Raw genomic sequence first — 56,119 nt, 5'->3', positions numbered from 1 at the left:
CGGCCCAAGCGTGCGCTTTCGACTGCAGTGAGGCGTGCGAAGGCCAGACTGTGCACGTTGCCGTAAAAGTAACGCCGCTGGAACCCGCAACCGATGGAAACCTCAACCGGATGCTCGTGTCGTTCGACACCCACGATGGTCTCGGTGAGGATCCGGTCCCGACGGACCTTAGCGACGCAGGGGTTCGCGAAGACCATCGGCCATGGACGGATTGGGAGGAGGATCTGCGCGTCTCGCGCGAAGAGCTGGATGCCTCGCGTGAAGAACTGCAGGCGCTCAACGAAGAACTCAAGGCTGCGAACGCCGACCTGAATGCGAGCAACCACGAACTCGGCGAAGCCAACGTCGATCTCAAAGAGAAGATCGCTGAGATCAAGATGCAAAGCGAAGTGTTGTCTTCTGGTGTGGTCATGACCATATTTCTGGACAGCGATCAGAAGATACGATGGTTCACGCCGGCGCTCTCGCAGGTTTTTCCCATCAGGGTGGAAGATATCGGGCGAAGCATCTCCGATCTGGTTCCTGCTTTTCACGATCCGCTTTTTGCGGCGGATATACGGGCCGTGCTGGCTTCCGGCACTCAAAGCGATGCGGTCGTCAGTCGCAGCGAAGATCGCTGGCTTTTGCGGCGCATCTATCCGCATCGCTCTTCCGAAGGTGTGATGCTCGGCGTGGCCATTACATTTGCCGACGCGACAGACCGAACACGATCCGAGCATGGCCTTCAGCGAAGCAAGATCTGGCTCTCTGCCCAAAAGGAAGCCTTCCAGTCGGCCATGAACGGCGACTCAGTGCAGACGTCGCTGGGCTTCCTGATTCAAAGCTTGCTGGATCAAGCCGAGGACGATCGGCGATGCGCGTTCTACATCGCTCGGGGTAAGACGTTGCACCATGTAGCGGGCATGTCCGATGAATATGCGAAATGCGTGAACGGATTCGCCGTCTCGCCGGAATCGCTGGCGTGCGGTCTTGCGGTAGCCACCGGCAAGCCCGTAATTACCCCGGACGTGCTGACGGAACCCAAGTGGCAGTCTTGGACCTGGCTGGCGGTCCAGTTCCACTACCGCGCGTGCTGGTCATTCCCCGTGGAGACCTGCGCAGGCAATCTCGTCGGATCATTGGCGATGTACTTTGAACAGCCGTGCGAGCCCACGGGGCTGGACATCGAGTTGGCAGCAGCCTTCACTCACACCGCAGGCATCATCATCTCGCGGCATAATCAAATGGAGCACTCCGCCTTGTGATTCAATGCAGAACGCTTTCAACTCGATGACTCTGACGGCTCGCCTGGCAGCAGTGGGTCCGCCAGAGACGGTCGCAATTTAGGGGCAGCGCTCTGCTGGTCGGCAACATTGACTTCCTCGACCATGATCGCGTAGCTTGCTAGGTCCCATTGGAGCGTCTGCCTTTCCGAACCGCCATCGAGAGGTGACACGGTTATTTCAACACCGCCGTTTCCTATTTCACAGTCCAGGAAGACGCCACAGTAGCCATCTCGCAGGACCAGAATGCGTCGTCCGGGATATTGTTGTCGCAGGTAATGGACCTTCTCGGCAAGTGCGATGAGCATGCGGTGACCCTTGGGCATTGCTCCCTCCAGACGAGCGAGCAAACTGGAGCGAAAAGTCGATTCTAGCTGCCGTGGGCCAGCCGCATATCCTCGAAGGGAGGGGAAGACCACCATATAGATGGTGGGTTGGATTTCAAAACCTAGTCCGCGCAAATGTCCGGGCAAGCATTCGAAGATAGCATGTCACCACCCCATGGCGACGTAGCCTCAGATACCAGTCGCTGCAACTGAGTGTCTCAATGTCTGCGGGGAAAGTTAGTAGCGCGCAGCGCTTCGTGCGCTCTCCCGGGACCAAGTGATAGGGCGTTTCTGGGGGTACAACGGACATCCGAACGACTGGCGAAGGGAGCGACCGACCGGCTCTTTATGGCCGAACTCCGCCGTCGGCTCATCGTTTTAGGGCCGACGGCGGTCATCGGCGGCTGCTGACCCACTACAGTCACTGGACCATGCGTTTCGCCAACGGCAGTTTCCTGGTGCGAAGCGGTCGTCTGAATGGCACGGTCGGGGCGACATCGCACGTCGCTTCCTGGCCGAACCCGGCCGTCGGATCTTCGGCCTCTTCCGGGAATCGGCGGGGAACCGAATTCGCCCCACGCGCTGATTCCCGCTACTGGTGTGAGGAACCGGAATTCTCCGGTGCGTGGCATGTCATTGAACGTGCATTGCTTTTTCGCGTATGACGGAGCGTTGACATGGTATTAGCCCGATGGTGGTGTGGGGATTGTTCGAACAATGAAATCTGAAAGGCCTTGACCACCTCCGCAGCTTTGTCGGACAGCGCCCGATACCGACGTGGACCAAGCGCGCACAGGCTGTCAGCATCAGCATGCAGGAGACAGCCATGCCAGGGAAGAACATCCATGTCGTGCCGACGCGGCGTCTTGTCGTGCCCGTCGTGCTTGGCGCATTGGCTGGGCTGGCAGGAGCTGCCGGCGACGCGCGCGCGGACGTCGCCGCGGGCCAGTCCAAGGCACAGGTCTGCTTCGCCTGCCACGGACCGCAAGGCAACTCTACCAACCCCGCCTATCCGGTGCTGGCCGGCCAGACGGCACGGTACCTCTACCTGCAGTTGCGCGACTTCAAGGAAAAGCGGCGCAGCGACCCGGCCATGTCACCGATGGCGGCGCCGTTGTCGCGCGAAGACATGCAGGATCTGGCGGACTACTTCGCGGCGCAGAAGCCGCTGCCCTCGAGCTACAAGGTCGAAGCCGCGCGCGTGGATGCCGGAGGCAAAAAGGCTGACGAAGTGCTTTGCATGACGTGCCACTTGGGCGGTTTCTCCGGGCAGAACGAGATCCCCCGCGTCGCCGGCCAAAAGTACGCGTACATCGTCAAGCAGCTCGAGGATTTCCGTGCGAAGCGGCGCGCCAACGATGCCGGCAACATGACCAGCGTGTCACGCAACCTTACCGACGATGACATCAAGAACCTGGCCAGCTACATCACCAACCTGAACTGAGCCGCCGCCTGGAAAGGCCGCACGCATCAAGCCAGAAGTACCACTTGTTTGGCCGACCGCGGCCATGGATGGCAGTCGCAATTGGGACGTCGTAAAAGGCGGCTGCCATGCACAGCATTATCGCAAGTGCGACGGAAGTAATGCTTGAGTCGCAAGGATGGATGGCGGCGAAGGCAAGCGTGCGATCCGAAGCGACACGATGACAACCGCTGCCGCGGACAGACCGCAGGCGTGGAAGCGGTCGAAGCGGAATTGGCGAGAGCCGCAAATGCGTAGGTGCGGCTTTACACGGCAATTTTCCTCATTGACCTTTCGAGAACAGACTCGCCGTGGCTGGCCCTCCAGTGTTCTCGTGAACTTTGCGATGTGAAACGACGTGGCATAACCCTTGCGATGTCATGACGAGCGTGGGCCATTCTCACGCTGAACACCTTTCACAGGAGACCATCATGAAGAAGGACAAGAAGGCGGACAAAAAGTCCAGCGATCGTGCTTCGGCGTCGGGTAAGAAGTCGAAGAGCGGAAAGAAGGCAAAGAGCGAGACAACGGCTGGTAAGGAAGACCGTGCAGATCGGGGCAAGAAGCAGCGGAAAAGTTCCCGCTAATTACTTCCGACGTATCGGGTAGGCGTCATGCAGGGCGCTCCCCCGCCAGATGCGATGCGCAGGAACAAGACCAACGCATTTGAGCCGCCGTATAAGCGCTGGGCGTTCCGCCATGTCCGAGAAACTTCACCGACCGCGGTAATCCACCTGCCTTAGCGCAACGCTGCGCGATGCGGCCCGTATCGCCGATGCAGTCCCGCGCGCACATGCCGGCGATGCCAACGTGGAGATCGCATTGCAGGCGCGCGGAAACCACGCATTCGCCAAGGGCCGGCTTGCGGCAGGCAAGCCTGGTTACGCATACGGTAACTACTGGTACCAGGTCGACGATGGCGACGGCTCGGTCGAGGCCGGCGGGCGGTTCGGGCAGAAGATGGAAAATGGCTGTCAGACCGTTACCGATACCAAGGGGGCCAAGAAAGGCCTATCACGAGGGCATGGCCCCATCTGCATCTGTCTGTCTTCGAGGAGAAACCATGTCACTAGATAAAGTCATGCTCATCCGGCATGCGGAAAAGCCATTGCCGGGCGGGGCAGGGGGCGTTGATGAATCCGAGAAACCTGACCCGGAAAGCTTGACTCCGCGGGGATGGCAGCGGGCCGGTGCATTGGTTCGGTTCTTCTATCCCCAAACAGCAGCTATCGGGAAGATTGCCACTCCAGATGTGGTTTACGCAGTAGGGGTAGGACCGGAAAGCCAAAGCAAACGGTCGGTGCAAACAATCAGTTCCCTTGCTGCTCTATTGAGGGCCGAGCGTTCAGCGCCATTCGTGTGTGATCACCTGAAGGACGACGTGGACGCGCTCGTAGCCGACGTAAGACGTCGAGATGGTACTGTCCTGGTCGTGTGGGAACATAAACTCATTGCGACTCTCGTGAACCTTCTGTCGGATGGCAAGTTTACGCCCATACCCTGGCCGGACGATCAGTTTGATATTGTGTGGGTTCTAGACCGTGCTGGTGCGAAGTGGGATTGGAGCGAGGTGCTGCAGAAACTGCTTCCAGAAGACTCGTCTTGAGGGCCATGGCCGAACGTGAATTGAAGTGACCTCTGCAAAGAATCTTCAAGCCCCCGCCGACCGCGACCGCCTGAGCCGCTCTGCCGACGCAACGCGGAAGTGCCGATAGCTATCCCCGTTGGTTCTTGGAAGCGCGGCCCGATATATTTCGTTCTAGGAGTTGGTCGTTGCGTCCGTGAATCAGCAATTTCACTCTTCTCCACGTCGCCAGTCGAGTGGCGACAGCAACGGCTTCTTCTCGTGACTGATATCTCGTTCGATCCCCGGTTCCTTCGATGACAATTTCCCATTCACGATCGTGACGGGCAACGTGGATGTCCCCTGGCATGGTGATTCTCTGAAAAATGCGAGGGGTCCCCCTCATTGGGAAGCCATTCCAGTGAACTAAAGATTAGCTTCCGGTTTGGTGGCAGTCATCTGGCCGCTTTGTTGTTCGCGTTGACCGCCGCGCTGATCCTGGTCTAACCTGATTGCGATTGCTTGCCACATTCGTAGCCCAGCGCGGCCAGATTGCCGCTTTCTTGTAACGCAAACGTCGTACCAGGGAGTCGTTGTCACCTCGTTGTTCGGGCGCATAGGGATCCCGCTGACCTGAAGCGCACTATCAGGGCGAGATGGGGCATTTCGGCCCTGAGTATGCGACCTGCGTCTTTGGCCACGGCGCTTCTGGGTACGCCGCGTTCTACAAAAAAAATTCCAAAATTACCGAGACTTCTCCGCGGGTAGAGCGTCAAACAGCTTGGCCCTCCTATGGATTCCATGTTCGACCCGTGCGAGCGCCGCATGGGAAGATGTTTTGCCGCATGCTCGTAGTTGGCGCTGGCCGGTAACCGTAAGACGTCAGACCAAGTGTGGAGCGCACAGCGAAACTGCACCGTATGGAAATCGGGGCGAGTGGCCCTCGACAGGCAGAGACCGACTGCGGATTCAACCGGTCGATGCAGGGAGACAAACTGCGCGTAACGGTCATATCACCCGGCTTCACGCGGACGAACTTTGCAGAATCGGTGACCAACCCGGAAGTCACGGCGCAAATCTCGCCTCGATGGACAAATTTGCCCCGGTGATTGCGTTTGCAATCGAACAACCGGCCGATGTTGACGTGGGCGAGATTATCGTCCGCCCCACGGCGCCGGGATAGGTTGCCGCCGCCGCAGCCGGCATTATCGCTTCTGGCTGGTAGCTGACATTTCAACAAGTTGGTCGGGTCGTTTGCATTGGCCGATGCGACAGGCATCGCGGCCTGCGAACGGCCGAAAGCTGAACGGAGCCGGCACCCGAATGTCGGGTCCACGACACTAGCGGATGGCTCTTCATGGCCGCCTTTATCCATTCCTGGTGAACTATTCACACAGCTTGTTCAGGCCTTACCGGCTAGTGCCTCCGGACCTCTCACTAAATCCATTTGTCCTTGGCCGTCACCTGCGCTGAAACTTCGATTGTCTTGTTGGCAACGCGATCTGTGACGGTGGCAACAAATACATACCTTCCCACGGGCTCTTCGTGATTGAATTCTAATGTCACGACGGAATCCCCGAGCTCAGTGATGCCGGGCTTCGGTGCCGCTCGACGAGAGACCGGGGTCGTACCAAAGTCATCGCTCGAACCGTTGGGTGAGACCAGGCGGTAGTTCACGTCCACATTACATCGCCCATCTTTACCAGGCTTACATCCGGCGAAAAGGAGCATGGTGCTCACCGACTCCCCCCGTTGTACAGTCTTCGTAGTGGCGAGGGTCGGCGTGCCCGGGCGGTTCCACGTGTCCCGAAACGTCTTAGCATCGCCTGTCAGCACAAGGTGTACGCCAAAATCGCCTGAGGACTTGCGCGCGTCGCTATCCGGCACCGGGCGTCCATTACCATCTATCCATCCCGCCATAGCCTGACACGAACACGTAAGAACGGCGGCCAACAGGAGTCTTCTCTTCATGGCAGTTGGTCCTGGTCAAAAGAAGGCCGCAGCCTTGTAGCCAAGGCAATATAGGGTGAAGCGCCGGATTGGCCATCCCTCCGAGGAGGTAGTTCTGTGGCGCAGCGCACCTAATGTCCCAGCTATTGGGACAGGAATCGACCCCACTACCGTCATTCGCCCCAGTACCACTCGGGCGTCAGCTTCAGAAATACAGAAGTCATTCAGAATCGTCGCCCGACTGGGAAAAAAAGCGCAACATGTACGCTGCGGGCGAGCGTCAATTGTTGGTGGCCATTCGCCCTTGTATAGCGCTTTGAGGATCCTGCATCGAGTCCATATATGGGCGAAGGTATGATTGCGTCCGACAGTAGAATCGCCCACCAGCGTCTACAACGGAGGCAGTAGGGATGGAAAGCAAGAGGCCCGGACATGATCGGAACTGTAGTGGTGAGAGCGGCACGCGATGCCGATTGGGCAGTCGCAGCATGCGGCAGGAAGGATTCATATTTGTCGCGCGCTGTGGCCATCGAAGCAGGGTTTAGGCATGCGATGAAGCATGAGGCGCTTCTCTGCATTCGCGGCAAAGCGTGCCCAGACTTCGGTGGCTATGTATCAGCGCCACTTCGGGAGTAGGACTGTGCCATACCAGCCATCAAAGAAGTCCCCAGCGCCTGCTGAGCCTGCCAAGGTCGCTTCCACCCCCACCACGGAAGCAACAAAGCGCGGCGTAAGGGGGACTGACCTAGAGAGTGAAAAGCTCATCCGGCAAACTAAGCGAGCCGTTCTGGCGAGTCGTGAGCTGATGGAGCGAGTGAACGGTCGGAAGGGTGACACCGGGCCTCCTGCAATTGGACCTTCAGATGTTCCTCCGGATACCACGCGGTGATTGCGCGATACCTTGGCTTGACCTCCACCGCCACGCCAAAAAAAAGAAAGCCGCTGCTGGCCGACGGGATGACTGCGAAGCCGTCGCCGATCTGTTGCGAGTCGGATCCCCATACCTCAGGCACCACACGCCCATGTCGGACGGCGCCTGATACCAGCGCCCCCCCCCCGCAGCACGCCGAGACTGTATCCAAGGAGACAAGTCATGCCAGGCAAAGACGCTCATGTTGTACCGCCCGGAAACCGCTGGGCCGTTGTGGCTGATGGCGGGCACGGGCGCTAAGCATTCCCCAAGCAGGCGGAGGTAATTACCTCCGGCACAAAGAAGGCCAAGCAGCGGCAGGTCGAACTCTTCATCCATGGCCGCGACGGCCAGATTCGAGAGCGCAACACATTCGGCCCCGACCCACGCGACATCAAGGGGGAAGGGGGGCTGCACTCTTCAGGAGCAGGCATGCGGCTAGCTGACTTCATTTTGCTGGACATGGAGCACATTTTGGCGGAATGGAGGGCTTTGCCACTACGTTGCTGCCGGCTGCACGGAACCTGAACTCTCTCGCCCTACGCGACAGCGCCCCACAAATCCTCCAGGCCATCGCCAGGGATCTATCAACCTCGCAAACGCAGGATGCTCAGCGCAAAAAGTCACTGGGGCGAGCCCCCACACTACCCAACGCGCCGGAAACTGCAGCGCAGACGCACGCCATCATGCGGGCGCGTTATGGCTTCAGCATTAACCAACTGGTCGCCGAGTACCGAGCTCTTCTCGCCAGCGTGCTGCGTCTGTGGATAGACGAGTTTGAGTTCGTCGCTGCCGATCTGGACGACATGGTCCGGTTCAACGAAGCGATCGATCAGGCAGTCGCAGAATCAGTAAATTTTTTCGATGTGGAAGTCTCGCAATATACTGCTCGGGATGCTTCCCGCTGAGCAGAGGCCCAGATCAGGAAGACAACAACCCGCGCGGCCTCGGGCTCGGACTGTATATCGCAAGCGAGATTGCCAAAGCCCATCACGGAACAATCGACACCCGGTCCGACCAGACCGAAACCGCATTTGACGTGCGTCTACCGCGTCGTGGGTAGCCGCCTCAACGAAGGCCTGAGTCAGCAAGCAGCTTCCTTCTTCCGGCGCGCAATGGCCGCCAGCGAAGCTGAATTGACGTTGGAATGTCCTTACGACGTGCTCGCGAGCGACGGCTCATGGCCGGGTGCGGCCCGACGCCAAGTGCAACCGTTTGTACCTCCTGGACCGGCCCGCGTAGGGCCTTAGCCGATCTCCAGTGACCCTTCGACTCATTGCAGACTCAACTGCCGCTTTTAAGCGTAGAGCGACCATCCGGTCGACTGAATCCGCGCGTAACTGTCCAAATGTTCTAATATCAAGGACTTACAAAAATCCGCCAAGTCTGAGGTTGTTGTTTCGGAGCTGAAACGTTTTTGCTAATTTTCGTTCGCCGGGATCTCCGCCTCGCGCAGATAGTGCCCGCTCATAAGCCTTCCTTCAACCTTGGTACGCAATCTGCATGCAACGCGATGGTCCTCCGCCGTCGGCGATGACGTACAGAGCCTAGGCCGAATTCGTCAGGGAACGGGCGAATCCCTAACCTAGTCATTGCGTTCCCGCATTTATGAGGAGACCGGTAATGATAAAGACCTCGCTATGCGTGCTTGCCTGCACCGTCTCCCTTGCAGCGCTAGCAGAGCCGCCGAAGATTGCGAGCGGCATCGTTGCTGATGGCGATGGCATGACGCTCTATACTTTCGACCGGGATACAGTGCCGGGCAAGAGCGCCTGCACCGGCAGTTGCTCGGCCAACTGGCCGGCTGCGCTCGCAGACTCGAATGACAAGCCGAGCGGCGAATGGGGTTTCATCGCCGCCGATCAAGACAGACATCAGTGGACTTATAAGGGGCGTCCGCTCTATCGCTTCTCCGGCGACAAGCAGCCTGGCCAGAAGAATGGCGACGGTTTCGGAGGCGTCTGGCACATCGTAAAGCCCTAGAGGGTACCGCCGAAGCAATTCGGTCAGGCACGATCTTGCCGCTTGGAGGTGGGGCTTGCGGCTCGGTTCTTGCGTCGGCCGATGTGCACGCCAAGCAGGAGCTCTCGATGTTTCAACACGTTGAAGAGCAGGTGCAGGCTGGAGTCGGGTGGCTTCGGCTGCTGGTGGAAACGCTTGGGGCGCTCATCATCGCCGCCGGCGTGGTGGTCGCCGTCATCGGCATTGTGCGCTACGCCGTTTTCAAGCGTGGCGGCGCCTTCACGCCAATTCGCCTGTCCTTCGCGCGTTACCTGACGCTGGCACTGGAACTGCAACTAGCGGCGGACATTCTCTCCACCTCGGTCGCGCCGACCTGGGACCGGATCGCCAAGCTAGCCGCCATCGCCGTGATCCGGACCGCGCTCAATTTTTTCCTCAGCATGGAAATGAAGGATGAAAGGGCCAGCAACGAGCCGGCGCTGGAGCAGCATGCCGAAGAACTTCCGACGGAACAGAGAGACCAGCCCCAATGAGCGGACCGCGGCGGCGATGTTGCGTTGACCGGTTGGATCGGACCGTGAAGCGCCGGCCGCAGCGACTTCCCGAATCTGACGATACAGAATCCGCTGTGCCCCTAACGGGCAATGCGCCGTGATTGCGTTGCGCTGGGGATAGGACGGAGTGTGATGGAGATCGGCACTTAGGAGTCATGGAGCACGTGTCGGCCTGCCTGGGCATGGCTCCCGGTTCGGCGCATCGCCTATAGGTCGAGATGTTTTCTATGTCAACCTTTTCAAGGTGCTCGTCGAGGAAGAACAAAGCTGAGTCGCTTATAGACTGCGGAGTCATGCAGCCTTTACGGGCTGCACGGTCCTGATTCTGACCAGCGTCCACATCGAGGAGGCCACTTCAGAACACCCGCACCGGGTTTTTATGGGTTGCTGGGAAGGTTATGTTGAGCGGGAAGGGCGAACGTCTGTCGGCACAGTCAGGCCCTCAGTCGGCCGTCCGCGCGAAAGCCGGGCAGGGGAGCACAGTCGAAATGGGCGGCGGCATACATGGCATTGCACGCCCAGACTTCGTCCCCGTGCTTATCGAAGATGACCCATTTGCCGTCGCTGACGCAGTGCGCGCCAGGGAAGACTTCGTCATAGCCGTTCTCCCCATCCAGCGGGAAGGGCGCGTGCGGCGTGGCCCAGTAGTGGCCGCTCGGTAGGGGCGCGATCGTCTTTGACATGCTCACAAGCTTGGTGTGGGGTTACACAAGGCGTGCTCCGCCTCTGCTATGACGAATCGGAAGCGGTGTCAATCCTGCCACGGCGTAGCGCCGTCTTGTTGCAGCTTCGTGTGGGCTCGCCATCTGTCACCTCCCGCTAGCCGTTGCAATTTCCATGGCACGATACCTTCAATTTGTGGCCCGCGCCTGCTGCGTCGGTGTCATCAATGTGATCGTCGCTATCATCTCCCGGCGAGTATATCTGCTTAATGTCGCGGAAGCCGGCAGAGCCGCGAGGATGAGAAGCCTGCGGCAAAGACTTTGATCCGCTGCGAGAAGTCGCCTTCACAACCGGCGCAGTTCCGCGGACACAGTGGATGCCGACGAACTGCTTCGGGCTCGTTGCAGGGAGTCTTGAGGCTGGTGCTCACGCCTTCCGCCGCTGTCCTTCAACGCCAGGGAAGCCACGGCGGATGCGGGGTTGGAATGGTTACTGAGGTGTGTCGCCCCGCTTCTTGAGCGCCGCCGCCACCCGTTTGTTCAGGCCCAACCGGTAGAGTGTTGCACCCACTTGCATAAACAAAGCCCGTTCGTGTCCAGTTCCGCTCGCGCGAACATAGAGTGCGTTGCGGATGACATCAGGGCGCGGGAACCGCGGCTTTGGTAAGCCGCGACTGATTATGGCTTTCGCAGCCGTCCGTTTCGGCCAGGTCGAATGGCCGCACTGAACTTAGTCCATTGAAGCTGGTGGTCGGGGAAGTGCGACGCCGCAGTTCCAACGAGCACCAGGCTCATCTATCTCCAGTCGACACGGCCTTCTTCGTGTGGTGTGGCATCACGAAGCCTTGCGCCGGCTCGTCGATCGCGATGGCATGAACCATTGGAGCGTAGACCGGCGTGACGTCGCCGAAGATCGTCGCGAACGACACATCGGCTGCGTCGCGGCCAGTGCCGATCCGCACGAAACCCATCGGAATGCCGGTTCTGGACGGATCGACGATGTACCAGCGTTCGCCGACATAGACTTCGACATAGGCGTGGAAATCGGGCGGACCCAGCGAGGGGTCCGCGCCGTAATCCGTGCCGGTGGTGAACCGCGCCGGGATGTTGACTGCACGGCAAAGCGCAATCATCAGGTGCGAGAAATCACGGCATACGCCGGCACGCTCAGTCAGCGTTTCGACGGCCGAGGTCCGCTCATTGGATGCGTTCGCAGTGTAGGTAAGCTGCTGCCGCACCCATTCCATGATGGCCTGTACGCGCTGATAACCCTGGGGGAGGCTACCAAACTCTTTCATCGCCAGTCGCAATAATTTGTCAGACTCGCAATAGCGGCTGGGATAGATATAAGCCAACGCCTCCAGTGGCAACCGATGGATCGGGATCTCCTGCAACTGATCGGGATCGGCCTGATGGTGCCGCAGGTCGATCGTGGCCCGGTACGATACCGCCAGGTCCCCAGGTTGGCCGCGCAATCGCATGTAGCGGTTGCACGTCTGCGTATCAGTTTGGATTTCAGCCTCGATTGGCTGGCTCAGCCACAGGTGCTCGCACGACACCAACTGGCATTGCGTGTGCGCGGCATGGATATTGAAGATAAAGTCGGCGCCTGGGGTATCGATGTGGTACGCCAGATCGATGTGCAACTCGATACGCACCCTGGTCGAGCAGGAGGTACTCATACCGGACACCTGCATTGCGGCAGATCCGGCAAGCGCGCTGCTGCACAATGGATGAAGTGCAGCTTGGCGACGGCACGCCGGGGCAGGACAAACGGATAGAAATCGTGCTGGCCCATCGCGCGCGACATCTCGTTCATCACGCCGGTGATCCGGATCCACCGGTGAAGCATTTCAAGGAACGCGTTCCCGTCGGGGTCTTTAGCCCACCACAGGTCAGGTACGCCGAAGGACTCAGTCTCACCATCCACCTGCAACGGCGCAATGCCGAAGCTGATAGCGGTATCGAGCGTGTCGCGAAGATGCAGATAGTGCGCCCAGCTTTCCGCCCAGTCCTCGAATGGATGGACACTCGCATAGGCGCTGACGAAATGCTGCGCCCAATCGGCCGGCGGGCCATGTTGATAGCTGTTCTTCAGTGCCGCCGCGTAGTCCTTCCGGTCGTCGCCAAAGATGCGCCGGCAGGCACCCTGCCAGTTGCTTCCCACGATCAGCCGCCACCAGTAGTAGTGGCCGACCTCGTGGCGGAAGTGACCGAGCAGCGTGCGGTAAGGCTCGTGCATCGCGACGCGGGCGCGCTCGCGAAACACGTCATCGGCCTCTTCCAGGTCGATGGTGATAATCCCGCACGTGTGTCCCGTCAGCACACGCGGTTGTCCGGGGAACCGACGCAGGAAGTCGTAGGCAAGTCCCCTGTCGCGGTCTTCCGTTACCTTGGATTTGACCGGCAAGCCAAGCCCGATGAGCTGTGACACCAGCCTGCGCTTGGCTCTTTCCAAGTTCTTCCACAGCGGAAAATTCTCGCTGCAGGACAAGTCCGGAATGGTACGGTTGAGCCGGCAGGCCTTACACAAGCTCGTACACCCCGTGTCGTCGTCGGGCTCGATCAGCCAGTTGCAGGACGCGGCGGTGGTGAAGTTGCCACAGCGGCGGTACAGCAGCGCGCTTGCCGCGTCATTGTTGACGATGCGCCAGGTGTCTGGTTCCGTCCCTGCTTGCAAGGGATACAAGCACCCCAACGATGGCGCATAGCCGAGCGGGGCTTCGCATGCTAGGCAGCGGTTGTTCCGGAAGAAGACTTGCTGTCCGCACGTGCACTGATACGCGCGAGGGGTCGCGACGGCGTGGGCGGCTCTCACGGAGGGCAGAGGCAGGTCGTTCAAAGTATTTGTCGGCCCCCCGGTTACTGCCGGCGTTCCGGAAACGCCGCAGGGTCGTCCTGATGTGCAGGTTGCGAAGTCAAAACAACGCAGGACCAGTAGGGGACCCGCTGAAAATACTAGAGACCTGCCATGCTCTGACCGGGGACCAGGCCATCGATGATTTGCTCTCCCGTTCTGACCGCCGCCCGCTTCGCGAGGCCCAGGCTTTCCCATTGTTCCGCGACCAGGGAAAAGACCTTCCCGCTCCCAGCGGCTGGTTCCTCGCCTTCGCGACAGATTACGACGGAGGCGCTATAGGAGCGGTCAGGCCGCCGCTCATGCCACTCGCGGGGCGGATCATAGCGGTAGACCAGCGGATAAAGGTCGAAACCCTTGTAGTTGGCGCTCGGCGAATTGTCCATTGTCATCTCCGTTGGACGGTTCTCTCACTGTACGCCTTTGCGCCCTGGCACGCAGGATTGCTTGAACTGCAATACGTCAGGCGCGCGGCGAACAGCCGCAGCGTTGAAGTCGTTCGTCGCTACCGCGCGTTGCGGAACCCTCTACCAGGTGGCTTCGGCAATCCCATAGACAAAGGCATACAGATTTTCCAGCGTGGGTTCGCTGGTGCGAAGCCATTGCTGACAGAACGCCGCGCATGCTTCATCCGAAAACTTCTGACCGCTCGCAACGTCGTGCAGCCGTCGCGCCCACGCCCGGGGGTTTTCACCATCTGACGCCTGGCTTAACGGGATCAGTAACGCCGCGACCGCGCTGATACGCTCGCTCCGCCTGCTTCGCCCACTGGCTGGAAAGCCCGCTGCAGCGAACCTCTACCTCTTCGATGCGCATCACATGCCTCATTGGAGGATCTTTCGATCACGATTTTGTACGGGAAACCCGGACTGACGAGCACGTGCTGTTTGTCAGCCACTCCGCGCTCCCGCGGAGCATCAGTGCGCTGTCGTCCAGGACTTCAGATGAACCGCTGAGTTCGATCCTGGGAACTTCGGGAAACAAGACCGAAACCAGCTCGTCGGCAACCTGATGGGAATCGAAGGGGCCAAAGCGATAGACCGATGCGCCATCGACCTCGGCAAAACACCATCCGCCATCCAATGCCGGAAAGAGAATCACGCTGTGACCTGTGAGCTGGCTAGCCATATAACCCCCCATATCTCCTGCGCACCCATGTGCTCGACTTCCGCGCACGCTCGCAGGACAGAAACGACGAACTCACATTAGGAGCTCATCTGCGACATGTCGGTACGCTATCGTGCAAGTTGTGCAATATTTGCGTGTGCGAAGGATCCGATCGGCCACTTTGCATCTCCAAGGGGCGCGTGACGCACCCATCCCTTCGGATGGAAGGTATATATTGGAATGCGCTGCTTGGATGTCTTTGGCCTGTCTCCCGTTTTGCCATCGACCGCGATCGCCAAAGGAAGCGAGATATGCTGCCCTTGGAAGCCTTGCGAGGGAACCATCTCTTGTCCGTTCTGCCAGATGCGGACTGGTCCCGTCTGGCAGTAAAACTTATGCCCGTTGACCTTCCGCTGGGCCGAGCCATCTACGAGTCAGGCGACCGCCTGGACTATGCTTTTTTCCCCACCACGTCGATCGTGTCGTTGCTGTATGTCATGGAGAACGGCTCGTCGGCCGAGATCGCCATCGTGGGAAATGAAGGCGTCGTCGGAATCGCCCTCTTCATGGGCGGAGAAACCATGCCGAGCCGCGCGATTGTGCAGAGTGCGGGAGCGGGCTTTATGCTCGACCGTACCGCAATGAAAGCGGAATTCAACCGTGGCGGGCCAATGCAACGGCTGCTCCTGCGCTATACGCAGGCACTGATTACACAAATGGCACAGACCGCTGTCTGTAACCGGCATCACTCCATTGACCAGCAGCTTTGCCGCTGGCTCCTGCTGAGCCTGGACCGTTTACCCACCAACAAGCTTCGCATGACGCAAGAGCTGATTGCCAACATGCTGGGCGTGCGAAGGGCGGGCGTGACCGAGGCAGCGCTGAAATTGCAAGAGGCTGGCCTGATTCACTATCACCACGGTTGCATCGACGTGCTGGACCGGCCTGGACTGGAGGCTCGCGTGTGCGAGTGCTACACCGTTGTCAAGCACGAGTTCGACCGCCTCCTTCCCAACTTGCAGGCGATCTGAGGGATTCGAAAGCGCTCTCCTGATTTCGACGCGCCGCTCCGATTCGAAGAGCGAGTAGCACGTGCTTGCGCTGTAGTTTGCCTTAGTCACGGCGTTGGCTTGCGCGACGTGGAGTCTACATGTTTCACTTCGTATATGGATGGAATGCAGTGAGCTAATGCTGAAAGCTCGGCTTATGCGTCGGAGCACCTGCGGCGCGAGGGCTACGAATTCTCGCTTCGGTCGGGCTATCCGACTGACATGACCCGGACAAGAAGGGGCCGGTGTAGGGACAGAGGGGGCAGAGCTGTCGTTCAAGTGTCCGCGCAAACGTCTGGCCCATCATCTGGCCGGAACCGGTCCTCGAAACAACGCGAGGTCCCCTCGCGCAGTCGACACCACTTCTAATGGGCTGTGGCATGGTTGGCAGTGCACCCCAGACTTCAACGTCGTCCTTATAGAACATGCCCATTTGCTGCGCTGACGCAATGCGCGCCGGGAAGACTTCATCGTAGCCGTTTGCAGTGTCCAACGAAAAGGGCTACGTAGTGCCCCCTCGGCAGGCGCGCAATCACGTTTGGCATGGCCATCCGGGGTTACACACGGCGCAGTTTCACCCCCCACTGCCATGGCATAGCACAGGTTTGCGGCACTTTCGTGCAGGAGCGCGCACGGTGAGCCGTTGCTCTCGGCCGGAAGAAACTTCCTGCACTTCGGCTGCAGTAGTGGTGGTGAGCGCGGCGCCGCCGCAATCTATACGCTTGTTGCGACAGCCAAACTAACGGTCTCGATCCCGAGCTTACCTGTGACATGTCATTGCTCGCATTGCCGAGCACCCCTTCAATCGTGTCAGCGAATGACTGCCATGGGCCGTGGCTGATCAGCTTCGCTAGAGCGAAGCCTAAAAGGTGTTGACGGTCGGACGCTCGTAAGCGCCCGGTGAACCCGTCTTGACGGGGCTACTCACGGAGGACGGAGGCAGTCCAGCGATGTGGCAGGAGCTCCGCGATGTCGGCGGTCTTCTGGGTTGGCAGTCGCGTAAGCACGTCTTTCAGGTAGGCGTAGGGGTCATGCCATTGAGCTTCGCCGACTGGATCAGACTCATGACTGCGGCTGCGCGCTGGCCAGCGCGCAGCGAACCCGCGAACAGCCAGTTCGATCTTTTATGAAAGGGCTTTCATAACAGGGCCGGCTGGCTGTTCTGCGACACCGTGGCTGGCGCCAACGCATCGGCCAACTTGTATTCCCTGGTGGAAACTTGCAAGGCCCACAAGGTCGATCCGTATCCATATCTCGTTGCGGTGTTCAAAGCTCTGCCTCTGGCAGTGACCGCCGACGACTACGAGGCCCTACTTCCTTGGAACCTCATGCCGTCGTCGATGGCCGTCTAACATCAAGCCGACTCGGGCTGCAAGACGCTGTCAAATAACCGCTTACGAAGGAACTGTTAAGTTGATTCTAGCGCTTCGACTGGCCAAGGGCCGCTTACCTGTGTGAAGGTGATGGTCGAGTGTCCGCGCGTCCATGGAGTCGAATGGCGTTTCCTGGCCGGTAGCAGCTCGTCCCCTTGACGATTAACTCAGGTCCTTATCTGCGGAGACGCAAGTCAGCGCAGTACGCGATAAGTCGACTGCACCAGGCCTGATGGAAAGTGCCGGCTCGATTCGAGCGCCAGACTTACGTCGTGCAGCAGGGCGCCGAACAAAGGTCTGCCGGTCCCGATCAAGACCGGCACGGTGGTGACGACCAGGTCGGCGATCAGTCCATCGCGCAGGAATGACTGGACCAACTGACCGCCATCGACGTACACACGACGTACTCCCGTGGCCTCCAGTTGCGACATCGTATCCGCGGGCGTGCGATCCGAGAAGCGCACCTTTCCCTGGAGCGTTTCTGGCACTGGCGTGCCTGCCAGCTTTCGGGACAGCACCAGCACGGGCTTGTCGTAAGCCCATTCGCCCATGGTGAGGACTTTCTCGTAGCAACCCCGGCCCATGACGATCGTGTCCTTGTCGGCGATGAAGTCCGGATAGCCATGGTCTTCGGCCGGGTCATCCCGCTCCAGAAGCCATCCGATGTCGCCATCGGGTCGGGCGATAAAGCCGTCAAGGCTGGTAGCAATAAAGACGTGTCCAGTAATCATTGTTAGTGCCTGTGAGTTGTCGCTTCCCGACCCCTTTCGGCCATTCGGCCCGTCGCCGTCCCGACGGCGGATCTCAAGCTACAACGGTCACGAGGTAAGCGTCCGCCCAGTACCGTCTAGACGTTGAAGTTCCCCACCGAACGACAGACGGGGGACCTATGTCAGAATCCGCTAGTGATCAGGATGGTTACCGTAAGGGGCCAAGGCGACGCTTCTCAACAGAGCACGCCAGATGGTAAAGACGCTGGTGTCGTCAGCAATGTCGCCGCGTCCGAGTAGACCGTATGGGCACGCTCAGTACTGGAGAATCGATGGGCGGAGTGATTCGCTAGGCTCCCCCGGTGGAGTCTGTGTTATCTCCGCCTGGGCGCAGGCTCGAACGCCCCCTCGGCTAGTGCAACACCAAGCCGTAGTCTGGAATGGTCATTTAGCACCTTCACGATCAGCGCTCGATACTCTCGCTGGGCAGACACTGAGCCTCGCAGAGCGTCCAAGAGCTGGAGTGCCATGGTGACCTCATGACCGTCCGCGCGCAGCTCTCGCACAAGGGCAATCTGGCGGCGAATCCGTTGGCGTCCCTCCGTGATATGCCGGGTGCTCATTTCGAGATCCCGAAGCTCCGTCTTAACGTCAAGCACATGACTTCTCCCGACTGAATCCCCCCCTAAGAATAGGACGTTGCATAGACGTCTCGCTGAAGGGAATTGGTTGCCTGCCGGAAGACGGGCTGGCTGAGATAACTGCCTGGCGGCCTGCCTAGCAACGTGCGCCCAACGACACATCGCATGTCGGGCAGAACCCGATAGTCATCCATGCCAGAGGCGGCAGAGATTGGCAACATCAACGTTTTAGGTGAGGTGTCCGGCAATGAAACACACACGCTTACGGGACCACCTCTCTGCATTGTTGCTCGATAACACTGCGCCGCATAGGCGCTGGAAGCTGCATCAGAACAGTGTCCGTGAGACGGTAGCGCGAAGCCGCCGGCTCGTGAGGGCAAGTATGGCTCTGCTATCGGAGATTGGGTGGTACGGTCCGAAGCAGTGGTTGCAGTCGTGATCGGGGCCGCGCCAAGCCGGGAGGAGCTGAGCGACCGTCGGCGCCGGGTTGGATAACCCAGCTTCGTCCGAAATGCGCCAGTGCCGAACAGACAGTCACGTGCCTACGCTAGAATCAAATTAACCAGTTCCTTCTAGCGCGAGGGAGGCCTCGAATGCAGTTACTCCTTAAATGGCTCCAGTCCGAACGCCTAACAAGACTCGACAGCCATATTGCCGAGTCGCGCAGCCGAGTCCGCGAGCAGATTGGGCGCGTAAGAGAAGCAAAACTCCATGATGGAGACGTTGGACTAGCTCTGCTTGCACTTCGCTATATGCGCCACAGCCACTCGGAGCTTCTGCTCCTCCGGCGGCGGATCCTCTGGGAGTAGCAAACGCTGATCGAGTATCGATCAGCGCGGCCGAAGCACAAGCTGGCGCGCATGGTCTACTTCATGCTGACCCGCGGCGAGGCCTTCGTCGATCAAGGCCAGCAGCGCTACGAGGAACAGCAGCGCCAGCGCAGCATCGCCGCGCTCAAACGCCGCGCCGCCGCGCTCGGCTTCCAACTCAATCCCGTGGCGGTGGCCCCTGAACCCAACCGCCCTCAGTCTGGTTTCTCATGAGTCTGTGGCAAAACGGGGCGGTCGCCTGCACGGGAGCCGCAATCCCCCGCTTGAACTCAAACGTAGGCTGGCAGAAGCTGCGTGCGTGCCAGGCGTGTCTTTTTCAAAGCTAGCGCTGGAACACGGCCTGAACGTGAACATGGTCTTTCGCTGGCGTCGCATGTATAGAGCAGGCGATTTCGGCCCGCCTAAGGTTGTGAACGACCCACTGCTGTTGCCCGTCATGGTTGAGGCACCCGCAGTCGAAGGATCGGTCGAGGTGCCTCCTGCAGGGAACCAATGTGATCAGCCGGAAGCATCGCCCACCGGAGTCATACGGTTGCAACTGGCCAAGGGACAAGTGAGCATTGAAGGCCGGTCCGATCCGGAAGTCCTGCGCACGGTGGTGCAATGCCTGAGCCAATGATGGGACCGCCGGAAGAGCTACAGTCTCTCAAGCAGACTTAGGACGGCATCCTTCGGTTGAAACCGATGGGCCGTGGTTCCTTGGATAGCTGCCTTGTCCAGGCCACGTCGCATCATTTCGACATCCGCCGCGGCGTAGCGATGCTGAGGCAAACGTGGCGATCTGCTCAAGTGCCTGTATTGGCGCGATGGCGGACTGTGCTTGTTTGCCAAACGGCTGGAATGGGGGCGCTTCGCATGGCCGCGCGCCGAAGGTGGGGTAGTAGCTTTGACGAGCGCGCAACTTGGCCTACTGCTGAAGGGATTCGATTGGCGGCAGCCCATCGATGCCGCCCGTCCTTGCAGTGCTTTGCAAAAGTCTGTGACAACGCACGTGAGGGGAGATGCGGGCGCGTAAACTGCCTGCATGAACTCCAGCGACGCTTCGCTTCCGGACGACATCGACGCCTTGAAGGCGCTCCTGCTCGCGCGCGAAGCGGCGCCGCGCGAGCGTGACAGCGACCTGGAAGATCTGCGCGACAGCGTCGCGACGCTTCAGAGGACTCTCTCGGACCGAGCGCTGGAAATAGAGAGCCTGAAGCTGTGGATCGCCAAGCTCCAGCGAATGCAGTTCGGGCGCAAGTCCGAGAAGATCGATCGCCAGATCGAGCAACTGGAATTGCGCCTTGAGGATCTGCAGGCCAACGAAGGCACGACGGCTCTCGAGGCGCGCTGCGGCTCTGACTGACCTGCCGAATGGTCATGAGCATGTGCGCGTCTGATCTCCGCTGACGCAAGCTCGGACAGATGTGCGCTTCCCGTCGTGGGACCGTGACTGATTGCGGAAACACAATTATCTGCGCCAGACTGGCTGTACAGAGCAAGCAGCCGGGGATGATCATGACTTCTCGAAATATCCACGTCATGCCGGATCACGATCGAGGCTGGGCTGTAACCGTGGAAGGCCCGAACGGTGCCACCGTCCTGTTCCCAACGGAAGCCGAGGCAATCGCTGCTGGCACGGACGCGGCGAAGCAGGACAGAGTCGAGCTCTTCATCCATGACCGTGATGGCCGGATCCGTGAGCGCAATTCCTTCGATCCTGTGAAGCACTGCCAATCATGACGACGCGGATCCTGTGGGTGAGCCGCGCCGCCTCCATGGCGCAGTCCTGTCCACTAGCAGGATCGGCCGATGACTCGCCCGCATCCGCGCTGGGGCGCGAGCAACGCGAGGCGGAAGGGTCCGGTCGCGACTCCAGGGACAGGGACCCTCACGCCTGGAGCCATACGAAGATATGGGTTGGACGAAATAATTCCCTTTGCCGAAGACTAAGCGCGTATGCTGGGGTTGCCAACCGGCAAGCAATGGAGCAGGAATTTCTCATGGCAAAAAGCCAACTACGCGGCAACCGTGAAGCGAAAAAGCCGAAGCAACCCAGGAAGCCTTCCGTTCCGGCAACCCCGTTCAGCAAGATTCAGTCGCGGGTTCGGAACGACGGTCTCGACAAGAGGAAGCCGTAAGCTTCCCCGGCAAGGCGCAAAATCACCGCAGGGCGATACCTCTGAATTCAACGAATGCCGACCGATGAGGGAGGCACACCATGATCCACGCTGACACAGGCCCTGCATTCCGAGGCCTGCCACTTACCGCCGAGCAAGACTCGGAGGTTCGCCACTATCGGAACAGAAAAATGAGGCTTGGCAAGCCATGGGATACCCCGGAACTACGCGGAATGCTCGAAGACATGTTGCTGCCTCCGAAGACCGAGGACGGTGGCAGGGAAGATGTTCTTCTGGGGCCGTCGGCTGCCGCGGAACGTGCGGCATCGTTTGTCGACGACGCCATGGAACCGATTGCGGCATACGAGGATTGGAATGCCGCCATGGAAATCGAGGGGATGAAAGGCGAGGCGCGCTGATGCCGCTTACCAGGTGGAGATGGCGCTTGTCGTTGCGAGCGGCAGGCCAATCCCGGCAGCCGAGTCGGCCATTGGCTGGATTTCGATAAAGGGCCGCTTCGATTCGACCTTGCCGAATATGGCGGCAAACGGAATATCGGCGGCATCGCGGCCGGTGCCGATGCGCAGCAGGCCAGTCGGAATGGATACCCCCGAGGGGTCGAGCAGGTACCATCCGCCCGACAGGAACACCTCGACCACCGCGTGAAAGTCCGGCGCGCCCATGGCGGGATCTGCGCCATAGTCCACGCTGCTGGACATACGGGCGGGAATACTCAGGGCGCGGCAGATCGCGATCATCAGGTGGGAAAAATCCCGGCATACGCCGGTGCGCTCGACAATCGTATCGATCGCCGAGGTGCGCTCATTGGTGGATCGCGAAAGAAAGCGCACATGGTTGCGCACCCACTCCCGAATCGCATACACGCGCGAATAGCCGGGGCGCATGCCGCCAAACTCGCGCATGGCGAACTCCATCATGCGGTCGGATTCGCAATACCGGCTCGGCGCGAGGTACGAAAGGACCTCGAAGGGGAGTTCGGCGACGGGTACCTCCGTGAGTGACATACCATCGTCCAGGCGATGATCGATGTCCACCACAGCTTCATAGCGGATGGCCAGCGGGCCCTTGTTCGCACGTATCCTGAGCAGGCGGTTGCAGAGTGGATCCGTGTAGCGAGCGGCGTCAACCGGTGGCGTGAGCGCCAGACGCTCTGAGACAACGGACTGTCTTGCGGTCTTCGCAGCTTCGACAATCAACAGAAAGTCTCCTGTAGGATCCAGGATCTCATAGGACAGGTTTACCGAGTACCGAAGACGGTTCATTGCTGACCTTGTGTCGACATGGGGGCGGAGACGGTGCCGGCCGCGTGAACGGCTCTGGCCATAATCTCAGTGTAGCGCCGGAAGCCGACGGCAGGTCCGCGTCAGCGGGCACCGAGGTGCGGCGCAGCGCCTGCCTGATCAATTTGTAAGCGGGTTAGGACGGTGTGCATCGCCCCCCTATACTGATAGGCAGAGCGTTTTCAGTAGCCATGCGCTTCTGGTTCGCCTATCACTCGTTCCCGGGCCTTCCCCCTCGATGACGTCTTAGGGCTGGTGACTCCTGAAGTCACTCACGGGGATCCCTGGAAAATTCATGCAAGATGCCGCGCGGCGACCGCCGTTCGCTCAGTCCCCCAGTAGTCAAGTCAGTCAGTCTTTCGCCGGGATCGATGCAACCGATGTCTGGCGAGGGAGACGCTTCTCCGCAAGACCGGTTGCAAAGGCTCTTCCGCGTTTCAGACTGGCGGAGCCAACCTTTCATCGTGATGACGATGCCGTAACAATTTCCAGCAATGCGATATGGGTGGAAATGATTACCCGTTGGCAATGGAAGATCAGTGCCCGCGACGGTGACAATTTTTCAACACTGCTGTCGCTAAGCCAGCCTGGCAAGCGATGAAGGAAGATATCGTGCCGAAAGAATCTGCAGAGACCACTTACCGGACCATACATGTCACACGCCTTCTACGAGACCGCCAGGTGGGCAGGCCGCCGAAGGGAAAAAACCAGCGATTCGGAGTCATGCGATTGGCAGCGTCCCGGTGGCATCAGGCAATTACGCTGCTGATTGACTGGGATCGTGCTGTCAACGAAGGCTGGCCAGACCTGCGGTCACCGTCCTGCACCCGCACCAGGGCCATCAGGAGCATGGGCCGCAGTCATCAAGCAAGCATCCGCCGGCTCGCCGGAAATGGAAACTGAGATTGCGTGAGGTAATTTCATGCGTACGCTGCTGTATTTCAGTCTGAGAGACAAGGCTGCCGCGCGACTGGCACAAGCGCGACTGGGCGATCTGGCCGGCACCCCGGCACTCGTCGCAGGGCCGTGGTTTGTCCAGCGCGACAATCAGCCCGTCGACGGATTGCCGAGGATCGACGTCGGTCAGACCACGTACCGGGAAGAGGCGGCGATCACAGGAATCTTCGTCGGCGCGATCGTCGGCGCGCTTGTCATCTTCAGATACGGCGTTTCCGCCGGCGCCAGTGCCACTGCCGTTGCGTATGTTGGTGCTGTCATGCTTGGCGCCATGATCGGATGGTGGGTCTGCGGATTGGTCGGCGGCAAGATCGGTCGCCTTGCACTGTGGCGGCAGAATGCGCATCTTGCACCGGGCCAATTGCTGATGACCGTCAGTTGCGATTCGCGATCGAAGGAAGCCCTGAAGCAGCTCATCAACGAACTGGGCGGCGTCGGGGTCGACGAGCATAGCGATCTGATGCCGAATTTCAGATGGCTATGACTGCCGCGTCGGGTCGACCGTGTCGATGCGCTCCCGGAAACGTACGTTACGCGGCCTGAACGAGAGGGGGAGCCCGAACTGCCTCCAGGAAGTTTGACGGTCAAATTGCTGGGTGCCTATGGTTGGGCATCGATGCAGCGTTTGACTACGGAGAGGCAGAGGCTCGCGATGACATTGCTAACCTTGTCGCCAAAAATCGGACACGTCCCGGCATAGGCGCGTATGCTCGGTGATGAAAGGAGACCAACATGTCTCAGAACAACGCAATCTACAAAGGCTTCCGGGTATCTGCGCGGGTGCGTCACGCACCCGGTGCAGTCCCCGGCGGCGATTTGGTTCAGCCGCGCTTCCTCGCTACCGTAACGATCACACAAGTTAGTACTGGAATGGGTTCTCGCAGACAGTTGCCACCCATGATCCAGCATTTCGCAAGCGCGCCGCATGCTGCCATCGCGTTGGCCTTGTCGTCAGCCAGGGACGCGATCGACGGCATGTCGACGTTCGTCAAGGCGAGGTAGCCCGTCGGCCGTGTCACAGGCTCAGATCGAAAGAGAAAGGGGAGGCACCATGTCAAGACAGCTCAAGAACAAGGCCGAACTGCGCGCCATGCTTCGTGCGGAACAGGAAAAATTCTCTGAATGCGAGGGCACTTGCTTTGGCGACGTGTTCTGGCATGCCGCGGATGTCGGAGGCTGCAATTGGAATCTGTCAACCATGGAGGGCGGCAGCAGCGCCGCATGCCTGGAGGCGATCCGCCCGTTCGCTAGCCAGCTACGCGAGATGTACAACGTGCCGGACGAAGGAAAGTAGCGAGCTTCGGCTGAAGCAATCCACCTGAAACGCGCCTCTTTGCGGGCATAGGCCGCACTCCTGTTTTTCGTCAGGGGTATGCGTCTGTAGGGGGGAAGTTTTATTCTGAAGAAGGGTTTAAGCGTTTTCGATCAAAGACCGGCTAGCGACTCACCTGCGACTTGGCCTTCGATAATGTGTTCGCCGTGTTGCGTGGCCGCACGCTTCGCTAACCCTAGGTCAGACCAGTGCATATCTGGAACGTGGAACACGCGCGCGCTTGTGCCGCCAGGTGGTTCACCTTCCCGGCAGATGACCACGGACGCACTGTATGAGCGGTCTGGCCGGCGCTCGTGCCATTTTCGAGGTGCGTCGAATTTGTAGACCAACGGGTAGATATCAAAGCCCTTGTAGTTTGCTGCAGGATAGTTGTCCATCGTCACTCCAAGTATGGGTAGGTTCCTGTACGTCGCTTTTCGGAACGTCGTTCGGGTATTCCATCAAGATTTGAGACTATCCACGGTGGCCTTACTTTATGTCTTTTCTGAGTCGCAGCGGAACAACTCATGGAATCGGCTTGTGCCTCTCCAAGGCGATACACGGCTGCGCCTCAAGCCAAGCCATGAATAATATCGACAGCGAACTTTCCATAGTGGACGGCTGCCTGCTCCGCCGCCGTGCGCGTGTAGTAATCATCCTCTTCGTCGAATGATTCACAAAACATTCGATCGTCCCTGTCCGCTGTATAGCGGATGGCCATCATATAACCCCATTTCGGCCCAGGAGCGCCCGTGCGAATAGAATCGCGGGAAGCCTCGAATGCCGCGACATGTATGTACATGCCTCGATATTCCTGGCACAGCCAACTCATTCGTGCCCGCATGGTTGGCGCTCGTCAACCAGCGTATGTCTTAGTTTATTATGACCATCTTTGCAACGGCACATACCATCACCAGTAATGAGGTGGAGTAGGTGACCGCACTCAGCCAATGGAGCGTTCTGCTCGGCATTTCGCTTCGTCGTTGGTACCACCCAAATAACTGCGAGAGGACAAATAAGATAAAACTGGAGAAGTAGATTGCCAACAAACGCTTCCCTCCATAAATGAAAGGCTTTTCTCTACGGTCAGCGGTTCAGCTATCCCGGGTGAGAGATGGCTGGAGAGAAGAGAAGCAGGCTAACCAATGCTGGCTGATGCGTGGATTCGCGCGCTTCGCGTTGCTATGCACGGGGCTACCGCGCTCCAGGTATTCCGGATCAGGGATGTACTCGTCTCCGTGGTTGTCTTGCGGCAATCCACGCCTCAATAAGTGCGGCGCAGCGAGAAGATCAAGGAGACGGCATTGAAGACGCGCGCTCCGTAGAGGCGGACGAGTCAATGCGAGTAGCATGACTGCTTGAAGATCCTGCACAATCAGTTATACGGAGCTTTCCCACCGTAGTCAATGAAACTCTATCGCTCGAATCTGTAAGCGGTCAGACCCAGGGCGGGGTGATGTTGCTCTGCGCACTCGGATCGAAATGACGCTGTCGTGTAAGGAGGGCCGCTCAGGAGCGCCTGTGCTATGGAGTGCGCGGAGCATCGAGGGAACACTTCGGTACCCGCGGCAGGCAGCCTTGCGAACGGGTTCCAGCCGACGTGGCTGGTCGATGGTTTAAGGCAATGTGCGCGTTCGCGAATGCGTAGCTGCCTGGTGCCAGCAGGTTAACGTGTCAGGCTGGCGTCTGCTCGGTCGTGGCCGTTCCACGTCAGGCGCCACGCTATATTTGGGGTCTTCTCCACCAGTCCATGGTCCTGCAGGAGCAGGAGATGGTGGGATAGCCTGGACGGCTCGACATTGCCGAGGGCCTTGCCAAGCTGAAGATCGGTCATCGAGGCCTGGACCTCGGCGCGTAGCGCCAGGAGGATTCTGTCCAACAAAGACTTGTCTCGCTGCATCTTGCACCTCGGATCTTATTGGCTTGCGCCGTGTATTGTTGCTTCGTGGATGGGAGTGCTATGTGGGGCCAAAGGTTGTGCTCTCGTTCGGGCCTGGATGAAGAGGAAGATGACCCCATTCCAAGGTGGCGTCAACAGTGGTCGCTATTTCGGGAGCGCGGAAACGCCGGATTCGCTCAGGACTTGTGACGATAGTTTATGCGACCCTTTGTCAGATCATATGGCGACATTTCGAGCGTGACGCGATCCCCCGCAAGAATACGTATGCGATTCTTCTTAAGCCGCCCGGACGAATATGCCCAAACCTCAAAGCCATTCTCCAAGGTGACGCGAAAGCGGTTATCCGGGAGGACTTCCGAAACCTTTCCGCCAAATTCCACCAGTTCTTCTTTAGCCAAGGATGCTCCTTTCTGTTTCAGTGAATGCCACGCGATGACGTGGAAGGGGTTGTAGCTTGCCGATGCGGGGACGGTTGCAAGCGTATGTGCGCCACTGCGCTTTCCCCTGCGTGGCGGGCGGCTTGCCTGGCCTTGGCTTCGGTATTGTGCGTGGCATGGCGCATCGAGACGTTCGCGACGATTCGTTCAGAGCCGTCCTTGTACTCGGAGATCATGTAGTTCGCGAACCAGACGCCAGGCTCTTGTTGGATGGGGTAAACGGAAACGGTGAACGGAGTAATGCCGGGATTCAAATTGTTGCCTGTTCGGACGGCGCTCGATCCCGGCGGGCGTGTCCTGCGTTCCCATGCGGGGGAGTTACGCGCGTGCCCGGTGATCGGTTGCCATTGCAGAAAGTCAGTGTCGCATCCTGCGCATCATCGCAGGCGGGGAAACTGGCGTGGGATTGACCGTGCTTGCGCTACCCAGCACGCCTGGTACATGCGTGCTGGTTACGGAGCGGACGTGCCGCGGGTCGGAAATGATTGCGGCTGTTTGTTGCCGCGAAAGGTTCGGGTGTACACCCGTGCTGCCGCCGATACTCTTCTAATGATGATGTTTGGCGGACGGCGAATTTGACATCGACGACTGTCGACGGTGGCGAATAGTACCACTTCCGGAGATTTCCTGCCGGGTGGGCTGTCCGGGCAGGTACTGCAGCTCCGGGGCGATTCCATGGAATGCAGGATCCATCAAGCCCGATCACCTTACCGGATCATGCCTCGGTCAGAGGCAGCAGGATGTCGGCATACCAGGCGGAATTCAAGCCCAGGGCTTCGTCCAGTTCAAAGTCCCGGGAGCCCACGTCCAGTCTCGCCGAATGGGTGCCGAGCAGCATCCACGGCAGCGCTCGCGTGGATGCATCGGTCCTGGGCATGCGCATGACCACCGGTGCTCCACTCGTGCCGCGATGCGTCCTCGCATCGGTCAGGAAGTAGCCATGGCCCTGAAAGCGCATGCCGAACGAGGATGAAATGACTGCCTGGCGCACGACTGGCAAATGATGAAGCGTGTCATGGAAGCCCAGCGGGAAGCCGACGATCAGCACCGGAGTGCCTGCTTCGATGAGGTCACGTGGCCGGTAGAGGTGGGCCGGTGTAAAGGCCCGGTAGACCATACTCGACGGCAGAGCGGTGCGGTCGAGTTCAACCACGGCCACGTCGATGCCGCCGCCACCATCAATCCCGTCGCGCCAGACACTCTTGCCGTCGCGATACAGTGGAATTGAGAAGCCGATGGACTCTGCCACGTTGTCCGGATTGACATGCAGCTCTATCTCGATCCGGTCTGGAAAGTGCTTGGTCGGCTCGTCGATCAGCACATGCCGGCTTGTCACAACGAACAGACGCTGCCCTCGCTTGAAGAAAAAGCCAGTGGCGTTTGTCTTTGCTTGTTGATCCTCGAATGTGGCAACGCGCGTGACGGCCAGCAGGATCGATTCGATCATGATTCGGTGGTTACTCCCTGCTTGCTCAACAACATCGTTGGAATGCGCCGGGGTTCAGTGACTGCCAATTCGATCGCCGTCCTTGCATGAAAAAATCGTGCTGGTGTTGGCACCCATCCACTACAGACTTGCGTTCAAGGCGCTACCTTCGCCTGTCTCTTCGCTCAACACCCGCGACCAGCCTTGTGGACCGTTGTCCTTTGCTTCGCGGTAGCGCCAGATCGCGCCACAGTCGGAGCAGCGGAATGTGCTGATAGTGACCGTGGCAGATCGAGGAATCTTACTTCGTCGTGTATCGATGATGTGCAACGCCAGATGTCCAGGGGCATTGGAGGAGGCACGCGCCACTGCAAGACAGTTTGCGCAGAGTAACATACCGATCTCTTGTGCTGGAGGGATCCCACTGTAGCACGCATCGCGGAACAATCCTGCACCCTTTCGCGGACGTCTTCAGCGTATTGCCCTGGTAAGTACGCTTCGATTGCCGCGAGATCTTCATTGACCATCATGCGGCATGCCTGTATAAGAATTAGTGCAGGATCTTCAAGCGTAACCTCGAAGCGTTAGGTACACGCCCCGGCGGCGCCACTTTCTCTCCATGTTTCCTCCTTGATCGTCATGCCTCGCTCGCTTTTTTGGCTAGGCGAGAGTTTTTAGGGAGTCCTCACATGGAAACCGGTACTGTAAAGTGGTTTAACGATTCAAAGGGTTTTGGCTTCATTACGCCTGATGCAGGCGGAAATGACCTGTTCGCCCATTTCTCCGAAATTCAGGGGAACGGGTTCAAGTCGCTTCAGGAAGGCCAGAAAGTGCGCTATGTGGCTGGTGTAGGCCAGAAGGGTCCGGCCGCGACCAAGATCGAACCGATCTAAGTCGACCGTCTACGGTACGCAAGAAGCCCCGCCGGGAAAGCCGGTGGGGCTTTTCCTTTATGGGTTCACCGTGATGGGTCGGGAACAGGTCTTGAAGTCGGAGGCTCCCTCCGAAACTCCACGATCGCCATCTGGCGCAAGCACGACATTCGACCACATCGGCTCGATACCCACATGGTGTCCAACAATCCCGACTTTGAGGCCAAAGCCGCTGATGTCATCGGCCTGTACCTGAACCCGCCGGCGCATGCAGTGGTGTTCTGAGTGGATGAGAAGACCGCGATTCAGGCGCTCCATCGCAAGGACCGGATGCTGCCGCGGTCGCCCGGACGCGCCGAGAGCCATGGCTTCGAATACAGGCGCAACGGCACCCTGAGCCTGTTTGCCGCATTGAACGTCGCCACCGGCGATGTGCTCGGCAAGACCGCGCCACGCCCCATTAGCGCCCGGTTCGTCGCGTTCCTCGCCGAGGTGGTATCGACGCAGCGTGCCGGGCAAGAGATTCACGTGATCTGCGACAACGTGAGCAGCCACAAGACTAATGCTGTTCAAGCGTTTCTGGCTGACCATCCGAGCGTCATGACGCAACCCCCCACGTACTCATCGTGGCTGAATCAGGTCTAGAACTGGTTTGCCCGTATCCAGCGTGACGTCATCACGCGTGCGTGTTCACCAGTACGAAGGACCTCGACAAAATGCTCATGCGCTCCATCCGTCAGTACAACAAGCTGGCCGCTCCGCTGAAATAGAAGTACGCCGATCCAACGCGCCGCATCCGGTGCGATTCTTCTGGTTCAGTGGACTAGCAGTCGTTTTGTTGCTGCTCGTCTCGGATGTTTCGGTGGATCTTTCGCAAGGCACGGAGTGCGTGGGGATCATTCGGTTGTTCCATCGTGGCGTCAACAGATCTCGCTTGATCTGCCAGGGATTCGCACACCGCGGCGCGGGATTGGCCTACGCCAGAGTCTCCCTTGCTTCTGGCTTCGTGACCGCGCATTGTCTTCCGCTCCGATGCGCGATCAGACAGGAAGCTCGCTTCATCTTTACGCACGTGCTCGCTCTTTCCAAGGACCGATACGCTGCCTTGGGGAGAGCCATTAACAATACCGTAGCCATCTGGGCATGCCGAATCTTCAGTGTAAAGTGTCTTGCCACTGCCTTCGCAACGTATTGCATGTGCGGAGGACGCCGTTGCCAGCATCATGCCAAGGAGCGCCGCTCTGATAATTGTCATGTCAATTCTCCTTGGGCGTAGGAATGTGCTTGGCGTGTCGGAGCACGCGATGTTGCTGGAATCAACAATTGACATCCGAAAATGCGACATACCCATCTCGATGGCGTAAGTCAGGTGACTGTAGCATGCAGGCAGTCTGTTGGTCGGTCGCATACCGGCTGAACGATTCCATCAAGCTGGTGCGTCGACCGATGAATCCGCAGCCGGACTCTGACGTTGTCCCACCCGCGCACGGGCGTGCTGGCGCCAGAGGCAACTACAGACCCACTATGGCCTCTGGATCGTGCGCTTAATCTACGACAGCTTCCTGGGCGAAGCAGCCGCTCGAATGTCCGTTTGAGAACTCGATGGAACGACCGCTCAGGCCGGCAAGCGACCGCTGGCCGGCCAAGGTCACTCAACTATACTTCCGTCTGCTCTGCCATTTCGAGCGCGTCGTCCACTTCGATACCAAGATAGCGCACGGTGCTTTCAAGCTTGGTATGCCCGAGAAGCAGTTGAACTGCACGCAGGTTCTTCGTGCGTCGATAGATCAGCGAGGCCTTGGTACGCCGGATCGAATGCGTTCCATAGGCTGAATCGTCCAGGCCGATGGAGGCGACCCACCGGTGGACGATCCGTGCATATTGTCGTGTTGAAAGATGCGGGGATGAATGAAGACGACTCGGAAAGAGGTAATCGCCGAGCTTCAGCCCTCGCGTCCGAATCCAGCATTGAACGCTTTCACGTGCCTGTTCGGTGATCTCGAACTGTACGGGATGATGCGTCTTCTGCTGCATCACCGTTGCACGGGCACCCACCTGGTTGCCGACGCAGATGTCCTGCACGCGCAGGCGAGTCAAATCACACGCGCGAAGCTTACTATCAATGGCAAGGTTGAACAACGCCAGTTCGCGAACGTTTGACGTGAGCTGAAGCCGAGTTCGGATTGCCCATATCTCGTTCAACTTCAGCGGAGGTTTTTGGCCCGTCAACCGACCCTTGTTCCAAGGTATCTGGCGCGTAGATTGGAGGGCAGTTTCCATGATGGTCTCCTTTCGGGTTAAGGGAAACCAAGTCTGCGCCTTCAGCTAGCGAGGGGCCTTCCTGCCTTCGAAGAAGCTTCGCCGGAGGTGGAATTTGGCAGAGCGGTCGCTCGACGGTCTCCGCTCGACCCACTACAGTCACTGGACCGTGCGTTTCGCCAACGGCAGTTTCCGGGCGAAGCGGTCGTCTGAATGGCAAGATCGGGATGATTTTGTTGGTACGGCAATAGGTGGACGCCTCAGGTCGGCTCTGACGAGCTCTCGACCCGCGATTTGTGGGTAGCCAATTGGAGCCTCGGAATGGCTTGCAAGGATGACTTGTCACAATGGATGCGCTTGGCGCATCCCGTTATCCCTTGTTCGGTGGCTGCTTTTCCTGGCGGTCCAGCTCTGAGTAGACATCCTCGATGTCGGTGACCTGGCCTTGGGCGATTTGCACTTGCCGAAGCGCCGAAATCTTGCGTAGGGCGGTGGCCTTGTCGAGCCAGCGCCGAATTCTCTGTTGGGCCCGTTCGTCGCTGAGGCCGAGCGACGAGTCCAGCAGTAGATAGTGATCATCGTCATTGCCATCAGCACTGTCACCGTAAGCGTGCGCGCCATAGACCGAATCATCGATGGCCAGCCAATGCGCGAGGCGATGCTCGTAGGCGTACTTGGCGATCACGTACGTTCTAGCGGTTCCATCCTGGACGGCACCGAAGCGCGGTCTGACCGTCGCCGTGGTATCCACAACGCGCTGTGACAGCGCCGAAGGCAGGTACGCAATGACCACTTCGCGCGGAAGCCTGTCTAACCAGGACGTGGTCAGGACAATCTCGACGTCCGGGTGTGCGCTAAGGAGACCGACGAGGATTGGCGCAAATTCGAAGAGTGGGCGTCCGGAGTCCAGCGTGATGCCGCCTTCCCGGTCGAGGTGGGCACTACCAGCGTGAAGTGTGCCGTCGAAATCAACAAATAGGGTGGGGGCGTGGCGCATAAGGTGCTGTTTGCCGTGGCACAGATCCGCGGACGCTTCAGAAGGAGCCCAGAACGGCCGACAAGGGCGCTCCGAGGAAGGGAAGTGGGTCTCGCCATTGTATTGAAACTGCCAAGGGCATGGATACTCAAACCTGTCGACAAGCACGATGTCCTTTGCGATTCGGCGCCGTACCGCACCAAGCTGATCCTCGCGTCTCTGCGCGCTGGATGGGGGTTTCCATGTGGAAACATGAAATGCCCGTTTTACTTGGAAAACCCACCTTTCGAGGGTGCGCAGTCAATGGCGGGCACTTGCATCGGGGTCTCGGCCTTTCCTTGGACCGAGTCATTTACTGATTGCCTCGCGATCTCGCGACAACTTGTACGCGAAAAAGCGCTGTCCACGACTAAGTCTTCATCCTGGAAAGGCTGTCCCCGACCCGTTACAGTCTCTCGCGGAACGTTCGTCGAGTGGCCGCTTTGTGGCTGGAACAGGCATTCGCCTAGAAGCCGGGCGAAACTTACTATAGTGATGCAAGCCCCGGCGGATCACCATTGGTGGTTGACATCTACCGGTAATATCGGACCAAGACCAGTTATAAAGCGGTTGATGTTCGCACTGTTCTCACGCTCGCACCAACCGCTCTGCTCGTTCAGAGGGTGTACTTGAACATCAGAAGCGGCAGCCAGCGCTGGTATGTTCGACCGTTGATAGGATCGTTCTTGTACCGCTCGTATTCGAGACGAACTCCAAGCTGATAGGCCGGGTTTCCGGCGATCTCCCATAGCGCTTCACCACGCTCGAAAATTTCGGTTCCGTGCTGCTCGCTTCCGGTGACCAGGGACAGTAGATTGAAATGGAGTTTTTGCGAGAAGAGGGAAACCGGTTCCGACATCAAAACCGAACGCCACAGCCACGTCCGCTTGTCGAAGTTTGTGTTGCGGTAGAGCAGACCTGACTCGAAGTACGAAAATCCCGGCACCTTGAAGTTCAGGGAGACGCCATAGTTCTGTGAATGGTAGTTGTCTACACTCGGATAGCTACCCAACTCCCAGCGAGCAATCAACGATACGTCGGAAACAGGACCGAACGATAGGTCATGCCCCGTCACCTTTCCCAACGAAAGCCGTGGGTTCAGAACAAGCAGGCTCTGGAAGTTCTTGCCCTGATCGAACGGAGTACCCACGTTCTTTCCTTGATATGCTTCGGCATCAAAATAGACGTCCCCCCAACTATGTCCGCTGAAGTGCTCGAACTGATAGGACAAGAGTTTTTCGTTGCTCGTGCCATACCCGTAGATCGCATCGGGCTTGGCTTGGTTCGAGGCCATGACGCTAAGGCTGTTGATGGTGAAGTCCGCAGCGGGCGCCGTGCCCGGTAGGACAGTCAGGCTCAAAGCAACCACCATCGCAGCATGCAGTGCATTCATTCGTTGTCTCCTCGACACGTCTGTGTTTTGTTCTTTCAAATCGCAGGAACGCAGTGGCTCCTGCGTTGATGGCTTGCAATTACTGTTTTTAGGAAAATGAGGGGCCTCGATGGCACGTAGCCATCATCCTTGCGTGTCACTACTGGGGTCTGAACGGTTATCGGCGTCCCATGGCGAGTCCGTTGACCGGTGGGGACGGACTTGGTCGGGAACCCGTCCCGCCTTGACGGGACCGCCGCTTCTGCAGTGGGTTAGGCTTTCTTTCGTTGCGAGCGCTTCCGTCCTACGCCGATTTGCATGAGATCGTCGCCGACAATCAATTGGCCGGAGAAGTTGCGTTGAGCGCGCAAAAGGTTCTCTTTCGGTGCGTGACCCGGAGCGATATGCGACAACACTAGCGTTTTAGCTCCAGCCGCCTCGGCGACTTTGCCGACGTCGTCGATGGAGGTGTGGGAACTGAGGAGGTGGTTTTTAAACGCCTCCTCCTTAGGCGTGACGGGTGGCGGAAACAGAGCGTCTACCCATGCGACATCTATCACCTCATGGACAAGGACGTCTGCATCCTTGGCAAGCCGAATCAAATTCTTGCTTGGGCATGTGTCACCGGAAAATACCACCGACCCATCATCGGTATCAAAACGGTAAGCGTAAGCGGGCCAGATAGGAAAATGGTTGACTAGGGTAGCTGACACACGAACGCGATCGTCTTCATGGACGACGAACGGTGCCATTTCGGGTTCAGGCGTTTCGTTGGGGCTCTTGAAGCCCGGTATGTGCGGCAGCTTGATGTCGTGTACCTTGATGAGGTCACGCAGATCTTGCCGGCCGGCATCTCGCAGCCTGTCGTTGATATCGACTGCGAACGCTTGGTAGAGGTAGTTGGTCATATCGACCGTACCAGGCGTGGGATTTTCAGGGTTGATCAGTGCCGGCTCCTTTCGGGGAGGCTGCCCCGGGGGCGTGAAGATCGGCTCCAACTGGCCGCGCGGTCCCGGCCCATAGACGTGCACCGGCTGCTTGACTCCGGTCAGGCCGTTATACCAGCCAAAGAGAAACAGATTAAAGTAATCGACCGTATGGTCGGAGTGCAAGTGAGTCAGGAAGATGCCTCGCAGGTTCTCCATACCGGACATGCCAGACACCAGATTGTTTTGTCCCAGTCCAGCCTGCTTATAGCGCTTGCCGACGCCGTCGCCACAGTCGACGACATAGACTGCATCGCCAACGACTAGGGCAGATGAGATGCCCTCTCTGTCACAATTCGGCCACCAGACTGGGCCGCCGGCAGTGCCGAGTAGGACCAGTCGCGTATCGAACTGCTGCGCCGCTACTTTCGATGCGGAAACCGTCGCTTCCCGATTGGTCAGTTCCGCAGCACTTAGGGGCTGCCCGACCAGTAGAGGTAGTCCCGCCGCACCGGCAAGCTTCCATCCTGATTTGAAAAAGCCGCGCCGGCTCATGCCAAGCTCGAGCGCTTGGCCAATACAATCACACATTGCGTCTCCTCTTGTTGCCGCGCCTGTTCGTTGTAGGTGGCAATGCCATCAGTCCGGCGCTTTAGTGCATAGCCTTGCGCACGCCTTCGTCGACAAGCGGCCGATCCTCGGTGGCGATGTGCAGCGCTGCGCTAGGCGGACGCACATCCTTGCACTCCTTGTGAATGACGCCCTCTTGCATCACGAGTGCAATCCGATCGGGATCCGTCAAGATGCTGAGGTCTTCGAGCGGGTTGCCATCGACGAGCACGAGGTCCGCGACGAATCCTTCGCGAATCTGACCGAGGTCTTCTTCGCGCATCATGATCTGTGCGCCATAGCGAGTCGCGGCAACGAGAACTTCCGTGGGTGTCATCCCGATATAGTCCACGAAGTACTGAAGGTCGTTTGCGTTGGTGCCATGAGGCATCCAAGCAAAGCCATAGTCGCCTCCAGGCAGGACGCGGATGCCGCGCTTGTGGATTTTCGACAGTGTGTCGGAAGCGATCTCGAGCTCGCGCTGGTATCCCATCTTTGCGGCAATTTCAGGGGTGATGCCGTACTCCGAGGCGTTGAAGCAAGTGCGCACGAGCCAGCCGATGCCAGGTGCAACGAAATGCTTGTCCTTGTTGGCTTCGAGCATGTCGAGCGCTTCTTCATCTGCGAAGCTGGCGTGGTAGATCATCTCCAGTCCGTGCCTTACGCACTGTTTGACCGACTCGCTTGAGCGGGCATGTGCCGCTACGCGCTTGCCGTATCGCTTCGCCTCGGCGGCCACCATCGCAATCTCCTCTTCCGAGAAGGGAGACATCTCGGCCGGAATGCCGGCGATGTACTCACCGGAAAGATTGACCTTGAGATGGTCCACGCCGTACTTGATGAAGGTACGCACCGACTTCCGGATTTCTTCCGGTCCGCTACATACGCTGCCGAAGCTCAGTTCCTGGAACGGCAGATGCGGCAGCGTGTTGTCGCCCAAGCCACCAATGGTGGTGATTTCCTGACTTCCCGCGAGATAGCGCGGCCCCGGAAACTCCTTGGCATTGATGGCATTGCGCAGGACGACATCCAATCGGGGCTTTGCTGCTGCGGCGCCGATAGCTGAGGTCCAGCCCATGTCCAGGTATCGCTTGGCGACTCGGACGCACCAAAGGATGTGCTCCTCAGGAGGCATGAACTGGATAGCGGACAAAGATGGCTGATCATTCCACGAGAAGTGCGTATGTGCTTCCGTCATCCCTGGCATGAGAAACCTGCCACGGCCGTCAAATGTACGTGAGTCGGGAACGTCAAGCTCCTCCGAGCCGCGGACGATCTTTGCAATCTTGCCGTCTGCGATGAGGACTGAACCTTGAAAGGGTGCTACGCCGCTGCCGTCGAAGATCGATACGTTATTGAATACGGTTTTTGTCATGATGTCTCCTCCAGAACTTTCAGTTCAGTTCGCGGTAGAACCGGCGCAGCAGTTCCACACATTCGTTGGGCTTTTCAAATGTTGTCCAGTGCCCGCAACCTGTCAGCACAACGACATCAGCAGCAGACTTCAGTCGCGATGCCATGGCGCTGACTGCAGATTCGGGGGCGACGCCGTCCTGATCCCCGGTAACAAGAAGCGTTGGCACAGTGATGCTCTCGAGCCGAGCCGATTCGGAACCAGCGAGAGCCTCGCAGCTTTGGGCGTAGCCCTCCGCCGGCTGTCGCATCACGCTTTCGCGTACCAGGGCCAGTACTGCGGGATGTTCTGCTTTCGTTTCCTGGCTCGTCGCGCCATTGACGATCGCATCGGCGATTTGCTGCATGCCTCCAGCCCCTTCGCGCGCCAAGGATGCTCGGGTACGGATGCCGGCCCTGCCTGCGTCAGGGGGGCATACAAGCGGCCCAAATAGCGCGAGGCTCTTTACCCGTTGTGGATGCTGGACTGCCAGGTGCTGTGCGACGATGGTGCCCATGCTATGGGCGGCGACGTGCAAGCTCTCCACATTGAGATGGCGGAGCGTGTCGACTACAGCGTCGACATATCCCTGGATGGAGAGTGGCGATCCGACGATATCCGAGCGGGCGCTACCGGGCAGGTCGATGCGTATGACCTTGAATCCGCCGAATCCAGGTAGCACGGGCGTCCAGGTATTGGAGGATCCGCCAAGGCCGTGGATGCAGAGAACCGCATCGCCATCTCCGGACACTTCGACTGCAATGCCGTTCAGTACTTGGGTCGCCATCATTCAACCTCGTTGATGAGGGTCCCGAGCCCAGTGATCTCGAGTCGCATGACGTCGCCGGACTTGAGGAACTTGGGAGGATTGAAGCCAATGCCGACGCCTGCCGGCGTGCCCGTCGCAATCACGTCGCCTGGCTGCAACTCTATGCCTGCCGAGATGGTTTCGATCAGCGTCGGTACATCGAAAATCAACTGGCTGGTGTTGGAGTTCTGACGAAGTTCATCATTGATCCAGCATTTCACATCGAGGTTTTCGACGTCGATTTCGTCGGCCGTTACGAGCCACGGGCCCATCGGGCAGAAACCGTCGAGGGACTTGCCGAGGAACCACTGCTTGTGGGTCTTCTGCAGGTCGCGTGCGGTGAAGTCGTTGACGATCATGTAACCCATGACATGGTCATACGCATTTTCCTTTGTGATCGCGCGTCCGGCTTTGCCAATTACGACGGCAAGCTCCGTCTCGTAATCCAGTTGCTGCGTGACCGAAGGATGGCTAGGGACTTTGGCATTTGGGCCAATGACGGTAGAAGCGGGCTTCGTGAACACGACCGGTGCATCCGGAGAGTGTTCGCCTTCCTTCGCGCTGCTGTCGAAACCAGACAGGGAGAATTCCTTGGCATGGTCATGGTAGTTCTTGCCCACGCAAAAGATATTGCGCCGGGGCTCACCGATGGGAGCCAGCACAGTGGCGTCGCCCAGGGGCTTGCCAGCAGTCTTGGGAGTCAATTCGCCTTTGATTTCCTCGTAAACATGTACCAATTGGACCATGTCGCCTTTGAATGCTGGCACCAGATCTGAGACCGCCCAGTACTGCTGAGAATCCGCGTCAATCAGGGCCACCAGCGGACCTTGTGAGGTTTTCAGGGTTGCAAATTTCATGTCGTCCTCGTTTGCACAAAAGCCCGATTGGTTCGGGTGTTGATGAAATGTAGTACCACACAAAGACCAATGCAAGCGCTTGACGAGAAAATTCTTTACCAATTGGTACTGGATCGCTAAAATGAGGCCATGTTTTTCTGGCTAGACGCACTAGTCAAGGGTTTACCATGAGCGAAAATGACGTCAGTCAGGTGGTCCGAACCGATGGCGCAAAGGCGTTGGCGCGGTACCTCCTCGATGAGATCAATGCGGGCCGAATGTCCGTTGGGTTCAAGCTTCCCGCGGAGCGGGAACTGAGCGAGCAGTTCAATGCTTCGCGTGGTGCAGTGCGTCGGGTGCTGGGGGAACTGAAGAACCGGGGCGTGATTAAGCAGGTAGTCGGCAGCGGAACATTCGTCGCTTCTGTGCCGGAGCCACAGTCACGCGGGGCGGTGACTGCTCCAGACACCGGTACGATTAGTCCGGCGGAGCTTATGCAGGCGCGATTGCTCATCGAGCCCTTGATGCCATCGCTGATCGTTCAGCTCGGAACGTCACGTGATTTCGCGCGCATGGACGAATGCATTGAGCGCTCAGAAGCGGCGAAGTCCGTCGAGGAGTTCGAGCATTGGGACGGTGCGCTTCATGAAGCCCTTGCCGTTGCCACACACAATGGCTTTTTTCGTCAGATTCTGGCCTTCGCAACCCAAGTTCGTGAGCAAGGCGAATGGGGTCGGCTAAAGCAGCGCTCTTTGACGCCCGAACGTCGGGCTAAGTACGAAGAGCAACACAGAGCTTTAGTGGAGGCGTTGAAAGACCGCGACGAGGCCACTGCGAGACAACTCATGGAGCAGCATCTCCAACAGATTCAGAAGAATCTTTTCAGCCGTTAGGTGCGCAGGGCAACCTTACACCGCTCGATACCCCTTAAGTGTTGTCTCCCCAATCTGCGAACCGACGACACACGAAACCTATCTCCAGAGCGCCAGCGGCGGCTTTCGGTTGCGAAGCCGCCGCCTGAACGTCGCGGCTACAGCTCATACGTATGACGCGTAATGGCCGACATGCGACATCGGCCAGCCGATCGCCGGCGGCGCGTCCGTACCTGAAGTTAAGGCCGCTGGTACGGCTTCGGCTTTGAACGGGGCCAGACACTCCAACTTGATACCGCGATCGTCAGAGAAGCCAGCTACGAAGATGAAAGAGCCCTGTTAGCTATTGGCTAGACAGGGTTCTTTCTATTGCTGAAAGCGACGCTACATTTTCGCGCCGCTTCCCTATCGGGGGCATGCCATTCGCTTTCCCTATCGCCAGTGCGTCGGGGGCCGTTGCTCAGGGGCGCACCAAAGATTTGCGGGTTAAACTTGTGGAACGCAAACAAGGCGCGATCAATCTGCCTCAAGCTCCATTGGGGCATATCCAACCTCGAGCCAACAATCTGGTCGCGAAAGGTGGGGTAATTGGTCACGTTTCGGGTTGCCGGCATCTTTGCGCCGAGGTACAGCAGGGTCTCGACCGTGCGGACATCGTAGATGGGGTAGCCGTCGGGAAAGATGAAATGCAGGATTGTCGATCCGACACACGCTCCCATGCCACGCATCGTACAGATGATGTCGAGTCGTTCGTCCACGTACGAATTGCGGGTCGCTGCTGCGAACGTGTCGGCGTAATCGTCGTAGCGCCACCAGTCGATCTTGCCTTTGGTTCTGGGCGACTTCCAATCCAGGATTCGGGTGAGAGTCGATGCGCTGATCCTGCTGGCGCGGGAGATTTCGCTCCTGACCAAGGGAATAATCCTTTGGTATTCGGGTTCATCATCCTCGATCTCGTCGTATCTAGGTTCCCACGATTCGACAAAGGCGGACGTAATAATAGCGGTGTCATCTGTGAGCATGTTGTCTCCCTGTCTTGTCGTCCCATTGTTTCGTCTCCGGCGCATCCGCTATGTGCGCCGTCTCACATCTGGGGCTGGGGCCTTCTGTCCGCTCATGGCCAATCTCGGACCATTGACGATGTTACCAAGCCTTGCGCGAGAGCCCCTCGGGAAGGGCGCCGGAGGAGAGAATTGCGCTCATCAGCTGGGCACTCTTGCCTGTCGGAGTAGAAAAGGCTAAGTCACGTCGCAGCGGAGCCGACGAGATACGCAACCGTTCGATGATTCGTCCGTCCCATTGAGCCATGACCACGTCTCCTGCGGCGTTGGTCGTAAGCGTCGTCAAACGTTGCGCCGCGGAATCAGTCAAGCGAATTGCGACCTCTGAGGTCGCGCATTCTGGGTGGACTTGCCTGCCTGGATCAGCTTGGGTTGAACCCCATGCTTTTAAGCCCACTGAGCGCTCTACCGGTGAATTCTCGGGTCGAGGCAGACGTAACGGCGCTGAGCTCCGCAGAATCATCGCTTACGGTTTGTCACAACTTCATCGTCAACGCCAAATCAACGTGGGTCGTTTCTACGGGCAAGCACGGCAACTTGCTGTGTCTCTAACCTCAAAGAAGGATTTGTCATGAAGAAGCTGTTCGCCGCTGTCGCCTCCCTCGCCATCACCGGCGCCGCTTTCGCCCAAGGCGTTGCCCCGGCTCCCGCTGCTGCTCAGGCACCGGCCGCTCCGGTCGCGCAAGCCGCCCCGGCTCCCGCCGTGAAGGCACCCGCCAAGACCGCTACCCATAAGCACGCCACCGCGCACGCCAAGACCACCAAGGTGAGCACGGCGAAGGCTGCGGCTCAGACCAAAGCGAAGGCCACCCCCGTCGCGGCTGAGAAGGTCGCGCCGGTCCCCACCGCCACGAAGCAGTAAGGCGGCGTCAGCAAGGCGGGCGGAAGGGTAGTCGTTCGAGCCAAACCTTCCGCAAGCCTTCAGCGGCTTCTCAAGAAAACAGCCGACCGATTGGTCGGCTGTTTTGCTTCTTGGCTGTCGCGATCGGTGCGTTCTGTCCTGAACGTGATCGTGACGCCGGCCGCTAGGCGCGGCCGTTGGGGCTCTTAGCCGGCGAGCGCCATCAATCGCTCGAGTGGTAGATCAATTCATCCCAGTTCGGTGCGCCGTGTAATTGGGCCGCAGATCTTGGCAACGCGGTATGGCGTGCCTCACGCTTTCGCATGCGCAGCGGGTGAACATGAGGAGATCGCGCAACTCACCGCGTATAAGGATCGCCTCGGGCTAACCCCTGAGTACGACGTCGGGGCATTGCGCGAGCGCGCGTTGCCCTTCGAAGCACTGTCGCCGGTAGGTCAGCATCGCGGCAGCAGGTCGCTACGCCGCAGCATTCTTTGTTCTAAACGCCCATGCAAAAAGCCCCGAAATCGCGAGATTCAGGGCTTTTCCCTTTGCTACGGGTGCGGAGCAATTACGCCGAGGCGTCCTTCAGCTTCTTCAGCGGTCGGATCTTTACCTTCACGCTGGCAGGCTTGGCGGCGCACCACTGGTCTTGACCGACTTATACCTTAACCATGCATAGTTGAGCGGATGGTCCGCTGGTCGCCTTGCCAGCAAAGGGGCTTACGCACATTGGCGATGTATGTATCGATACATCGCAATACATAAAAACTCAGCAGGCCAGTGGAAACACCGGTTTCTTCATTTCAGCGCGCTGTTCGCCGAAACGAGCCGGGAGTCACGGCCGAGTTCGTCAGAATCGAAGTCGCGGTATGTTCGAAAAGTCAGGGATGTATTCAACACGGTAGTCGGGGACCTTTTTCAGAAGCCTTCCCCCCCGCGTGCATAGTGCGAACATTCCATACTCCACGGCACGGCGAACCTCAGGGTATCTTGCCTGCCTACTTGGTGTCGGAGTCGGCCAAACGCGTGCGCCTTGCTTTACGGTAAGCTCCACCACATACATTGCTATCGGCAAATGGATCTCCATCGCAGTTCCATCAATAGTGGCAATACACCGCTGCTTAGCCTCGAACGCAGCAAAAACGAATTCAAGATGATCGTCGGCATATTCAAAGTTCAAATGATCGGTATCGAAGAACTTGGACGACTGCCAGACTTTGATGTTGTTCTCATGGTCAATGGCTGACTGAGTAGTCTCCTCATATTCAAATCTCATTCGTGGTCTCCTCAAGCTCTATTGCAGCCGCACTGGACAATGTTGTGCGTGCCAACGTTCAAGCATCAAGCTACCGCAATCACGTAGATTATCCGCGGCGGAAAAGCTGGAATGTACCGCAGAACACGCAAGTGCTCCGTCCACTACCAATGGCCGCTTCTGGCCGGCTGCGGCCGGCCGCCGTCGGCCGTGGTCGATTCTGAGCGGGAATCGCGACTTCCCAAAAGCGTCCGTTTTTCCGTGCTTTCTGGAAAATTTGAACGTGTCAACGAAACCGACGGCGATTAATTTCCAGGCGAGTGCTATGCCTCGACTTCCAGAATGAACTCCGGACGATAGAGGGCGTCTGCAATTGTGTCGATCTGTGCTTTTCCGGACTGGAAATCCCGTACCCATTGCGCGTTGGCGTCCACGATTTGTGTCAGCTTTCCGTCCTGCCCAAACTCGCGTGCCGTTTCCTCCGTGACGCTATACCCTCTTGCGCAAAGCGCTTCAATTGGTTCCGACCTCTCTGCGCGCAAGCCCTGCAAAGCCGAGTAGCAAGCTCCATAGCTCTCGAGGGATTGCTCAAGCGTTCGCTGTCCATAGCGCGAACCGGTATTGCTATTCAGGCTGCGCCGTGCGGAACGGGTTCTGCCTGACGCAACCGAAATCAACTTTTCAAGTTCACCAAGCTCGACGATAGCTTGCAGCACATCGGGGCTAAACTGTTTGCTTCGCGATTGCTCCATATAGATGTTTTTCTTATCGTACAGCGCAAGGTATGCGATCGGTCTGCTGTCCCAGATCGTCTTTGCGTCGTTGACTGCTTCCTCAATGGCGCCTGCGTCCACCTTGACGCACTTCCGTTTCTCATCGTTCGATACGATCAGCAAATACAGACCCTGAACGCGAACCGGCCGCGGCGGAATAATCGGTTCCGCCTTCACGACCCGCGGTGGGGATGTCGGTTCTATCGGTGCTGGAGCGTACGAAAGGGACGATCCAGTTGAGCGGGTTGGCGGGTCATCGTCATAATCGTCGTAGTTCGCACCGATCTGATTTGCCCGGTTGTTCTCGCTCGCATCGTACGCGGGGTTGTTCGGATTCATGCTGTCGCTGCGATCATCATTCGGAGTTCTGGCCATACGTTCTCCATTCAATAGCGATGTTGGCGATTTTGAGCGCCTTAACGGTACGAGCGCAGGGCGCTTGCCATCACATCATGCCAATGCCACTTGTGCTGCTGGTCATCTATGCCGTTAAACATTGCAGTTCGATGTACGCTAGCCCACATAATGCGCAGCGACGACTGGTTCAAGCCGCTTTGTCGCTGGTTAGGCAGGTGGCGGGTGCCCCTGCCGTGTCCGCTTCGTCGGCGTTATGTATGAACGGCAACGCGATAGGTGGGAGCGGTATTTTGTAAAGACCGGCTGTGCAGGCGGCCCTAAACAGCGATCGGGATTGCCCGCAGCGTCAGCGTCAAGGGGGGGGCTGCTCCCTTGCGGAGATGGCCCTTGCCTGCGCGCGGTGACCGCCAGTATTGCCGCCCCGGAGTACGGGACCATTCCGATGCAGGCAGAAAGATTTCGTCTTCGACGCGTATTCTACGGTCGTCGTGATCGGGAAGCGCGGCAATAAGGTTGTCCGGCGCTGGGTTCAGACGACCGAGCGAGGGCTGTACTATGCCGGACCGGCAGGCGCGGAGCTCTTGGCGTGAGGGTAGAGTACGGCAACGTGTCATGCGATAAGGAGGACATGCGGAAAAGCTGCAAAGCTTCTTTTGGCGTTCGTCCGAACTGTCGAGTACCCAAACGAAAAGCCGTGTGCGTCAGGCCCCTGCCTCAGGTGACGAATGGCGCCTGCCGATCCGGAACAGGTTATGTTAACGTCTATCTGTTCCAGCAGAGGAGTGCCCGTTGATGGCCGCTAGCTGCCTTCGCCGAGCGGCCTCCCTGGAGGTGGCGATCGAATGCTCATCGCTGACCTGCGAAGTGGTATCCCCGCGCGCATACACGGCAAGCACCATTTCAAGGCGCTGTCAGGGCATCACCGGAGGATTGTAGGAAAGCGTCGCGGCGAAAGCCCATAACATGAACAGAACCAACGGCGTATGCACCAGCAACTGGGTGAAGGTGAAGCCGACCACGTCCTTGGCCCGGATGCCGAGCACACCGAGCAACGGCAGCATCCAAAAAGGATTGATCAAATTTGGCAGCGCTTCAGCGGCGTTGTAGGCCTGTACTGCCCAGCCAAGGTGGACCTTTAGTTCGTTGGCGGCCTGCATCACGTAAGGAGCTTCGATGATCCACTTGCCGCCGCCGGACGGTACGAAGAAGCCGAGCACGGCGGAATACACCCCCATGACCGCCGAGAACGACTCCGTGGTCGCCATGGAGACAAAGGCTGACGCCAGATGGTGCGACAGCGGGGCGCCGTTGCCGCCGGTCGCCTTGGTCAGGATAAAGGCAATGCCGCCATACAGCGGAAACTGGATCAGGACGCCTGCCGTGGATGGCACGGACTTCGCGACGGCGCGCAGAAAGCGCTTCGGACGCCAGTTCAGCAGCATGCCGATCAGCAAGAACAGGAAGTTGTAGGTATTCAGGTTGGAGATGGCGAGAATCGGATTCTTGGTCGAAAACTCCTGATAGAGCCAGCTCGCGCCCATGGCGACCAGAACCAACGTCAGGATCGGACTGTATTCCAGCCATTCACCTGGCCGAGATGGCCGGGCGACTGCCTCATCGGCATCGTTCAGGTCAACCCCCATATCGGCCGCCGTGCGAGCACGCGCCTCGGTAGGGGCCGAGAAGTACGCCACGGCCAGGGACACGACGATCAATACGGCGGTCATCGCCATAGATTGCCAAAGAAAGATCGTATCGGAGAACGGGATGACCCCGGTGATATCCAGCAGAGATTTGGGCAGGCTGGCGGCATTTGCCTGTAGCTGCGCGGCGGAGGAGCTGAGTCCCAGTGCCCAGGTTGCCCCCATGCCAAGGTAGGCTGCCGCGCTGGCTGCCCTGTAGTCGACACGGAAGCCGCGCCGCCTGGCAATTGCGCGTACCAGCAAGCCACTGAAGATCAAACTGATTGCCCAGTTGAGCAGGGACGTCGACAGGCTCACGAGTGCGACGAAAGCCACGGCACCGCGCGCTGTCCGCGGAAAGGCTGCCAGATGGTTGATCAGCATGGCTGCCGGCGGCGACACCGCCACCGCGTAGCCGGCAATCGCGACCACGGCCATCTGCATGGTGAAAGGGATCAGGCTCCAGTAGCCGTCGCCAAAGGCCTTCGCCACGGCCTGCGCTGGCGCGCCCACCAACATTGCGCCCAACGCCACCACGACCACGGCGATGGCCGCAAAAATATACGAGTCCGGGAACCACCGCTCGGACCAGTCAGTCACCCGTATCGCAAGGCGTTCCAGTCCGCCTTGTTGCCGCTTCCCGGCATCCGGGAATGCCATGCTTGTTGTCTCTTTCATGCTGAACTCCTTTGGCAGTTTCCTATATCGTTCTAATCGTTCGTCACGGCTTCGAAACACATGGCTGCCGCGGCCAGGTCTTCCAGTGCGGTCCCCACCGCCTTGAACACCGTGATCTCCTGCGCCGAGCGCCTTCCTGCATGCTCGTCCCTGCACAGGCCGGCCAGGTCGCTGAGAATCTCTTCGGGGCCGATCACGCCGTTGGCGATAGGCGACAGCAAGTCACCGGCCTTGCGGAAGGCCTCGTCCGTATCAACAAACACCGACGTGCCATCGAAACACGCGTCATCGGCCTCTCGCATGGCAGGGGTGAAGCCCCCGATCAGGTCGACGTGGGTGCCGGGGCGCAGGTATTCCCTGCGGATCAGCGGCTCGGTGGACAACGTTGCCGCGCTGACGATATCCACGGCACAGGTGTCTTCATCGAGCCGGGCGACCACATCGGCATCAAAGCCGTCGGCGCACAGGCGGGCAACGAGCCGGTGGGCCTGGCCCGTGTCGATATCCCACACCGCGACGCGCCGGATTTGGCGCACGGTGCGATAGGCATAGGGAAGCAGACTGGCCACGCGGCCGGCGCCTAGCACCAGCATGGAACTCGCGTCCGCGCGGCACAGGAAGGACGCCGCGAGGGCCGACGCCGCGGCCGTCCGTCGGGAAGTAATCTCATTGCCATCGATCAACGCCAGCGGCTTGCCTGTCTCCGCACGGTACAAGATGTAGGTCGAATAGAGCCCCGGTAGTTTGCGCCCGTGGTTGCCGGGATAAACGCACACTGTCTTGACGCCCATGTACCCACTTGCCGCATTCCACGCAGGCATCAGCAAAAGCGTGCCGGGCTCGCCCGGCGTGGCCGTGACCGTATGGCTGTGCCGAAGCGGCGCCTCGCAACCCGATGCGAACGCGTTCATTAGGGCTGTGACAAGGCGGTCGAATGGCAGGGACGCCCGCGTGGTGGGCGCATCGATGTTCAGCATAGCGATAACTCTTCAAGATAATGGGAATGGCGATTCATGCGTCAATGACGAGGTCGCTGGCAGGCACCGCCTGGCACGCCAGGCATACGCCGGGGTCATCGGGCGCCTCGCCATGCAAGTGGTGTACGGTTCCGGATACGATCCGGACGGCGCAGCTCTCGCACTGGCCGACGCGGCAGCCGCTGGGCAGCCGAATGTCCGCCGCCTCGGCGAAGCCAAGCAGGGGGCCATGCTCGGAGCGCCACGAAAGCGTGATGTCAGACCTGCGGAACTGAACCTGGAAGGCCTGACCCGCCTCGATCCGCCGCACCGTTGGCGAACGGAAAAATTCCTTCTGGATATCGAAGCGTGGCACGCCTCTCACGGCCAGCCCGGCGGCAAACGCCGTCATCATGGCGTCGGGCCCGCACATGTAGACCAGCGGACGCGAGGCCAGCAGCGCGTCCGGCACGGCCGCCGCAGTGACGCGCCCATGCACCTGGAAGTCGCTGCCGAGGATGTCGCCATCCGCGGGAGCGTCATAGAAATTGATCACCGTGAGTGCGGGGATCAGCGCTCCCAGTTCGCGCAGCCGGTCCCTGAAAGCGTGCGTGGTGCCATTCTGGTTCGCATAGAGCAACAGCATCCGGGGCGGCTCCTGTTGACCGACTAGCGATTCCAGCAGATTGAGGAACGGGGTGATGCCGATGCCCCCCGCAAGCAGGACCAACGGTCTTGCTGTACGCGTTGGCATGACGAATGTGCCAGTGGGTGCGCGCAGTTCGATCGTGTCGCCGATCGCCAGTCGCGTGTTGATGAAGGACGAGGCGACGCCGGACACGACCTCGCCGCTGGCGAGCCGCGCCCTCGCATGCCGCACGGCGATCGCATAGCGGCGGCGGTCGGCGACGACCGCGGGTCCGGTCAGCGAATAGGAGCGAACCACCTCCTGTTGGCCCGTGTCGACACAGAGCCTGATGGTCACGTGTTGGCCTGGCAGGTAGTCCGGCAGCGGGCCGCCGTCGGCAGGCTCCACGTCCACAGCAGTCACATCGGTTACCTCCTTGCGCAGTCCGACGATGCGGAACGCTCGATATCCTTCCCAGCGCCTGCGTCGTATATCGAGCATTGCGTCGCGTTCCACGTTGCAGCGGCAGGATCGCAGCGGCGAGGAACCGCTAACCGGATCCTGTCGGGTCGCATCGATCAGTGCGTTGAAGTTTGCGCTGTCCGTGCCAAGCACGGCGGTGGGCTGTTGCCCCATGGGGTCGCACCCTTGCCACCATCCATACTCCCCAACCAGCACGGCGGGATGCAGGCCTGGCTGGACGCGCGCGGTAAATAGCGCGCTGCCGGCCGGCGTAGACACCCGGACGGGATCTCCCGCGCGGATATTCCTGGCCGCGGCGATGTCGCTGGAGATATCGAGCTGCGGCAGCAATGCCTTGCGGCGCAAGGACGCCACGCCGCGTTGCTGGCTGTGACAGTAGTAGCCGTTCTTCGCCGACGTCATCAGATAGGGAAACGATGCGCTTGTCTGTTCTGCATCGTTCCATGCTGATTCTGGCAGGCCGGGCAGCGGCGAATAGCCGTGATGGAGCAGGCGCTCGGAGTAGAGCTCGACCAGCCCCGTCGGCGTCTTGAAAGGCTGACCGTCGGTGCCGGCCGCGTACTTCATCTCCACATCCTCGACCGGCACGCGTATCCCTTCGGGGGCGTCGCGCAGCTCCGCCACGGTCAGCCCCGTCGGCGCCAGCATGTGGTTCCAGCCAGCTTCAAGGCTGCCGCCGAAGAAGGCCTCGCCGAGCCCGATGCGCGCAGCCAGTGCGAACACGATGTCGTTGTCCGAGCGGGATTCGCCGCGCGGCGCGACCATGCGCTGGCGCAACTGCACGAGCTGCTCGGCGTCGGCGGACACCTCGAAGCCGATTCGCAGGCCCTCGCGTTCCCAGGGCGTGTTCACTGGCAGTAGGATGTCCGCGTGCCTGGCGCTAGGGTTCTCGAAGAGGTCGCAATGCACGTAGAACTCGAGCTCGCGCAGGGCCTGCTCTGCGTGGGCCACATCGGGCTGCGACAACAGCGTATTGGTGCCGAACGCAATCAGCGACGTGACCGCATAAGGTGCGTGGTCCGTGATCGCGCGGTAGAGGTCCGGCGCCGTGACCCAGCCTTGAGCCGGCGGACCGAGCGGCCGCGCTTCCAGCCCCAGCGCCTTGTGCGCCTGATCCGGGCTCAGCAAGTCGAACCGGCTTACCGCGTTGAACGGAGGCTTGCAATAGACACGGTTGCCGCCGCGGCGATCGAAGCTGCCCGTCAACGCATACAGGCACGCAATGGCGCGCTCCGTCTGCGTGGCGTTCTCATGCTGACCGACCCCAGACCACGCGTGATACGCGACGCGGCCCGCCGCTCCGATCAGGCTCGCCGCATGCCGGATATCGCCCTCCGGGATCCACGTGAGCGCGGCCGCGCGTTCGACCGTATAGCGTGCACACTCCGCGGCATACAAATCGAAGGCCGGCTGGCACAGCAGCGACTCCCGCTCGCCGCCGCTGATCCGCGGGATGGCAAAGGTACCGCGCAGTGCGATACGCTGCGCGTCATCGACGCCTGTGCCGGCCGGCACCGCCATGCGCTGACGCGCGTCCCAGACCAGCAGGGCATCCGTATCCGCTAGGCCGATATCGCCCCCACGGAGGAAGTCACCGTTGTCCTGGCGCACGAGCAACGGACCATTGGTCCAGCGCCTGACAAAATCGATATCGAAAGCATTGGCTTCGATCATCAGGTTGGCCAGCGCCATGGCCAGCGCAGCATCGCTGCCGGGCTTGACGCGCAGCCACTGGTCGGCGTCGTCCGCGAGGGCTGTCTGCCGCGGGTCCACCACAATGAGCCGGGCGCCGCCCGCCCGACCGGCGCCGATTGCCTCGGCTTGCGACAGCCATGTATTGGTCGGATTGTGCCCCCACAGCAAGATCAGTTCGGCATTGCGGTAGTCCGCCGTCGGCATCCCGCAGCCGAAGGTGAAGGCGTGTGCAAAGTCCTTGTGCCAGTTGCAGATCTCGGTGGCGTAGCAGATGTTCGGGCTGCCATAAAGCCGGACAAAGCGCTCGATCCAGTCGATGCTGTCCGACAGCGCGGTACCGCTAGGCGTCGTCACCGCGAACGCGACGGACTCCGCCCCGCGTGTGGTGCGCGCCTGCAGCAGGCGCGCGGCGATTTCATCGAGCGCCTCGTCCCAGGAAATGCGTACCCAGCCCGGATCGTCCGCCCCTTTCGGATGGGTCCTGCGCATCGGGTAAAGGATCCGATCGGCGCTGTGCACCAGTTCCGGGGCAGCCTTGCCCTTCAGGCACATCGCTTTCCCGGTGGGGTGATCGCCGTCGGGGCGGACCGCGACGAGCGTCTCGCCGTCGAGGACGTTGACCGTACCGCATCGGGAACGGCACAACGTGCAGAACCCCTTCTTTTCTATTTCGCTCATCGCCAGATCCCAGCAACTTGTCTTCGAGCTGGATGCTAGCTAGCATGGAGCGTTATAGCTAATTCATAGTTTTGACATTGCAATATCGAAAAAATCGATGCTGCCGACACTGAAACAGATACAGCACTTTGTTGCCATTGCCGAGACAGGACAGGTGTCGCGCGCCGCACAGCGCTGCCACGTTTCGCAGTCCTCGATGACGGCATCGCTCAAGGCGCTGGAGGATGTCGTGGGCGCGCCTCTGTTCTCGCGGCACGCCGCCGGGGTAAAGCTGACTGCTGCGGGCATCCGCTTCTTGCGTCATGCGCAGCAGATCGACGTGGCGGTGCGCGAGGCAGTCAGTGCGGCCGCGGTCACCCCTGCGGCGCTGACAGGCGTCGTACGCCTCGGCGTCACAGAGACCATCACGGCATACGTTCTGCCCAAGCTGCTGCCCGCCCTCGAACAGAAATTTCCGCAACTGGAACTGCAGATATTGGAGCGACCGCGCGGCGATATCGAGGCGCATATCCAGACAGGCAAGCTCGACCTCGCTTTGCTACTGGTTTCCAACTTGCCTGAAATGCAGCACGTTGGCTGCGAAACGCTGCTGCGCTCGGCGCGTCAGCTCTGGGGGCATCCGGACCATCCGCTGATGCAGCAGGAAGAGATAAGCCTGTCCGACGTGGCGCAGCACGACTATATCTTGCTCGACATGGACGAACATATTGCAACCGTGATCAAATATTGGGGACAGTACGGGCTTTCGCCCAGCGTGCGGCTGCAAAGCTGTTCGATCGAGGCCGTGCGCAGTCTGGTGGCGTCGGGGCGCGGCGTATCCATCCTGTCCGACCTTGTTTATCGACCCTGGTCGCTTGAAGGGCAGCGCATCCTGCGGCGCGGCCTTTCTGACAGGGTGCCGTCCATGGACGTCGGATTGATCTGGCGGCTCGACGCCGGAGCAGACCCGCAGACGCAAAGCTTGCGGGAATTTTTGCGGGTTGCGCTGAGGGAAACGCTGCGCTAGCGCCTTTACTTCGCCACCGATCTACTGCGGTAGCCAATCATCGCGATCAGATTCTATTGGCGTTCGAGTCGATTTCTTGTGAATTAGTGGGCATCCAGACGGCGGGGCCGGGATGGCGATTTCCGACCCCTTACAGACGCTGAGGGCATTGGGCAAGAGCGGCCGTTCAACAAAGAGCTTCGGTCATTCGATGCGCTAGTCCTATAAGGGTCTCGCAACGGCACGGAAGTGCGCGAGCTGGGAACGCGTCAGGCCTGGTTCCGTCGCTCAGTGAACGTTCATTGGTAACAGCACCATCTGCTTACCCTGCAGGTGCAGACGGTCCTGGATCTCGCCAGGCGTCTGGTTGTGCAGCCATGACGTCAGGAAATTGACGTGGCGAAAGATGAGTTTGCTGGCAAAGCAGACGCTATTCGGGAACTCTGTTGTCGCCCCGTCCACAAGCCGCATGAATTCCATGACGGGATTGGTTCCGAATGCCGCCCGGGAGTCGGCCGCCAGTCCGTGCCGCTGGCAGGTGGCCACGTAGTACTGCAGGGCTTCTCCAATCGTATGCTGCAGACGGTGCAAGGATTCCAGGCCCTCGTAGCTCTGCGCATCGACCTCGCCAACCGCAAGGAACACGAAGTTGTGGAAGTGGCCGGGGAACAAACGTTGGATCCAGAGCAGGGCGTGCATGCTCACGCCGCGATGCTTTCCCACCAGAACAATGGCAGTTGGCTTAGCCGGGTCAAGCGGCAGAACCCGCGCCGGGTCAACCCCAGGAGGGCTGCCGGCGAAGGTCGCATCAGTATTGGCAAGTTCCGCTCTGGTCGCCATATAGTGACGCTTCACCAAGACGCAGAGCGTGATCACGATGCCGGTGACCAACAGGGTAAGCCAGCCGCCAGAAGTGAACTTTTCGATCACGGTGACGGCAAGAATCGATGCGGTAACCGTCAGGCCCAACAATGACAGCCCGAAGCGGACGATCCAGCGCGGCTCCTGCTTGTGGCCCCACCAGTAGATGCACAGGCCAAGCAGGGACAGGCTGAAAGTCAGGAACACGTTGATACTGTAAAGCACCACAAGCACGGCGACCTGGCCATGCGTCCACAGTAGGATTAGGGCGCTCGCCACGCCCATTACGATGATGCCGTTCTGTCGCACCAGGCGTGTAGACAGGTCCCTGAAGTGGCGTGGAACCCAATGGTCGCCAGCCATGTTTGACAGTACCGCGGGCCCATCCAGAAAGCCGGTTTGCGCTCCCACCAACAGCAATCCCGCCTCGAACGCTAGCACGGCTGCCAGAAGTGCGTGGCTTGCTGTTGGCGAGCCAAGGCCGAAGCTGTCGATGACGCGTGCGAAGACCACGGCATTCAGTGTCTGCCCATCGATGGGGGCGGCATGCCACAGCATATACAGCAGGATGATGCCGCCAGCCGTGAAGGCCAACGATGTTGCCATATAGAACATCGTCCACTTGCCGTTAGTGACACGAGGCTCGGCAAGCATATTAACGTTGTTGGAAACGGCTTCGAGCCCGGTGTACGTGCCGCCGCCCAGCGAAAACGCGCGCATCAGGATCGCCAGCATCGCGACGGGGCCGAGTGCCTGCGAGATCGTCGATGCCTCGCCGACGGCGTCAGGCACCACGCGGCCGAGGCTGTCTGCATGGGCAACAACCCCGTACACGATGAGCCCCAGATGCAGCACCACGAAGCCCATGAAGATCGGTAGCAGGACAAGGATCGATTCTTTCATGCCGCGGAAATTCAGTACCGTCATGATGACGACGATCGCAATCTCCGTTGCCAGCTTGTAGGGTTGGGCGCCAAGCGGCAGCAGGCTATAAAACGCATCGACGCCGCTGGCCAGGGATGTCGCCACGGTGAGCACGTAGTCGACTAGCAGCGCAGCTCCGGAGACGAGGCCGGGTCGCGGCCCCAGCAGCGCCGAGGCAACGCGATAGCCACCGCCACCGGTCGGAAATAATTCGATGACCTGGTTGTAGCCGACTGCAATAATGAACACTGTGGCGGCCGTGGCGAGGGCAAGGAAAAGGGCCAGCGATGTATGGCTGCCGAGTGCCAGGAACGCTTCTTCAGGCCCGTAGCACGAGGAGGATAGGCCGTCAGCGCCGAGCCCGACCCAGGCGAGCACGGGGGCGACGGCAATGGCATGGCGCGTGGCGGGTGCGAGGGGATCAAGCGGCTTGCCGGCCAGGTAAGTCCACCATCGGGATGGTTGCGCCATAGTCGTTCCCCTAGCCTGGGAGCCATGAGAGGCGGTCCGAAAGCGGTGCCGGCACGCAATGAGCCAGACGGGGCACATTCGATCCTGCGACTAATGTAGGCGCACTTGGAACTTGACCCAAGGAAGCAACGTAGGCAGTGGCGCCAGCCAGGCAAATTTTTATGGGATTTTTATCTGTCTCGGACAACTTTTGATGCAGGTTGTACTTCCTCTTGCTTACCCTTAAGTCATGGGAACTAGAGGCCGCGTCATCGCGACAGTTCCGCACAAGGGAATAAGCCTGACCATGATCAAGTTACTTGTACCGGTAGACGGTTCGGAGTGTGCTTTGGCCGCGGTGCGATATGCCGCATTCCTCTCCCTGGAGGGCAGCGCTTCGGAGGTGGTACTTCTGAACGTGCAGGCGCCCATTGAGCGCAGTCGGGCGAGCGCGTTTCATTCGTTTGCCGAGCTAAGAGAGTACGAACGCCGTCAAGGCGAGTCTGCGCTCGCGCGGGCCTGCGAAATCCTCGACGATTCCGGCGTGCGCTACTCTGCGATCATCGGCCTCGGAGCGACCGCCAGAACGATTGCCAGCGCGGCGGTCTCCAGTCATTGCGACAGCATTGTGATGAGCGCGAGCGTTTGGTCGCAGATCAAGGCTTGCATCGGGGGCGGGCTGCCTGCAAAGGTCATGCGTAGAACCTCCGTGCCGGTGACGGTGGTGAAGTCTTCCCGCACCAAAGACACGACGATCGATTTTCCGCAGCCTCAACCGCAGCGTGTTCACCCGAATCCTCAACTTGTCGTCTATCCATCGGCATGAGTTGCGCCTGCTTGCGCGCGGCATGTGACTGCGGGTGCTGATACTTCTTTGCTGACACTCCGACTGTTCATTGATCGGGATCGCGCAAAGTCATCGGAGGAACGTATGTGGTATCGGATCGTTCTGGCCGGCCTGGCGTTGCTGGCGTTAATCGCTCTCTTCGTATTCCAGTTCAGGTTGACGGACGCCCTTGGGAGAAGGGAGGACAAAGCCGTTCATCATCTCGACGACGGAAGTCACCAGTGATGGTTGGCGAGCCGCGTATGCATGCGTAGGACTGCCAAGCAAGGTGGTGTTTTCCGTTGAGCCTGCCTGCAGGCTACTTGACGGACGAACCTCCCTCCCTCTGCAAACCTGCGCCTCTGCCTGGCGTTGGTGCCGCTTTCAGCCTTGACTCAGGGTTACCCCGTTACGGCCTTTCATTTTCACCGGCCTATGGCCGAGATGTTTCCCTAAGAGGCTGTTGCGAAATTAGTTCATGCAGGGCTTTAGCCTGCTCCAGCAAATCAATGAACAGGCAAGTGACAGGAAGGCTTCGTGGACATGGGCATATCGTTCGTATCGAATTTTCAAGCGCCTGAAGGAGTGGAGCCAAGCAATCGAGCGCTCCACGACCCAGCGCGTTTTGCCGAGTCCACTGCCGTGAGGCGAGCCGATCTTGGCAAGCACGGGCGTGATGCCGCGCTTGCGCAAGCGCTGTCGGTGTGGCTCGGAACTGTAGCCCCGGTCGCCTTGGACAATTTTCGGCTTGCGCAGAGGGCGTCCGTGCTTTCCGCGAATGGGAGGTATCGCCTCGACCAGCGCATCGAGTTGCGTGATGTCGTTGCAGTTCGCGCCGCTCAGGATGACCGCGAGCGGGATGCCTTGGGCGTCGACGATGAGGTGATGCTTGCTGCCGAGCTTGCGCCGGTCCGTTGGGTTCGGGCCAGTTTTTTTCCCGCCAGCATGGCGCGAACCGAGGAACTGTCGACAATGGCGCGCGCCATGTCGAGTTGGCCGCGACGGCGCAGTTCGGCCAATAGTGTCTCGTGGATGCATTGCCAGACACCAGCTTCCTGCCATGCAACCAGCCGCCGCCAGCAGGCGGTGCCCGAGCCACAGCCCATCTCTTGCGGCAGTAGGTTCCAGGCGATGCCAGAGCGCAGAACGAACACGATGCCAGTTAGCACCGCTCGGTCCGGCGTCGGCTTGCGCCCTGCATATCGGCGGTTGCGTGGCGCTCGCGCCGGCAGCAACGGTTCGATGAGTGACCACAGTTCGTCGTCTATCAGTTCACTGGGCATCGCTTCCTGTCAGGCAAAACAAGACAGGAAGTTAACACTGGCTCGAAAAAGTTAACAGACCCTATGGGTAATTTCGCAACAGCTTCT

51 protein-coding genes and 10 pseudogenes (1 of these 61 cut by a window edge) are annotated in these 56,119 nt (G+C 59.3%); 27 read left to right on the top strand and 34 right to left on the bottom strand.

Annotated elements, in window-relative coordinates:
* Positions 1-1,244, top strand: partial view of a chemotaxis protein CheB gene (locus AC3FKG_RS11625; RefSeq protein ID WP_488743149.1) — the end only. Its footprint begins 1,690 nt before the window's first position; the window shows 1,244 of its 2,934 coding nt (coding positions 1,691-2,934); its start codon lies off the left edge, out of view; its stop codon occupies positions 1,242-1,244.
* Between the two features lie 17 nt (positions 1,245-1,261).
* Here AC3FKG_RS11625 and AC3FKG_RS11620 read toward each other — a convergent pair whose 3' ends face one another.
* The gene (locus AC3FKG_RS11620) at positions 1,262-1,588 is read right to left on the bottom strand and encodes a hypothetical protein (RefSeq protein WP_488743148.1); all 327 of its coding nucleotides are present in this window, start codon (positions 1,586-1,588) and stop codon (positions 1,262-1,264) included.
* An 826-nt stretch (positions 1,589-2,414) separates the two neighbouring features.
* Here AC3FKG_RS11620 and AC3FKG_RS11615 point away from each other — a divergent pair.
* From AC3FKG_RS11615 to AC3FKG_RS11605, 3 genes are all read left to right on the top strand, one after another.
* The gene (locus AC3FKG_RS11615; protein WP_488743147.1) at positions 2,415-3,032 is read left to right on the top strand and encodes a c-type cytochrome; all 618 of its coding nucleotides are present in this window, start codon (positions 2,415-2,417) and stop codon (positions 3,030-3,032) included.
* A 449-nt stretch (positions 3,033-3,481) separates the two neighbouring features.
* Positions 3,482-3,637: a hypothetical protein gene (locus AC3FKG_RS11610; protein WP_488743146.1), complete on the top strand. Its 156-nt coding sequence runs from the start codon at positions 3,482-3,484 to the stop codon at positions 3,635-3,637.
* Positions 3,638-4,113: 476 nt separating this feature from the next.
* Positions 4,114-4,656 carry a phosphoglycerate mutase family protein gene (locus tag AC3FKG_RS11605; protein ID WP_488743145.1) on the top strand — a complete coding sequence of 181 codons (543 nt, stop codon included), beginning with the start codon at positions 4,114-4,116 and terminating at the stop codon, positions 4,654-4,656.
* Positions 4,657-4,765: 109 nt separating this feature from the next.
* Here the strand turns inward: AC3FKG_RS11605 and AC3FKG_RS11600 are convergent, their stop codons facing one another.
* Positions 4,766-4,984, bottom strand: coding sequence for a DUF2188 domain-containing protein (locus AC3FKG_RS11600; protein ID WP_488743144.1), 219 nt, complete (start codon positions 4,982-4,984; stop codon positions 4,766-4,768).
* 1,067 nt (positions 4,985-6,051) lie between these two features.
* The gene (locus AC3FKG_RS11595) at positions 6,052-6,291 is read right to left on the bottom strand and encodes a hypothetical protein (protein ID WP_488743143.1); all 240 of its coding nucleotides are present in this window, start codon (positions 6,289-6,291) and stop codon (positions 6,052-6,054) included.
* A 1,459-nt stretch (positions 6,292-7,750) separates the two neighbouring features.
* Between AC3FKG_RS11595 and AC3FKG_RS11590 the strand changes: the two are divergent.
* The 4 genes and pseudogenes from AC3FKG_RS11590 to AC3FKG_RS11575 all read left to right on the top strand — a co-directional run.
* Positions 7,751-7,837: pseudogene (locus tag AC3FKG_RS11590) on the top strand (DUF2188 domain-containing protein); the annotation flags it as partial.
* A 69-nt stretch (positions 7,838-7,906) separates the two neighbouring features.
* Positions 7,907-8,389 (top strand): annotated as a pseudogene (locus AC3FKG_RS11585) (RsbRD N-terminal domain-containing protein); the annotation flags it as partial.
* Positions 8,390-9,097: 708 nt separating this feature from the next.
* Positions 9,098-9,457, top strand: a complete 360-nt coding sequence (locus AC3FKG_RS11580; RefSeq protein ID WP_488743142.1) for a COG4315 family predicted lipoprotein — start codon at positions 9,098-9,100, stop codon at positions 9,455-9,457.
* A 35-nt stretch (positions 9,458-9,492) separates the two neighbouring features.
* Positions 9,493-9,969 (top strand): DUF1622 domain-containing protein, encoded by a 477-nt coding sequence (locus AC3FKG_RS11575; RefSeq protein ID WP_488743141.1) that lies wholly within the window; start codon positions 9,493-9,495, stop codon positions 9,967-9,969.
* 455 nt (positions 9,970-10,424) lie between these two features.
* Here the strand turns inward: AC3FKG_RS11575 and AC3FKG_RS11570 are convergent, their stop codons facing one another.
* The 5 genes from AC3FKG_RS11570 to AC3FKG_RS11550 all read right to left on the bottom strand — a co-directional run bounded on the left by AC3FKG_RS11570 (position 10,425) and on the right by AC3FKG_RS11550 (position 14,637).
* Positions 10,425-10,673 (bottom strand): hypothetical protein, encoded by a 249-nt coding sequence (locus AC3FKG_RS11570; RefSeq protein ID WP_488743140.1) that lies wholly within the window; start codon positions 10,671-10,673, stop codon positions 10,425-10,427.
* 770 nt (positions 10,674-11,443) lie between these two features.
* A complete protein-coding gene (locus tag AC3FKG_RS11565; protein WP_488743139.1) occupies positions 11,444-12,334 on the bottom strand; it encodes a transglutaminase-like domain-containing protein in 891 nt (296 codons plus the stop codon).
* On the bottom strand, positions 12,331-13,470 hold the full coding sequence (locus AC3FKG_RS11560; protein ID WP_488743223.1) for a zinc-binding metallopeptidase family protein: 1,140 nt from the start codon (positions 13,468-13,470) through the stop codon (positions 12,331-12,333). The genes AC3FKG_RS11565 and AC3FKG_RS11560 overlap by 4 nt, the downstream gene beginning before the upstream one ends.
* Positions 13,471-13,610: 140 nt before the next feature.
* Positions 13,611-13,895: a hypothetical protein gene (locus tag AC3FKG_RS11555; RefSeq protein WP_488743138.1), complete on the bottom strand. Its 285-nt coding sequence runs from the start codon at positions 13,893-13,895 to the stop codon at positions 13,611-13,613.
* A 457-nt stretch (positions 13,896-14,352) separates the two neighbouring features.
* Positions 14,353-14,637, bottom strand: a complete 285-nt coding sequence (locus AC3FKG_RS11550; protein WP_488743137.1) for a hypothetical protein — start codon at positions 14,635-14,637, stop codon at positions 14,353-14,355.
* Positions 14,638-14,927: 290 nt separating this feature from the next.
* Between AC3FKG_RS11550 and AC3FKG_RS11545 the strand changes: the two genes are divergently transcribed.
* Both AC3FKG_RS11545 and AC3FKG_RS11540 read left to right on the top strand, forming a co-directional pair.
* Positions 14,928-15,647 carry a Crp/Fnr family transcriptional regulator gene (locus AC3FKG_RS11545; protein WP_488743136.1) on the top strand — a complete coding sequence of 240 codons (720 nt, stop codon included), beginning with the start codon at positions 14,928-14,930 and terminating at the stop codon, positions 15,645-15,647.
* Positions 15,648-16,304: 657 nt separating this feature from the next.
* A pseudogene (locus AC3FKG_RS11540) lies at positions 16,305-16,486 on the top strand (IS66 family transposase); the annotation flags it as partial.
* Positions 16,487-16,585: 99 nt separating this feature from the next.
* On the opposite strand, the pseudogene AC3FKG_RS11535 reads toward AC3FKG_RS11540, so the two are convergent.
* Positions 16,586-16,788: pseudogene (locus tag AC3FKG_RS11535) on the bottom strand (transposase domain-containing protein); the annotation flags it as partial.
* A 22-nt stretch (positions 16,789-16,810) separates the two neighbouring features.
* Between AC3FKG_RS11535 and AC3FKG_RS11530 the strand changes: the two are divergent.
* A pseudogene (locus AC3FKG_RS11530) lies at positions 16,811-17,017 on the top strand (transposase domain-containing protein); the annotation flags it as partial.
* Between the two features lie 215 nt (positions 17,018-17,232).
* On the opposite strand, the gene AC3FKG_RS11525 reads toward AC3FKG_RS11530, so the two are convergent.
* Positions 17,233-17,769 (bottom strand): dihydrofolate reductase family protein, encoded by a 537-nt coding sequence (locus AC3FKG_RS11525; protein WP_276098661.1) that lies wholly within the window; start codon positions 17,767-17,769, stop codon positions 17,233-17,235.
* A 1,465-nt stretch (positions 17,770-19,234) separates the two neighbouring features.
* Here AC3FKG_RS11525 and AC3FKG_RS11520 point away from each other — a divergent pair.
* The 6 genes and pseudogenes from AC3FKG_RS11520 to AC3FKG_RS11495 form a co-directional block, all read left to right on the top strand.
* A pseudogene (locus AC3FKG_RS11520) lies at positions 19,235-19,432 on the top strand (hypothetical protein); the annotation flags it as partial.
* A gap of 4 nt (positions 19,433-19,436) precedes the next feature.
* Positions 19,437-19,838, top strand: a complete 402-nt coding sequence (tnpA, locus tag AC3FKG_RS11515) for an IS66-like element accessory protein TnpA (protein ID WP_488743135.1) — start codon at positions 19,437-19,439, stop codon at positions 19,836-19,838.
* A 159-nt stretch (positions 19,839-19,997) separates the two neighbouring features.
* A pseudogene (gene tnpB, locus AC3FKG_RS11510) lies at positions 19,998-20,234 on the top strand (IS66 family insertion sequence element accessory protein TnpB); the annotation flags it as partial.
* Positions 20,235-20,243: 9 nt separating this feature from the next.
* Positions 20,244-20,546 (top strand): annotated as a pseudogene (locus AC3FKG_RS11505) (transposase domain-containing protein); the annotation flags it as partial.
* A gap of 164 nt (positions 20,547-20,710) precedes the next feature.
* A complete protein-coding gene (locus AC3FKG_RS11500) occupies positions 20,711-20,941 on the top strand; it encodes a DUF2188 domain-containing protein (RefSeq protein WP_488743134.1) in 231 nt (76 codons plus the stop codon).
* Between the two features lie 478 nt (positions 20,942-21,419).
* Positions 21,420-21,737, top strand: coding sequence for a hypothetical protein (locus AC3FKG_RS11495; RefSeq protein WP_488743133.1), 318 nt, complete (start codon positions 21,420-21,422; stop codon positions 21,735-21,737).
* 6 nt (positions 21,738-21,743) lie between these two features.
* Here the strand turns inward: AC3FKG_RS11495 and AC3FKG_RS11490 are convergent, their stop codons facing one another.
* Entirely contained in the window at positions 21,744-22,601 is an 858-nt protein-coding gene (locus AC3FKG_RS11490) for a transglutaminase-like domain-containing protein (protein ID WP_488743132.1), read from the bottom strand.
* Between the two features lie 313 nt (positions 22,602-22,914).
* On the opposite strand from AC3FKG_RS11490, the gene AC3FKG_RS11485 reads away from it, so the two are divergent.
* The 4 genes from AC3FKG_RS11485 (at position 22,915) to AC3FKG_RS11470 (ending at position 24,870) form a co-directional block, all read left to right on the top strand.
* Positions 22,915-23,220, top strand: a complete 306-nt coding sequence (locus AC3FKG_RS11485) for a hypothetical protein (protein WP_488743131.1) — start codon at positions 22,915-22,917, stop codon at positions 23,218-23,220.
* A gap of 321 nt (positions 23,221-23,541) precedes the next feature.
* Positions 23,542-24,060, top strand: a complete 519-nt coding sequence (locus AC3FKG_RS11480; RefSeq protein WP_488743130.1) for a hypothetical protein — start codon at positions 23,542-23,544, stop codon at positions 24,058-24,060.
* Positions 24,061-24,308: 248 nt separating this feature from the next.
* A complete protein-coding gene (locus AC3FKG_RS11475) occupies positions 24,309-24,578 on the top strand; it encodes a GTP cyclohydrolase (RefSeq protein ID WP_488743129.1) in 270 nt (89 codons plus the stop codon).
* Between the two features lie 49 nt (positions 24,579-24,627).
* A complete protein-coding gene (locus tag AC3FKG_RS11470) occupies positions 24,628-24,870 on the top strand; it encodes a hypothetical protein (protein ID WP_488743128.1) in 243 nt (80 codons plus the stop codon).
* Between the two features lie 131 nt (positions 24,871-25,001).
* Here the strand turns inward: AC3FKG_RS11470 and AC3FKG_RS11465 are convergent, their stop codons facing one another.
* The 6 genes from AC3FKG_RS11465 to AC3FKG_RS11440 all read right to left on the bottom strand — a co-directional run bounded on the left by AC3FKG_RS11465 (position 25,002) and on the right by AC3FKG_RS11440 (position 28,672).
* Positions 25,002-25,286, bottom strand: coding sequence for a hypothetical protein (locus tag AC3FKG_RS11465; RefSeq protein WP_488743127.1), 285 nt, complete (start codon positions 25,284-25,286; stop codon positions 25,002-25,004).
* Between the two features lie 173 nt (positions 25,287-25,459).
* Positions 25,460-25,690, bottom strand: a complete 231-nt coding sequence (locus tag AC3FKG_RS11460; protein ID WP_488743126.1) for a hypothetical protein — start codon at positions 25,688-25,690, stop codon at positions 25,460-25,462.
* Positions 25,691-26,554: 864 nt separating this feature from the next.
* The gene (locus tag AC3FKG_RS11455; RefSeq protein WP_488743125.1) at positions 26,555-26,767 is read right to left on the bottom strand and encodes a hypothetical protein; all 213 of its coding nucleotides are present in this window, start codon (positions 26,765-26,767) and stop codon (positions 26,555-26,557) included.
* A gap of 197 nt (positions 26,768-26,964) precedes the next feature.
* Positions 26,965-27,186, bottom strand: a complete 222-nt coding sequence (gene infA, locus AC3FKG_RS11450; RefSeq protein ID WP_488678797.1) for a translation initiation factor IF-1 — start codon at positions 27,184-27,186, stop codon at positions 26,965-26,967.
* A 17-nt stretch (positions 27,187-27,203) separates the two neighbouring features.
* A complete protein-coding gene (locus AC3FKG_RS11445) occupies positions 27,204-27,479 on the bottom strand; it encodes an isochorismatase (protein WP_488743124.1) in 276 nt (91 codons plus the stop codon).
* A 461-nt stretch (positions 27,480-27,940) separates the two neighbouring features.
* Positions 27,941-28,672: a S1 family peptidase gene (locus tag AC3FKG_RS11440; RefSeq protein WP_488743123.1), complete on the bottom strand. Its 732-nt coding sequence runs from the start codon at positions 28,670-28,672 to the stop codon at positions 27,941-27,943.
* Between the two features lie 668 nt (positions 28,673-29,340).
* Between AC3FKG_RS11440 and AC3FKG_RS11435 the strand changes: the two genes are divergently transcribed.
* Together AC3FKG_RS11435 and AC3FKG_RS11430 are read left to right on the top strand one after the other, a co-directional pair.
* Positions 29,341-29,544 (top strand): cold-shock protein, encoded by a 204-nt coding sequence (locus tag AC3FKG_RS11435; RefSeq protein ID WP_010812830.1) that lies wholly within the window; start codon positions 29,341-29,343, stop codon positions 29,542-29,544.
* A gap of 129 nt (positions 29,545-29,673) precedes the next feature.
* Positions 29,674-30,293 (top strand): annotated as a pseudogene (locus tag AC3FKG_RS11430) (IS630 family transposase); the annotation flags it as partial.
* 53 nt (positions 30,294-30,346) lie between these two features.
* Here the strand turns inward: AC3FKG_RS11430 and AC3FKG_RS11425 are convergent.
* From AC3FKG_RS11425 to AC3FKG_RS11390, 8 genes are all read right to left on the bottom strand, one after another.
* Positions 30,347-30,778, bottom strand: a complete 432-nt coding sequence (locus AC3FKG_RS11425; protein WP_488743122.1) for a hypothetical protein — start codon at positions 30,776-30,778, stop codon at positions 30,347-30,349.
* Positions 30,779-31,179: 401 nt separating this feature from the next.
* Positions 31,180-31,803: a tyrosine-type recombinase/integrase gene (locus AC3FKG_RS11420; RefSeq protein WP_488743121.1), complete on the bottom strand. Its 624-nt coding sequence runs from the start codon at positions 31,801-31,803 to the stop codon at positions 31,180-31,182.
* 349 nt (positions 31,804-32,152) lie between these two features.
* Positions 32,153-32,779 carry an HAD domain-containing protein gene (locus AC3FKG_RS11415; RefSeq protein WP_488743120.1) on the bottom strand — a complete coding sequence of 209 codons (627 nt, stop codon included), beginning with the start codon at positions 32,777-32,779 and terminating at the stop codon, positions 32,153-32,155.
* Between the two features lie 634 nt (positions 32,780-33,413).
* The gene (locus AC3FKG_RS11410; RefSeq protein WP_488743119.1) at positions 33,414-34,190 is read right to left on the bottom strand and encodes an outer membrane protein OmpK; all 777 of its coding nucleotides are present in this window, start codon (positions 34,188-34,190) and stop codon (positions 33,414-33,416) included.
* 251 nt (positions 34,191-34,441) lie between these two features.
* Complete coding sequence (locus tag AC3FKG_RS11405; protein ID WP_488743118.1) at positions 34,442-35,686, bottom strand: MBL fold metallo-hydrolase; 1,245 nt, start codon at positions 35,684-35,686, stop codon at positions 34,442-34,444.
* A 61-nt stretch (positions 35,687-35,747) separates the two neighbouring features.
* Complete coding sequence (locus AC3FKG_RS11400; protein WP_488743117.1) at positions 35,748-37,079, bottom strand: metal-dependent hydrolase family protein; 1,332 nt, start codon at positions 37,077-37,079, stop codon at positions 35,748-35,750.
* A gap of 19 nt (positions 37,080-37,098) precedes the next feature.
* Positions 37,099-37,884 carry an alpha/beta fold hydrolase gene (locus tag AC3FKG_RS11395; RefSeq protein ID WP_488743222.1) on the bottom strand — a complete coding sequence of 262 codons (786 nt, stop codon included), beginning with the start codon at positions 37,882-37,884 and terminating at the stop codon, positions 37,099-37,101.
* Positions 37,884-38,762: a fumarylacetoacetate hydrolase family protein gene (locus tag AC3FKG_RS11390; protein ID WP_488743116.1), complete on the bottom strand. Its 879-nt coding sequence runs from the start codon at positions 38,760-38,762 to the stop codon at positions 37,884-37,886. Before AC3FKG_RS11390 ends, AC3FKG_RS11395 begins: the two co-directional genes overlap by 1 nt.
* A 167-nt stretch (positions 38,763-38,929) precedes the next feature.
* Here AC3FKG_RS11390 and AC3FKG_RS11385 point away from each other — a divergent pair, with 167 nt between their 5' ends.
* Entirely contained in the window at positions 38,930-39,634 is a 705-nt protein-coding gene (locus AC3FKG_RS11385; protein WP_488743115.1) for a FadR/GntR family transcriptional regulator, read from the top strand.
* Between the two features lie 329 nt (positions 39,635-39,963).
* Here the strand turns inward: AC3FKG_RS11385 and AC3FKG_RS11380 are convergent, their stop codons facing one another.
* Entirely contained in the window at positions 39,964-40,635 is a 672-nt protein-coding gene (locus tag AC3FKG_RS11380) for a hypothetical protein (protein ID WP_488743114.1), read from the bottom strand.
* A gap of 610 nt (positions 40,636-41,245) precedes the next feature.
* Between AC3FKG_RS11380 and AC3FKG_RS11375 the strand changes: the two genes are divergently transcribed.
* The gene (locus AC3FKG_RS11375; protein WP_488743113.1) at positions 41,246-41,536 is read left to right on the top strand and encodes a hypothetical protein; all 291 of its coding nucleotides are present in this window, start codon (positions 41,246-41,248) and stop codon (positions 41,534-41,536) included.
* 550 nt (positions 41,537-42,086) lie between these two features.
* Here AC3FKG_RS11375 and AC3FKG_RS11370 read toward each other — a convergent pair.
* From AC3FKG_RS11370 to AC3FKG_RS11345, 6 genes and pseudogenes are all read right to left on the bottom strand, one after another.
* A pseudogene (locus tag AC3FKG_RS11370) lies at positions 42,087-42,173 on the bottom strand (HU family DNA-binding protein); the annotation flags it as partial.
* A gap of 195 nt (positions 42,174-42,368) precedes the next feature.
* On the bottom strand, positions 42,369-42,794 hold the full coding sequence (locus AC3FKG_RS11365) for a hypothetical protein (protein WP_488743112.1): 426 nt from the start codon (positions 42,792-42,794) through the stop codon (positions 42,369-42,371).
* 302 nt (positions 42,795-43,096) lie between these two features.
* Positions 43,097-43,921 carry a hypothetical protein gene (locus tag AC3FKG_RS11360; protein WP_488743111.1) on the bottom strand — a complete coding sequence of 275 codons (825 nt, stop codon included), beginning with the start codon at positions 43,919-43,921 and terminating at the stop codon, positions 43,097-43,099.
* Between the two features lie 893 nt (positions 43,922-44,814).
* Positions 44,815-46,263 carry a short-chain fatty acid transporter gene (locus AC3FKG_RS11355; RefSeq protein ID WP_488743110.1) on the bottom strand — a complete coding sequence of 483 codons (1,449 nt, stop codon included), beginning with the start codon at positions 46,261-46,263 and terminating at the stop codon, positions 44,815-44,817.
* 32 nt (positions 46,264-46,295) lie between these two features.
* The gene (gene lhpI / locus AC3FKG_RS11350) at positions 46,296-47,240 is read right to left on the bottom strand and encodes a bifunctional Delta(1)-pyrroline-2-carboxylate/Delta(1)-piperideine-2-carboxylate reductase (protein ID WP_488743109.1); all 945 of its coding nucleotides are present in this window, start codon (positions 47,238-47,240) and stop codon (positions 46,296-46,298) included.
* 34 nt (positions 47,241-47,274) lie between these two features.
* Entirely contained in the window at positions 47,275-50,703 is a 3,429-nt protein-coding gene (locus AC3FKG_RS11345) for a molybdopterin-dependent oxidoreductase (RefSeq protein WP_488743108.1), read from the bottom strand.
* Positions 50,704-50,800: 97 nt separating this feature from the next.
* Here AC3FKG_RS11345 and AC3FKG_RS11340 point away from each other — a divergent pair, with 97 nt between their 5' ends.
* On the top strand, positions 50,801-51,709 hold the full coding sequence (locus tag AC3FKG_RS11340) for a LysR family transcriptional regulator (RefSeq protein ID WP_133098205.1): 909 nt from the start codon (positions 50,801-50,803) through the stop codon (positions 51,707-51,709).
* Positions 51,710-51,976: 267 nt separating this feature from the next.
* On the opposite strand, the gene AC3FKG_RS11335 is transcribed toward AC3FKG_RS11340, so the two are convergent.
* Positions 51,977-53,944, bottom strand: a complete 1,968-nt coding sequence (locus AC3FKG_RS11335; RefSeq protein ID WP_488743107.1) for an APC family permease — start codon at positions 53,942-53,944, stop codon at positions 51,977-51,979.
* A gap of 286 nt (positions 53,945-54,230) precedes the next feature.
* Between AC3FKG_RS11335 and AC3FKG_RS11330 the strand changes: the two genes are divergently transcribed.
* Positions 54,231-54,749, top strand: a complete 519-nt coding sequence (locus AC3FKG_RS11330) for a universal stress protein (protein WP_488743106.1) — start codon at positions 54,231-54,233, stop codon at positions 54,747-54,749.
* A gap of 471 nt (positions 54,750-55,220) precedes the next feature.
* Here the strand turns inward: AC3FKG_RS11330 and AC3FKG_RS11325 are convergent.
* A protein-coding gene (locus tag AC3FKG_RS11325; RefSeq protein WP_488743105.1) for an IS5 family transposase occupies positions 55,221-56,032 on the bottom strand; the annotation gives its coding sequence in 2 pieces (ribosomal slippage) (positions 55,221-55,693 and positions 55,693-56,032; 813 coding nt in all).
* Positions 56,033-56,119 lie beyond the last annotated feature (87 nt).

This window comes from Cupriavidus sp. 22TCCZM04-2 (genome assembly GCF_057798895.1).
Note: the sequence above shows the minus strand (reverse complement) of the source record. Positions and strands in the feature narration are given on the sequence as shown.

Excerpts from the sequence above, each read along its gene's own strand:
- AC3FKG_RS11620 (WP_488743148.1), bottom strand. The coding sequence starts at position 1,588 with ATGCCCAAGGGTCACCGCATGCTCATCGCACTTGCCGAGAAGGTCCAT.
- AC3FKG_RS11615 (WP_488743147.1), top strand. The coding sequence starts at position 2,415 with ATGCCAGGGAAGAACATCCATGTCGTGCCGACGCGGCGTCTTGTCGTG.
- AC3FKG_RS11610 (WP_488743146.1), top strand. The coding sequence starts at position 3,482 with ATGAAGAAGGACAAGAAGGCGGACAAAAAGTCCAGCGATCGTGCTTCG.
- AC3FKG_RS11605 (WP_488743145.1), top strand. The coding sequence starts at position 4,114 with ATGTCACTAGATAAAGTCATGCTCATCCGGCATGCGGAAAAGCCATTG.
- AC3FKG_RS11600 (WP_488743144.1), bottom strand. The coding sequence starts at position 4,984 with ATGCCAGGGGACATCCACGTTGCCCGTCACGATCGTGAATGGGAAATT.
- AC3FKG_RS11580 (WP_488743142.1), top strand. The coding sequence starts at position 9,098 with ATGATAAAGACCTCGCTATGCGTGCTTGCCTGCACCGTCTCCCTTGCA.
- AC3FKG_RS11570 (WP_488743140.1), bottom strand. The coding sequence starts at position 10,673 with ATGTCAAAGACGATCGCGCCCCTACCGAGCGGCCACTACTGGGCCACG.
- AC3FKG_RS11565 (WP_488743139.1), bottom strand. The coding sequence starts at position 12,334 with ATGAGTACCTCCTGCTCGACCAGGGTGCGTATCGAGTTGCACATCGAT.
- AC3FKG_RS11555 (WP_488743138.1), bottom strand. The coding sequence starts at position 13,895 with ATGGACAATTCGCCGAGCGCCAACTACAAGGGTTTCGACCTTTATCCG.
- AC3FKG_RS11550 (WP_488743137.1), bottom strand. The coding sequence starts at position 14,637 with ATGGCTAGCCAGCTCACAGGTCACAGCGTGATTCTCTTTCCGGCATTG.
- AC3FKG_RS11545 (WP_488743136.1), top strand. The coding sequence starts at position 14,928 with ATGCTGCCCTTGGAAGCCTTGCGAGGGAACCATCTCTTGTCCGTTCTG.
- AC3FKG_RS11525 (WP_276098661.1), bottom strand. The coding sequence starts at position 17,769 with ATGATTACTGGACACGTCTTTATTGCTACCAGCCTTGACGGCTTTATC.
- AC3FKG_RS11500 (WP_488743134.1), top strand. The coding sequence starts at position 20,711 with ATGATCATGACTTCTCGAAATATCCACGTCATGCCGGATCACGATCGA.
- AC3FKG_RS11495 (WP_488743133.1), top strand. The coding sequence starts at position 21,420 with ATGATCCACGCTGACACAGGCCCTGCATTCCGAGGCCTGCCACTTACC.
- AC3FKG_RS11490 (WP_488743132.1), bottom strand. The coding sequence starts at position 22,601 with ATGAACCGTCTTCGGTACTCGGTAAACCTGTCCTATGAGATCCTGGAT.
- AC3FKG_RS11485 (WP_488743131.1), top strand. The coding sequence starts at position 22,915 with ATGCAAGATGCCGCGCGGCGACCGCCGTTCGCTCAGTCCCCCAGTAGT.
- AC3FKG_RS11480 (WP_488743130.1), top strand. The coding sequence starts at position 23,542 with ATGCGTACGCTGCTGTATTTCAGTCTGAGAGACAAGGCTGCCGCGCGA.
- AC3FKG_RS11475 (WP_488743129.1), top strand. The coding sequence starts at position 24,309 with ATGTCTCAGAACAACGCAATCTACAAAGGCTTCCGGGTATCTGCGCGG.
- AC3FKG_RS11470 (WP_488743128.1), top strand. The coding sequence starts at position 24,628 with ATGTCAAGACAGCTCAAGAACAAGGCCGAACTGCGCGCCATGCTTCGT.
- AC3FKG_RS11465 (WP_488743127.1), bottom strand. The coding sequence starts at position 25,286 with ATGGACAACTATCCTGCAGCAAACTACAAGGGCTTTGATATCTACCCG.
- AC3FKG_RS11460 (WP_488743126.1), bottom strand. The coding sequence starts at position 25,690 with ATGTACATACATGTCGCGGCATTCGAGGCTTCCCGCGATTCTATTCGC.
- AC3FKG_RS11440 (WP_488743123.1), bottom strand. The coding sequence starts at position 28,672 with ATGATCGAATCGATCCTGCTGGCCGTCACGCGCGTTGCCACATTCGAG.
- AC3FKG_RS11435 (WP_010812830.1), top strand. The coding sequence starts at position 29,341 with ATGGAAACCGGTACTGTAAAGTGGTTTAACGATTCAAAGGGTTTTGGC.
- AC3FKG_RS11425 (WP_488743122.1), bottom strand. The coding sequence starts at position 30,778 with ATGACAATTATCAGAGCGGCGCTCCTTGGCATGATGCTGGCAACGGCG.
- AC3FKG_RS11420 (WP_488743121.1), bottom strand. The coding sequence starts at position 31,803 with ATGGAAACTGCCCTCCAATCTACGCGCCAGATACCTTGGAACAAGGGT.
- AC3FKG_RS11415 (WP_488743120.1), bottom strand. The coding sequence starts at position 32,779 with ATGCGCCACGCCCCCACCCTATTTGTTGATTTCGACGGCACACTTCAC.
- AC3FKG_RS11410 (WP_488743119.1), bottom strand. The coding sequence starts at position 34,190 with ATGAATGCACTGCATGCTGCGATGGTGGTTGCTTTGAGCCTGACTGTC.
- AC3FKG_RS11405 (WP_488743118.1), bottom strand. The coding sequence starts at position 35,686 with ATGTGTGATTGTATTGGCCAAGCGCTCGAGCTTGGCATGAGCCGGCGC.
- AC3FKG_RS11400 (WP_488743117.1), bottom strand. The coding sequence starts at position 37,079 with ATGACAAAAACCGTATTCAATAACGTATCGATCTTCGACGGCAGCGGC.
- AC3FKG_RS11395 (WP_488743222.1), bottom strand. The coding sequence starts at position 37,884 with ATGGCGACCCAAGTACTGAACGGCATTGCAGTCGAAGTGTCCGGAGAT.
- AC3FKG_RS11390 (WP_488743116.1), bottom strand. The coding sequence starts at position 38,762 with ATGAAATTTGCAACCCTGAAAACCTCACAAGGTCCGCTGGTGGCCCTG.
- AC3FKG_RS11385 (WP_488743115.1), top strand. The coding sequence starts at position 38,930 with ATGAGCGAAAATGACGTCAGTCAGGTGGTCCGAACCGATGGCGCAAAG.
- AC3FKG_RS11380 (WP_488743114.1), bottom strand. The coding sequence starts at position 40,635 with ATGCTCACAGATGACACCGCTATTATTACGTCCGCCTTTGTCGAATCG.
- AC3FKG_RS11375 (WP_488743113.1), top strand. The coding sequence starts at position 41,246 with ATGAAGAAGCTGTTCGCCGCTGTCGCCTCCCTCGCCATCACCGGCGCC.
- AC3FKG_RS11365 (WP_488743112.1), bottom strand. The coding sequence starts at position 42,794 with ATGAGATTTGAATATGAGGAGACTACTCAGTCAGCCATTGACCATGAG.
- AC3FKG_RS11360 (WP_488743111.1), bottom strand. The coding sequence starts at position 43,921 with ATGGCCAGAACTCCGAATGATGATCGCAGCGACAGCATGAATCCGAAC.
- AC3FKG_RS11355 (WP_488743110.1), bottom strand. The coding sequence starts at position 46,263 with ATGAAAGAGACAACAAGCATGGCATTCCCGGATGCCGGGAAGCGGCAA.
- lhpI (WP_488743109.1), bottom strand. The coding sequence starts at position 47,240 with ATGCTGAACATCGATGCGCCCACCACGCGGGCGTCCCTGCCATTCGAC.
- AC3FKG_RS11345 (WP_488743108.1), bottom strand. The coding sequence starts at position 50,703 with ATGAGCGAAATAGAAAAGAAGGGGTTCTGCACGTTGTGCCGTTCCCGA.
- AC3FKG_RS11340 (WP_133098205.1), top strand. The coding sequence starts at position 50,801 with ATGCTGCCGACACTGAAACAGATACAGCACTTTGTTGCCATTGCCGAG.
- AC3FKG_RS11335 (WP_488743107.1), bottom strand. The coding sequence starts at position 53,944 with ATGGCGCAACCATCCCGATGGTGGACTTACCTGGCCGGCAAGCCGCTT.
- AC3FKG_RS11330 (WP_488743106.1), top strand. The coding sequence starts at position 54,231 with ATGATCAAGTTACTTGTACCGGTAGACGGTTCGGAGTGTGCTTTGGCC.